Origin of the sequence: Frisingicoccus sp. (genome assembly GCF_048388605.1) — a bacterium.
Classification (GTDB): domain Bacteria; phylum Bacillota; class Clostridia; order Lachnospirales; family Lachnospiraceae; genus Frisingicoccus.
Genome location: NZ_DBGCTU010000002.1, coordinates 1 through 46,362, shown reverse-complemented (window position 1 = coordinate 46,362; position 46,362 = coordinate 1). Strand labels below are relative to the sequence as shown.

The following is a 46,362-nucleotide window of genomic DNA, read 5'->3' as shown; positions in this document are numbered from 1 at the left end:
TTGTATGCCAGTTCACGGAAGCATACACGGCAGATTCCATATTTTCTTAAATATGCATGCGGACGTCCGCAGATTCTGCAACGATTGTATTCTCTGGTAGAGAATTTCTGTGGGCGCTGCTGTTTAACTTTCATCGCTGTTTTAGCCATGGATTTCCCTCCTAACTACTTTTTAAATGGCATGCCAAATAATCTTAATAATTCACGAGCTTCTTCATCTGTATGGGCTGTTGTAACGAAAATAACATCCATACCTCTAACCTTATCAACTTTGTCATACTCGATTTCAGGGAAGATTAATTGTTCTTTAATACCTAAAGCGTAGTTACCTCTTCCGTCAAACGCATCCGGATTTACACCTCTAAAGTCACGTACACGTGGCAGTGCAAGGTTAATCAGACGATCTGCGAACTCATACATCTTTTCGCCTCTCAGAGTTGTCTTACATCCAATAGCCATACCCTCTCTGATCTTGAAGTTGGCAACGGAATTTTTTGCTTTGGTCGTAATAGCTTTCTGACCTGCAATAATTTCCATATCTTTTACAGCAGATTCCAGAACTTTAGCGTTGTCTTTAGCTTCGCCAACGCCCATGTTCAAAACGATTTTATCGATTTTCGGTACCTGCATAACATTTTTATATCCAAACTTTGAAATCATTGCCGGAACGATTTCATTGTAGTACATATCTTTTAATCTACTCACCGCGAATAACCTCCCTTCTCAATTAGTCAATAACTTCGCCTTTGAAGTCTTTATGCTTAGCAATACGAACTTTTTTGCCGTCTTTCTCAGCAAAACCGACACGTGTTGCTTTTCCTTTGTAAACATACATAACATTGGACGCATCGATCGGGGCTTCCTGAGTAACGATGCCGCCGGCCTGATTCTGAGGAGATGGTTTTGTATGTTTTGTAACCATATTCACACCTTCTACAAGAACAGTACCTTTTTTATGATTTACAGCAATAACTTTGCCTTCTTTACCTTTATCTTTACCTGCGATTACCTTTACAAGGTCATCTCTCTTAATTTTCATCATGGTTGGCGCCTCCTTAAAGTACTTCCGGTGCCAGGGAAACAATCTTCATAAACTGTTTCTCTCTCAGTTCTCTGGCTACAGGTCCAAAAATACGAGTTCCTCTTGGATTATTATCATCCTTGATGATAACTGCAGCATTTTCATCGAATCTGATATATGAACCGTCTTTACGGCGGGCACCCTTTACAGTACGAACTACAACGGCTTTAACAACATCGCCCTTCTTTACAACACCGCCTGGTGTTGCATCTTTGACCGAAGCAACGATAATGTCACCGATATTCGCATATCTTCTTGTTGAACCACCTAATACGCGGATGCAGAGTAATTCTTTTGCACCTGTATTGTCAGCAACACGAAGTCTAGTCTCCTGTTGAATCATGACGTTACCTCCTTAATCCAAAACCAATTATTTAGCTTTTTCAACGATTTCCACAAGTCTCCATCTCTTATCTTTGGATAACGGTCTTGTTTCCATCACTTTTACTCTGTCACCAATGTTACATTCATTTGCTTCATCGTGAGCTTTCAATTTGTAAGTTCTATTAACAATCTTCTTATAAAGAGGATGTTTTACACGGTCTTCAATAGCAACAACGATCGTTTTATCCATCTTATTGCTGACTACTCTTCCAACTCTTACTTTTCTAAGGTTTCTTTCCACAACAAATTCCTCCTTTCCAGATTACTGTGCAGCGTTCGCTTTTTCAGAGATAACTGTCTGAATTCTTGCGATGTTTCTGCGAACTTCTTTGATTCTGCTTGTGTTATCTAACTGATTTGTTGCGTTCTGGAATCTCAGGTTGAAAAGTTCCTTTTTAGCAGCTACTAATTCGTCATTTAATTCTGCAGCTGATTTCTTTTTTAAATCTTCTACATATACATTAATTTTCACTGTTATCACCGCCTTCTAAGTCTTCGCGAGAAACAACTTTACATTTTACAGGAAGCTTATGTGTTGCAAGACGAAGAGCCTCTCTGGCCACTTCTTCAGACACACCGGCAATTTCAAACATTACACGGCCCGGCTTAACAACTGCTACCCAGTATTCAAGGGACCCTTTACCGGAACCCATACGTGTTTCAGCAGGTTTTGTAGTTACTGGTTTATCTGGGAAAATTTTGATCCAAACTTTACCACCACGTTTAATGTAACGTGTCATAGCGATACGGGCTGCCTCAATCTGGTTTGACTTAATCCAACCTGGCTCCAAGGCTACGATACCATATTCACCATAAGAAATTTTATTGCCACGTGTTGCCTTTCCTTTCATAGTACCACGGAACTGCTTACGACGTTTAACTCTTTTAGGCATTAACATTATTTATCGCTCCCTTCCTTTGTTCCCTTTACTGGAAGTACTTCTCCATGGTAAATCCATGTTTTAACACCAACTTTACCATAAGTTGTATCAGCTTCTGCAAATCCGTAATCAATGTCAGCACGAAGTGTCTGAAGCGGAATAGTACCTTCGCTGTAGAATTCTGTACGAGCCATATCAGCTCCGCCAAGACGACCGGATACGGAAGTCTTAATACCCTGGCATCCAGCTCTCATTGTTCTCTGCATTGCAGATTTCATTGCTCTACGGAAAGAAATACGATTTTCCAACTGAGCGGCGATGTTTTCAGCGACAAGCTGAGCATCTCTTTCTGGTCTCTTTACTTCTTTGATGTCAAGAAGTAATTTTTTATCTGTGAACTTCTGAAGTTCTTTCTTAACTTTTTCGATCTCAGAACCACCTTTACCGATAACTACACCAGGTTTTGCTGTGTAGATGATAATTTTCAGACGGTCAGATGCTCTTTCGATTTCGATTTTAGCTACACCTGAATTGTATAATCTCTTTTTAAGGTATTTTCTGATCTCATAATCTTCTACCAGATTATCTGCAAAATCAGCTTCTGCATACCATCTGGAATCCCAATCCTTAATAATTCCGACTCTGAGGCCGTGAGGATTAACTTTCTGTCCCATGATTTTCCTCCTATCTCTCATTCAGCACAATGGTAATATGGCTTGTTCTCTTTTCGATTCGATAAGCTCTGCCCTGTGCTCTCGGCTGAATTCTCTTCATTGTAGGTCCTTTATCTGCATAGCACTCTTCAATGAATAAGTTATCTGGGTTCATTCCATTGTTGTTCTCTGCATTTGCAATTGCAGATTTCAATAATTTCTCTATAACTGTAGAAGCATATCTTGGGTTGTATGCCAAAATTGCTAATGCTGTTTTTACATCCTTGCCTCTGATCGCATCGAGAACGAAGCACGCTTTCTGAACGGATACTCTGGCATAGGATAACTTTGCGCTTGGCCGCGTATCTTTATTCGCATTTCTTTCTCTCTTAATCTGACTTCTATGTCCTTTAGCCATGGATAAAACCTCCTTTCAAACTAACGTCTTGCTTTCTTTTCATCCTTGCCATGTCCTCTGTAAGTACGAGTGGCAACGAATTCTCCTAATTTATGACCAACCATATCTTCAGTAACATATACCGGAACATGTTTTCTGCCATCATGTACAGCAATTGTATGTCCAACCATCTGCGGGAAGATTGTAGAACGGCGGGACCAGGTCTTAATAACAGACTTGTCGCCTGCAGCGTTCATAGCGGCTACTTTTTTAAGTAAGCTTGCATCTGCAAATGGTCCTTTTTTTAATGATCTAGACATGCGTCTTACCTCCTTAGATTATTCTTATTTAATCATGCTTCCATCGCGTCTGCGAACAATCATCTTATTGGATTTCTTGTTCTTCTTACGAGTCTTAAGGCCCAGTGCCGGTTTGCCCCATGGAGTCATTGGGCCAGAACGTCCGATTGGCGCACGTCCTTCACCACCACCGTGTGGATGGTCATTCGGGTTCATAACAGAACCGCGGACTGTCGGGCGGATACCCATGTGACGTTTACGACCGGCTTTACCGATGTTGATCAGCTCGTGATCTGTATTGCCAACCTGTCCGATCGTAGCACGGCCGTTAATCGGTACCATTCTCATTTCACCGGATGGTAATCTAAGGGTTGCATATTTTCCTTCTTTAGCCATTAACTGAGCAGCGTTACCAGCGGAACGAACCAGCTGGCCACCCTTGCCAGGATATAACTCAATGTTGTGTACCTGAGTACCAACAGGAATTTCAGAAAGCGGCAGGCAGTTGCCCACTCTGACTTCAGCGCCGGCACCGCTCATAACTTTCATTCCAACCTGAAGTCCGTTTGGAGCCAGGATATAGGAATATTCACCGTCTGCATAGCAGATCAAAGCGATATTTGCTGTTCTGTTCGGATCGTATTCGATCGCTTTAACTGTAGCAGGAATACCATCTTTTTTGTTTCTCTTAAAGTCGATAATTCTATATTTCTGTTTTGCGCCGCCGCCATGATGTCTAACTGTAATTTTCCCCTGATTATTACGGCCGGCTGTTTTTTTCTTTTTGGCAACTAAGGATTTCATCGGTGTGGATTTTGTGATCTCCGCGAAATCAGAGCCGGTCATATGTCTTCTGGAAGGTGTATATGGGTTAAATGTCTTAATACCCATTATGTTCACTCCTTTCAAGTGTCTGATTTATTGTCACGCTTGTTTGCGTATATTTTATAGTTTCAGCAGATCTTATTAACATTAACAAGTCTTACAGTCCGGCGAAGATTTCAATATCTTTGCTGTCTTCTGTTAATTTAACGATTGCTTTTTTTGTTTTTGCTGTTTTTCCGTAAACCATGCCGCGGCGTTTGTTTTTGCCTTCGCAGTTCATTGTGTTCACGCTTGCGACTTTTGTTCCTTCGAACATTTTTTCAACAGCTTCTTTTACCTGGCTTTTTGTTGCCTGCGGATGCACCAAGAAAGTGTATTTTTTCTCAGCCATCTGGTTCATACTCTTTTCTGTAATCACTGGTTTAAGGATTACGTCATAATATTTAATATCAGCCATTATGCGTACACCTCCTGGATTGTAGCAACTGCATCCTGAGTAACCACTAATGTGTCATATTTCAGAATATCGTATACGTTGATTGTGCTTGTGGAAGCTGTCTTCACATCCGGAATATTTCTTGCGGATAATACAACATTGTTATTATTATCAACAACCACCAATGCTTTGGAAACTTTTAAAGCATCCATAACAGCTTTGAATTTCTTTGTCTTGATCTCTTCCATATTGAACGCATCCAAAACGATCATTTTGTTTTCAGCAACTCTGGAAGATAATGCGGATTTAAGAGCCGCTCTCTTTTCTTTTTTATTTAATTTGAAAGAATAATCTCTTGGCTTCGGAGCAAATACAACGCCACCGCCTGTCCACTGCGGAGCTCTTGTTGAACCCTGTCTTGCATGACCGGTTCCTTTCTGTCTCCATGGTTTCTTTCCTCCGCCGCTGACCTCAGAACGGGTTTTTGCGCTCTGCGTTCCCTGGCGTTTTGCAGCAAGATGATTTACAACAGCCATGTGTAAAAGATGTTCGTTGATCTCAACGCCAAACACAGCATCGCTTAATTCCATCTCGCCAATCTGATTGCCTTCGATATTATAAACAGATACATTTGCCATCTGTATGTCCTCCTTCCTCAAAGCTCATTAGGCTTTGGTTGATTCCTTAATCATTACTAAAGATTTCTTAGGTCCCGGCACCGCACCTTTAACTAAGATTAAGTTCTGTTCAGCATCAACTCTGACAACCTCAAGGTTCTGAACAGTGATTCTTACTGCACCCATATGTCCCGGCATTTTCTTTCCTTTGAAAACGCGGCCCGGTGTTGTTGCGGAACCGTTGGAACCTGCATGTCTGTGGTATTTGGAACCATGAGCCATAGGTCCTCTGGACTGTCCGTGTCTCTTAATTGCGCCCTGGAAGCCTTTACCTTTGGACTTGGCAGTAGCATCAATCTTATCGCCGGCAGCAAAAACATCTGCCTTGATCTCCTGACCTACAGCATAGCTTTCAGCATCTTCTAATCTGAATTCCCGAACAAATCTCTTCGGAGCAACGCCTGCTTTTGCAAAATGGCCCTTCATCGGTTTGTTCACTAATTTTTCTCTGATATCGCCGAATCCAACCTGAACTGCAGCGTATCCATCATTTTCTACAGTCTTAACCTGTGTTACCACACATGGGCCAGCCTGAAGAACTGTCACCGGAGTCAAAACTCCATCTTCGTTGAAAATCTGAGTCATTCCAACTTTGGTTGTTAAAATCGCTTTCTTCATATTTACCTCCTGTTTCATCTACAGCGGATTACACTGTATGTGCAATCATCCTAGATGTATTGATTCGGTAACCTTGCCGAGCGGCAATCTATATACTTCCTCAACACTAAGGATAATTTCCATCATTAATTATTTTGTTTTCATCTTGATGTCGATGTACACACCAGCAGGCATCTCCAATCTGGATAATGCGTCTACAGTCTTCTGAGTCGGTGTGATGATATCAATCAATCTCTTATGCGTTCTCTGCTCAAACTGTTCCCGGGAATCTTTATATTTGTGAACAGCTCTAAGAATCGTAACTACTTCCTTCTTTGTCGGCAGCGGCACCGGTCCGCTCACCTTAGACCCCGTTTTCTTTACAGTTTCGATAATTTTTCCGGCACTCTGATCGATTAATTTGTGGTCATACGCTTTTAACGTAATTCTCATAACTTGACTTGCCATAAAAAAAGTCGCCTCCTTTTCGCACTTTTACATTCAGTACGACAAGCGGTGACTGTACATCTTCCCGTGTGTGTCCTTTTCTTTCTACGCACACGTCATCTCTGTTCCTCACAGATGGTTCTACATTGTACAGTGACTTGTCGCCAGTTTCATAACTTGACATTCGCTCCACGGAACACCTGCATGGCCTGCAGCAACCTCACGCTTCAAAGCTATCAATGTCACAACATTCGTTATTATACATGATTTGCCAACAATATGCAAGTTTTTTTTTGCATTTTTACGAAAACACCAGAGACTGAACTTTTTAATACCCAAAGTTCTGCCTCTGGTGAAATTTTACTGCAATTTTTTCATAATTTCAATCCATTAATCTTCAATATGTACAATATCTTTTGCCAACTGTTTTTTACCCGGCATATTGCTCTGTCTGGAAATCATAATTCTCTGTGCCTGAGGGCTTCCCGCACCGTGGAGGGACTCTGTCAGGTAGCCGACGGCTGCCGTACCCAGAGTAAGGTTTTCAATCAGACGCATGATTTTGAAACGGTTTTCAACAGAGGTTGTCGATGTGCCTGCAAAATATTTTTTGATATACGGTCCGGCTACCGGATGGTTGATATCTTTTTCAGACGGCAGAGTTACCATCAGACCTCCGGCGATATCCTGTGCCAGACGGGCGATCTCATACGGGAAGCGGGTAACATTCTGCTTACATACATTTGCCAGCATCAAATCGATGAGATAGTTTCCGGAAGCAGTTTCCGTACCTTCCGCGGAACAGGCAATGCCACAGCAGTATAAAGTCTCATTCAAATGAGTCATTTCAATCAGTTTATCCTTAACATGAGAAGCTTTCTCGGCGCCGTTATATTCGGCAGCCAATGCGGAAGCTCCGATCAGAACATCACCCACGCCGACTTTACATCCGCCGTAACTCTGTCTGTGATATCCGGCAAACCGCTCAACAAGCATACCGGCAAATTCTGTTTCACCATTTAAGAAAATACGGTCATTCGGAACAAATACATTGTCAAATACAGTCAGGGCTTCCATTCCGCCGTAAACATCATTGCCCACATCCAATGGGCTGTTTTCTGTTTTTCTTGTATCGCAGCTCTGACGTCCGACAACCATAATAAGGCCTTCGGAATCCAGCGGCACTGCAAAAGAAACGGCATAGTCTTTATCATCCGGCCCCATAGCGATCGTCGGCATAACAAGAACTTCATGGGAATTAACAATACCTGTCTGATGGGCTTTTGCACCGCGGACAACGATGCCGTCCGGGCGGCGTTCAACCACATGAAGGAACAGATCCGGGTCAGCCTGTTTGGAAGGTGCAAGGCTGCGGTCACCCTTTGTATCTGTCATCGCGCCATCGACAACAAGGTCATTTTCCTGAACATACGCAGCAAACTTTCTGAAATTCTCATGATAATGGGTGCCGCATTTCTGGTCCACTTCATAAGTTGTGCTGTACACTGCATTGAAAGCATCCATGCCAACACAGCGCTGGAAGCAGGCCGCAGTCTTCTGTCCGAGCAGACGCTGCATTTTTACTTTTTTCACCAAATCCGAAGCACTCTGATGGATATGGGTAAAACGATTAATCTTTTCACCGGTGAGATTGGATGTTGCCGTCATTAAATCTTCATATTCCGGCATCTGAGCCAGATCATAGGTTGCTTTAACCGAATTGATCGCTGGCTGCAGAATCGGATTGCCTACAGCAGTCTGAATTTCCTCACCGAAAAGGAAAATCCGCATCTTCATTTTCTTTAAACTTTCTTCATACTCTTTACCTGTCATTAAAGCCATAGTTACCTCTCCTTTTTTATTTTAGCTTTTCTCTGCCATTTTTGTTATCAATTTAACTAATAGCATATTTCGTGCCAACTTAGAAACAGAATGAAAAAGCCTGTAAAATAAGGAACTGACGGATAACTTCTCCGTTTTTCCATCAGTTCTTTTAGTGTTTTTTCTCAATTATGAGAATTCTTTTTCTTTTCTCTTTCTCATTTATGAGATATTTCTTATATTTGAGAATTATTCTTATTAAAATCCGTCTCATCCGACATATATTTTTCTTCGAGATACCTTTTTCTTCTTGAAAGTGTCTTTATATTCACCCCAAGTTTTGCCGCCGTCTTCTCCAACGTTTGATACTGTTCATAGTATTCTTTAATATATTTCAGTTCGATTCTTTCCAGGGTCTCTTTCAGATTCACGTTTCCAATTTCCTGCTGTTCAACGTGGAAACGGGATTCCTCTTTTTTTATATCTGCCACAGATATAATATCCTCATCACTCAATATGACCATTTTCTCTATCGTATTTTTGAGTTCCCGAACATTTCCCGGCCAATCATAATCTTCAAGCATTTTATAGGAATAGGCGCTAAGTCTTTTATTCGTCTTAAACTTATCATTAAAACGTTTCAAAAACAGATTGGCCAACGGAACAATATCCCTCTTTCGCTCTCTCAGCGGCGGTATTTCAATATTCACCACATTTAAACGGTAATAAAGGTCCGCCCGGAATTCATTCTGCTCAACCATCTGCATTAAATCTCTGTTCGTCGCGGCAATCACCCGCACATCTACCGTTTTTGGTTTTCCTGCGCCAACCCGTATAATTTCTTTTTCCTGGAGGGTCCGCAAAAGCTTCATTTGAACATTAAAGGGAAGCTCGCCAATTTCATCCAAAAACAACGTTCCTCCATCAGCGATCTCAAAATATCCCGGCTTCCCCTTCGGCAGACCGCCGGTAAACGCGCCGCCCACATAGCCGAACAACTCTGTTTCAATCAAATCCTTTGAAATTGCCCCGCAATTCAAACAGAGCATGATCTTATCCTTTCTCAGGCTGTTCTGATGAATAAAATTTGCCAGCATTTCTTTCCCTGTGCCGGTCTCTCCCTGAATCAATACTGTTGCGTCCTTATCAGCCACCTTCGACGCCTTATAAATAGTTTCATACATTCGGGGATCATTCACAAGAAGCTGAGACTGATTGATATTCTGTTGCGCGATGGTTTTAATCCGTTCTTCATATTCCAAAACCTGCTCATTTTTCCGTGTTAATTCCCGGCGCAGGTCTTCAATCATCTGGAAATCTCTCGTGTTGCTCACAATCATGGAGATATTGCCGTCCTCATCAAAAATCGGCGTACTGCTGATATAGGCCTTTCTCCCGGTTCTATAAAATGTCTGCTCTATGGTCATCGGTTTGCCGGACTGAATGGTAATTAAGGAAGCTGAATAAGAAATTAATTTTCCCTCCAGTTCCCTCACATTCTTCCCCAAAATTTCTTCGCCTTTAATCCCCGACATTTCCTCATAGGCCTTATTCACCTTCAGAATCCGGCCTTCACCGTCAGTGATAAAAAAGCCGTCCTGGGAATCCTCAAAAATGGCGCTTAACTTCTCATAAACTTCCCGGGTATAGGCCAATTCATCCGCAACCGCATCAATCCCTTCAGATTTAAGCTGTTCCAAATTCAACGCTTTATTGTACCTGCTAAAATCTAATAAATTATTCATCCGATCCTTCCCCCGCTTCAATATCCCTCTTTTATAATTATAGTTCATTTTTCACGAATTCCATAGATATATTTTTAAAAAACCTGTCAATTCCTGTCGGCCATTCTAAAAACTTTAACATTATCCGCAATGGCCGGGATGGACAAAACAAAGTCCCTCATGTATTATATATAAGTAGAAAAAGCACGAAGAGGTGTCATTATGTTTATTGCCAATCATTGGAAAGATTATGAGGTTATCGATACATCCGGCGGTGAAAAGCTGGAACGCTGGGGCAAATATCTTCTTGTTCGTCCAGACCCGCAGGTTATATGGAACACGCCAAAAACTCACAGGGGATGGAAGAAAATGAACGGTCACTATCACCGCAGCAATAAAGGCGGCGGTCAGTGGGAATTTTTTGATCTGCCGGAACAGTGGGCAATCCATTATGGCAGTCTTACCTTTAATTTAAAACCATTTAGTTTTAAGCACACCGGTCTTTTTCCTGAACAGGCTGCAAACTGGGACTGGTTCAGCAAATTGATCCGGGATGCTCACCGTCCCATTAAAATATTAAATCTTTTTGCATATACCGGCGGAGCCACCTGCGCTGCCGCGGCTGCCGGAGCCAGCGTCACCCATGTGGATGCTTCAAAGGGAATGGTCACCTGGGCTAGGGAAAATGCCCGTTCCAGCGGTCTGGCCGAGGCGCCGATCCGCTGGATTGTGGATGACTGCGTAAAATTTGTCGAAAGAGAAATACGACGCGGAAACAGTTACGACGCTATCATTATGGATCCGCCATCCTACGGCCGCGGTCCAAAAGGAGAAATATGGAAAATTGAAACCAATATCCATCCGTTTATCCAATTATGCGCAAAGCTTCTCAGCGATAAACCGCTGTTTTATCTTATGAATTCCTATACGACCGGTTTACAGCCGGCAGTGCTGACCTATATGCTGTCCACTGAATTAGTTCCAAAATTCGGCGGTCACGTTATTTCCGATGAAGTCGGACTGCCCGTATCAAGCAACGGACTGATTCTTCCATGCGGTGCTTCCGGCCGCTGGAGCCGGGAATAGGCCCATATTTCAAGGAGGAAGCCTCCGGATTACAAAAACCCACTATTCACCTTTCATCTTGAAAGTGTCATAGTGGGTTACATACTTTAAAAATAAATTATATTTTGCCATCTAAACTTTATTTTGAATTTAAACGTGTTCCTCTAAAATATTCCAGATTTGCCACAAATCCTCAATCTCATAATCCACAGAAATATTTTCTGTGTTGGCCTCACCGGCAGGCCGATACCAACAGCAGTCTATTCCGGCGTTCACACCGCCCTTCATATCGCTGGTTAAAGAATCGCCGATAATCAACATCCTGCTCAACTGTGACGGCGACGGCTCCTTAGTTCCAAATATCTGCTCAAAACAAGCTTCAAAAAATTCCTTTTTAGGTTTTGGCACGCCCAATTCATCCGATATAAAACTGCCATCCATAATTTTGTCAAAACCGGATTCTTTCAGTTTTGTCTTTTGAACATCTACCCATCCATTTGTAACCACGTACTGCCGCAGCCCCTTCTCTTTCAACTCCTTGCATAATTCAAGGGAATTGTCCTGGATAAACCAGGCATGACCGAGGTGTCCCTCATAGCTCATCAAAAAGGCTTCCGGATCGGCCTTGATCTTCCTCTTTCCCAGGAATTCCACAAAACGGCCGAGAAGCACCTCAGCCTTTGTCAATTCCCCCGTCTCCAAACGCTTCCAATAAGAAATATTAATTTGAGAATATTCGGAAATCAGTTCTTCTGTCGGAATCACATCAACCTCTCTGAGGCTCTGGCTCAACGCCTTAGCTTCGGCTCGCTTAAAATCCATCAGTGTTCCATCTATATCCCAAAATAAAATATCGTATTTCATAAATTTATCTCCACAAAATTATTCCATATTATAAAATCGTATCTGCCGTGTACATCGGTTCAAAATCTTCCGTATCACTGCACAAAAATCCGCCTTTGGCTTCCATGATTTCTTTAATGACTGTCCGGGCTTTCATCGAATCTCCCTCTTCATAGCTGACTACATAGATGGACTGAATCTTCTTTTCCGCAATAAATTCCAAATCCAGAGGATCGATAAAACATTCCCGGCCATCCTGAAAAATAAGTGAATCACTGTCCAAAACCACTTCCATTAAATTTAATTCCGGCCATATATCCACTTTCTCCTCATCCACGGATTTTACCAGTGACATTAATTCCCTGGCATCCGTCTTTTCCGGCGTCATATAATAAAATTCAAGGATTTTCTTTTTCCGTTTCTGAGCTTCCACAATCGCATTTTTCTTTATCTTTTTCATCTTCAATCTTTTATCTCCCATCCGGCATCCCGCATAATCTGCACCGTGCTTCGCATGATCCGCGCTGTAATTCCCCAGATCACCCTGTTTTCATATTCATAAAATACAACCGGATATTTCCCGGTATTCCAGCGATATTTGTATCCATTTTGAACCTTGTCCCACGGAAAGTCTTCCGGCGGTTCTGTATACACATTATTATAGTAGATTCTCGGTTCATTTTCCATAAAAAAACTTAAAGGCACTGTAAACACTTCATGTACTTCATCCCGGCTGAAAGTCCCCTGATATCCTCTCAGGATCCCCAGATAAGGATAAATCATCATATTGAAAGGGGATATAAAAATATCCATCGGCGCTTCAATCTGAATCTGTTCCGGCGAAAGCAATAATTCCTCACAAATTTCCCGATATGCGGCCGCTTCCGCCGCTTCGCCCCTATTACATCCGCCTCCCGGAAAACAGATTTCCCCGGGCTGGTGTTTCAGACCGATCGCCCGCACCTCAAAAAGCACTTCATACCCCTTCTCTGTTTCAATCAGCGGTATCACCACCGCCGAGCGTCGATAACTCCCCATTTCAATCAACGACGGCTTGCGTCCCCGAAGTTTCTCAAGCATTCTATCGCTCCATTCTGTTTCATCATTTTATATTTATTTTACACTAACCCCTTTCATTTGAAAAGGGGGGTAAAAAAAGGACGGCCCCCCAACGTAAATATTCGTTGAAAAACCGCCCCTGCATAGGCAAAGCTATGATTCTAACAATTTATGCAATTTTTTTGGAAAGGTCCATCAATTCCTCACGGAAGAGGAAATCAGCCATAGGTTTCAAATCCTTGGAAATCAAAGGTTTGAAGTCCATATGTGCAAGAATGTCTTTTTCAAGGTCAACACCCGGCGCAATTTCGATGAGCATCAGGCCGCCTTCTGTCAATTTAAACACAGCGCGTTCAGTGATATAAAGAACATCTTTGCCCAGGCGCTGTGCATAGTGTCCGCTGAAGGTAATCTGCTCTACATGATTCATAAACTTGCGGCTCTTTCCTTCCTGAAGAATACGAAGTTCTCCGTCTTCAACAGCGACTTCCAAACCGCCGGCCGTGAATGTTCCGCAGAAAACAACCCGCTTTGCATTCTGAGTAATATTGATAAAACCTCCGCAGCCCGCAATCTTCGGCCCAAATTTGCTGACATTGATATTTCCGGCTTCATCACACTGGGCCAGGCCAAGGAATGCCATATCCAAACCGCCGCCATCATAGAAATCAAACTGATATGGCTGATCCAGAATACAATCCGGATTGGATACCGCGCCAAAGCTCTTGCCGCCCGCCGGAACACCGCCGATCGGACCGGATTCTACGGTCAGCTTGAGGCCTTTAACGCCTTCTTCATTCGCCACACTGGCAATACCCTCCGGAATACCGATTCCAAGATTAATAATCGCATTGCTCTGCAATTCAAGTGCCGCGCGGCGGCTGATGATCTTGCGAACCCCCAATTCCATCGGTTTCAGACTGTCCACCGGAACACGGATGTCTCCGCAATAGGCCGGATTGAAACTCTCGCCAAAGGTCTGCATATGATTTTCCGGCTCCGAGATAACAATGGCATCCACATAGATTCCAGGAATCTTTACAAGTCTCGGGTCAATACTTCCGCCCTCAACAACGCTTTCTACCTGAAGGATGACTTTTCCGCCGGAGGCTTTAACCGCCTGAGCAATGGAAAGACTTTCCAGCGTTACCGCTTCTTTTCTCATGCAGGCATTCCCTTCCGGGTCACAATAAGTGGCCCGGATGAATGCCACGTCAATAGGGAAAGATTTATAATAGAGGAACTCATCTCCATCTAATTCGATAAGTTTCACTATATCCTCTGTTGTTTTTGAATTGATCTTTCCGCCGTCCAACCGAGGATCGACAAATGTTTCCAATCCAACATGTGTAATGGTTCCCGGCTTCCCTGCCGCAATATCTCTGAAAAGATGCGTAATAACGCCCTGCGGCAGGTTATAAGCCTCCACCTTGTTTTCCACCGCAAGCTTCTGAAGCTTCGGTGTAAGCCCCCAATGGCCCCCAATAATCTTTTTAAGCATACCTTCATGTCCAAGGTGATTTAATCCTTTGTCCTTGCCATCACCCTGTCCGGCTGCGTAAACAAGCGTCAAATCTCTCGGGCAGCCTGTAGCCAGAAAACGTTTTTCCAAAGCTACTGTCAATTCCTCCGGATGATTACATCCGACAAAACCGCCAACTGCAATCGTGTCTCCGCCCTTAACCAACATCGATGCTTCTTTTGCGCTCATAATTTTTCCCATAATAATACCTCCCATGCTATTGTTCTTACCCTTGTATCCTTAACTTGCTCATATTGTACTAAAATAAATACAATCTGTCCAATTCAGTTTACTCATAGAACAATAACCGGAAGGTATCATACTTTTCGGCCATTCGAGGCTATTTTCTTTATTTAACACGGGCGGCAGCAACAGCCGCACATCATATTTAACGCTAAAATCTGACAGCATATATTGTCCATAGACATCTCCGGGCGGCCATAATTTCCGGCCATGTTCCCATACCACTGCTGGCCGGACTGGAGCTGCTGCCACAGCATTTGATATTGAGCATTATTTGGCTCCATTTCCATGGCCTGACGGGCCATTTCCTGGGCTTTCAGGTTGTTCCCGAGCCCCGCATTGGCAATGGCAGAAAAATAATACCACTGGCCATTCCGGTTCTGAATACCCTCCAAAACGTTTAGGGCCTCCCTGAAGCGCCGGCTGTTAATAAAGTTCGCCGCCGCCTGCATCTCCACCGTATCCGTATCTCCACCGGCTGTTTGGTTATTGTTTTGATAACCGTAGGTTTTATATCCCTGCTCCCGTTCCTTCATAATCTGAGTATAGGCCTGCTGAACTTGTTTGAATTTCTCTTCGGCCGCCTTCTCTCCCGGTTTACCCACATTGGCATCCGGGTGGTATTTCCTGCTCAGAGTCCGATAAGCTTTTTTAATCTCTTCATCCGTCGCCGATGGTGAAACGCCTAATATATCATAAGGATTCATCCTTAACTTCCTCCGTTTTGTTTCTATCACTTCTGATCTTCATATACTTACTCCATACTCCAGCATACAGTATATTCCGTAAAATTTCAACATCTAAGCTTAATGGAAGCTTCTCAAAACTCCGTGCGCAGTCCGCCATCATTAAATCCAGCATAGAAAATATCTTTTTTTCAAAATCCGGCTGGACTTTATATGCCGTCAATGGATTAAACCGGTGTTTTTTGACATCCCTGTCCAAATCCTCATAGGCATCCATCAGATAAATGAACTTTCCAAGATAAAAACCAATATCCGTCAGCATTTCCGCCCAGATATCTTCTTTCCAGTTCATAATTTCTCCGAGCATTGTCCCCGTCAGCCCGGCCAGCACATCCAGATCCCTCTCGCCGGACCGTTCCGCCGCCTCCAACCGGAAAACATAATTTTTCACCGCGCGAAACTGTCTCGGATAGCGATGGGTCAGCTTGCGCACCTTTCCCTGAATCAGATGCATCTGCACCAGGGCCCGGAGCTTTCTGTCATCCTTCCAATGATCCCTGAGCAGATAATAGCTCAAAACCAACGTCATATCCGCCGCATAATCCAGACAGGCATTCTCATATATTTTTAACTTGCGTGTCGGATGGAGCAGACAGCGATACATTTGTTCTTTTCCTGTTTCCTCATCTTCATAAAGGGACATATGCAGCATCGCCATAAAAGTCATATCATTATTCAGGCATAATTGACCAAAGGGGCCATACCTGCGCTTCAATGTCTGACACAACCCGCAATATACCCCTCTGTATTCCCGATAATCTTTAATTTTCAATTCCGGTTCATTAATAACCACATATCCAAACATAGAATCCGCCTAACTTCGCTTGATAAAATCCGTCCCGCATTTCGGGCAATGGATGCTGATCTTCCCTTTGCCCTTCGGAACCCGGACTTTCTGCTTACACTGAGGACATTTATAAATATGGTATCCCTTATTCCGCTCCATAGACTGCTTCTTACCGGTAAACCATCCGGTCAGACGATAGTAATGCCGCAAAAAGGCCTGATTTTCCGCATATCTTTTAGGTATATCCCTGGACAGCATACGAAAATAAATATAGCCGATCAATATCAAGCCAATCCAGTAAAATACCGAAATTCTCAGGAAAATCCCCAGAGCCACCAAAATCAGAGAACACACCGAAAATACCTGGCTCATTTTATCAATTCCATAACGTCCCATCATAAAACGCTGTAACCTGTTACGCATACGCATCGTCCTTCCATTCATACAATGATATTACTATACCCTACCCCCGCCGGGAATTCAATTAAACTTTACTGGATTTTTCCTAAAATATTTCTAAAATTTCTGAATCGGGTCCGAATCATCATCCTGAATTTTCTCTATATTCTTAATCACAATATAATATCCCTGCTTATCGTTGATCTCCACATACACCCGGTCGCCGACTTTATGCCCGAAAATCGCCTTGCCGATCGGAGATTCGGTGCTGATACGCCCTTCCAGCGAATTGCCGCGAATCGTCGTCACCAGCTTAAACCGCTCCGTTTCATCATCATCCTCAAAATAAACGTCCACAAAATTATTCAGACCCACTTCGTCCTCTTTGGATTCATCGGTGACGATCTTTACTGTCCGTATCATTCTCTCAAGATAACGGATCCGGCTTTCATTCTGATTTTTTTCTTTTTTCGCCGCATGATATTCAAAATTCTCGCTCAAATCTCCGTGGGAACGGGCCTCCTTGACCGCCTCAAGAGCATTTTTGCGAACGACCAGTTTTCGATATTCGATCTCCTCTTCCATCTTTTTTATATCATTTTCCGTCAATTCATTATACATTCTTATTCACCTGTCCTAAAATTTCCAATAATTCATCCACATCTTCTTCCAGCGTCGCCCAGCTGGATGCGAAGCGGACAACTGTCCGTCCATCCTCCAGTCTTTCCCAGAAGCTGTAAGAAACCCTGCCGTCCAAAGCCGCCAGCTGACGGTCATCCAAAATAACAAACTGCTGATTTGTCGGCGTGTCCAGATAAAATGTATATCCCCGTTCCATAAGCCCTTTCTTAAGCTTCATCGCCATATCGATGGCATGACGGCTGATCTCAAAATATAAATTATCCGTAAACAGGGTGTCAAACTGAATACCGAGAATACGCCCCTTTGCCAGAAGAGCTCCATGCTGCTTGATACTTGTAAAAAAATGAGGTATCATTCCCGACTTCGGCAAAACCACCGCCTCTCCGAAAAGAGCGCCGACTTTCGTACCTCCGATATAAAAAGCATCACACGCGGCCGCAATATCCTTCAGGGTGACGTCCGTTCCCTCCGCCATAAGGCCGTAGCCCAAGCGGGCGCCGTCCAAATACAAAGGCATGCGATACGCACGGCAGACTTCATGCAGGCCTTCCAGTTCCTCTTTTGTATACAAAGTCCCATATTCTGTCGGATGGGAAATATAGACCATCCCCGGCCAAACCATATGTTCATGATTTTCATCACTATAATAATTTTCCATATATGTTTTCAGTGTTTCCGGCAAAAGTTTCCCCTGCACGCCCGGAATTGTCAATACCTTATGGCCCGTGGCCTCCACGGCGCCGGCTTCATGAACACTGATATGCCCTGTCTCAGCGGCAACAACACCTTCATAGGATTTCAGCACAGAACCGATGACCGTCGAATTCACCTGGGTTCCGCCAACCATAAAATAAACTTCTCCTTCGGGACAGCCGCAGGCATCAAGAATTTTTTTCTTTGCCCTCTCACAATATATATCCGTCCCATAGCCCGGCGTTTTTTCCATGTTTGTCTCCATCAGCCGCTGCAATATGGCCGGATGGGCGCCCTCCATATAATCACTATCAAAATGCTGCATTCTCGTTACTTCCCTTCATCAGTTTTTATCCTGACCCTAATTATAACGAAAATGCAGCATTATGACAATAGATGGATTTTAATTAAGCTCCGACAGCTTTGTCCTCCGTCGGCTTTTTATAATTCTCATACTGTTTCTTTTTATGCTCCGTATGATTCCAGATATCATCGGCGCTCGGCTGCCAGCTGGCGGCATATTCCGTACACTTGCCGCAAAGATGCTCTACCGGCTCCGGAGATTCCAAATCTGTGCTGTGGGCCCCGGTCCGATGCACCATTTCCTGGAGCATTTCCGGATTCTCCAGCATTGGACACGGGCGCAGATGATTCTTATTGAACGGCTGTCCCTCATGATAAGCCATAAATAATGGACTCTTCAAAATCTCAAGAATCGACATATCGTGGATATTCGCATTGGAATAATGGATAAATACACACGGTTCCGCATCTCCGGCCGAATTGATATGGAAATAATTTCGTCCTCCGGCAATACATCCGCCCACATATTCACCGTCATTCTGGAAATCCATAGGGAAGAATTCGATATCCGATTCAGCGGAACGGATATGCCGGATCCTCTGAATCATATATTTACGCTGTTCCACCGTCGGCATCAAATCCGGCACCGCATTATTACCTACCGGCATATAATGGAAATAGAAACCAAAACGCGCTCCCTTTTCCGAAATCATCTTCAAAAATTCATCGCTGGTGACTGCCTCGATATTATAACGGGTATAGCAGATGGATGTCCCGAAAATAATACCGTATTTCTTAAACAAATCCATGGCGTTCATTACCGCGTCATAATGTCCGTCACCGCGGCGGGCATCATTTGTCTCCGGCGTACCTTCGATGGAGAGCTGGAATGTGATATTTCCAAGCCGGACAACCTCCTGACAAAAGGCATCATCAATCAATGTGGAATTCGTATAAATAGAGAACTCAACATCATTGTGCTTTTCAGCCAGCCGCAGAACGTCTTTCTTGCGCACCAGCGGTTCACCGCCGGTCAGCATATAAAGATAAATTCCCAGCTTCTTGCCCTCCGTAATAATCTTATCCATATCTTCAAAACTCAGATTATGTTTATTGCCGTAAGTTCCGGCCCAGCACCCTTCGCAGTGCATGTTGCATGCGGAAGTAGGATCAAATAAAATAAGCCACGGAATATTACAATTATAAATTTCCCGGTTTTTACGAATCATTTTTGTTCCGCGGATAAACGCTTCAAAACCCAGATTCATGATCGCCGTTTTTGCCACGTTTGGATTTGTTTCGTCCAATACCCGGTTGATATAACGTATCCATTTATTATTCGGATCTTTAATGGCGGCTCTTACTTTATCGTAATCCGCTTTCGTAAATCCCTTTCCCCAAAACTGTTCGGCCAGATTTACCGCATCCAGGAACCCCTTCTCCCTGTCCTTATCTACCTGCTTCAATACGGTATCCACCAACACTCCAACGGCCTTTCTCTGCATAGCATGAGACAAATTACTAATTGCTGTATTCATAACATTTCCTCCTTCTTAAATACCTGCTTTCCGGCGTACGATCATATAAACGCCAGCGACTGCCAGCATAAATGCGCCGCCAAGGTTTAATGCGCGCTGGCCTTTAACGCCGCCCCAATATCCAACCCAAAGTCCGCTGATCGCGGATAAAATACTAACACATAAGACACAAATCATATCATACAATGTATCCGGATTCAAGTATGTAATACTCATTCCGACAACGGAAGCCTCAATTCCGGCCCGCGCAGCCTGTATAGCCCACTGTTTTAAGGATAAAGGCTCTGCCCGACATTCAAAAAATTCTTTAACATATATTCCCTCAAACAATCCTTTGGCTATAAATATAAACAAAAAAATCAAAGCGGCATTTCGATAAATATGGTTAACCATATCCATCTCGCAATTTTCTTCGATCATCCAGGTAAGAAAAAAACCTAAAAGCATCAACAGCATCTGGATGGCTCCAAAAACCGCACCGAGTATCACCATTTTTTTTCTGCTCAGACTTGCCTGGGTGGCTCCTACTTTCATTGTATTCTCAAAAATATGGGTCCCCACGCCAAGTGCGATGATGACCACAACGCCAATCGCCATTCGTCCACCGCCCCTCTATTATTCTATTAAATATTTCTGTCTTTATTTACCACTCATCATAAAAAAAAAGATTGAATCTGTTAAGATTCAATCTTTATCTTTTGTTTACTATTTTTGACACTTGGCACAAAATGTCATTTTTCGGCGATATTTGTCAGATTTTGTTCGCCGCTGCGACGATAAATTAAATCCAGCAACGACCTGGATAACAATACCTTAAATGCCTCAAGAACTTCTTCCACATCCATCCGCATCCCCTTCTGTATCCACTTACTTATGCCAAAGGTAATACAATAAGCATAATACTCCGCGATATTATCCATCGTCAGCATTGGATTTCCATTATCATCATCGACCATCCGCTCCCGCATGACATCCAGCAGCAAATCTTTTAAAAGCTGCCTGACGATCCGATGAAAAATACGGTCCTCTCCAATTTTCGCCACGCGGATATAAAACTCTTTCTCCTTTTTCATCGTGACAAGCATCAGGCGGGTAGCCTCCTCAAGCATATCACAGGATACCAGTGTCCGGGCCGGTTCGATCAACTCCTGTTTAAGAATATACTCGACAACATCATACTTATCCTTAAAATGATTGTAGAATGTCGGACGTTTTACATTCGCCGCATCAGCGATCTCTTTCACGGTTATCTTTTCAAAAGGCATCACAGTGATTAAATGCTTCATACCTGCAACCAATGCTTCTTCCGTGGTTTGCGATTTTTGATTCATAAGTTGTCTCCCCCCGATGTTGTGCCGCAAAAATAAAATCTGTCGTCCTTCTACCCCGAATTCTACCACTTTCTCAAAATTTTGGCAAATATTTCCTTGCTGAAAATTTATGCCGATATTTCATATTTCGACTTTATTCATCCTTTTGAAGCGCAATAACTCCGGTTCGCGCCATCTCGATAATGCCAAATGGCTGAACAATCTTGATAAAGCTCTCTATGATATCCGGACTTGCTTCCAGTTCAACGATCATACTTTTCATAGATACATGGGAAACCTTCGCGTTCATAAGCATGCAGACTTCCATAATATCCTTCCGGGTCGTATTATTATAAGAAATCTTTATCATCAGAAGTTCCCGGCACACACTCTGCATTTCTTTCAGACGCCGCACCTTAATGACATCGACCTTTTTATTTAACTGTTTTTCAATCTGATCAATGACTCTTGCATCTCCTGTAGAGACGATGGTCATATTGGATATCTCATGATTATCTGTTTCTCCAACGGCAAGGCTGTCGATATTATAACCACGCCTTGCAAACAGCCCGGCAGTTTTTGACAACACACCGGCCTGGTTTTCAACCAGTACGGAAAATATACCTTTCATCGGCCTCTACTCCTTTACTTTATCAAATTTATACACATGGCAGACAAGCAACGCTGAATTCTCACAGGCGAGGAACTTCTCAATCGTCTCATCCATTTTTGACATATCTCTCAGATGAAAATAATCCATATCGTAGGCTTCCGCAATCTTTTTCAGATTCGGAATATCTCCCAGTTCCACCGCAATATAATTCTCATTATAATTATTATACTGATATTCACGGACAAGGCCGAGATACATATTCTTCATGATAATAATCTTGATCTTAATATTATTCTGAAGCATGGTCGCCAGCTCATTCATGGACATCTGGAAGGAACCGTCTCCGCAGACCGCAACGACCTGCCGCTCCGGCGCCGCCATTTTTGCACCGATTGCCGCAGGAATGGCATAACCCATCGTTCCAAAACCGCCGGTCGTCAAAAAACGACCCTTTTTCATCACATAGTTGTCCGCCGACCAAAGCTGGTTCTGCCCCACATCCGCAACATAGACCGCATCCTCGTCCATTCTCTCCGTCAAATGCTCAACAAACAAACACGGATTAATAAAACCTTCATGGAATGTCCGATGATCCACACAGTTGACTTTTATACTGCGCAGCCGTTCAACCCAATCCTCAAAGGAAACCTGAATATCATATCCCAGCAGGCTCTCAAAAATAAGACGGGCATCGCCGACAAGAGGAATCGTCGGCCCGATATTCTTTCCAATCTCCGCCGTATCAATATCAATATGAATAATGAGACGGTCCTGCTCCAGCTTCGACAATGCGCCGATGGAACGGTCATTCACTCTGGCCCCGACGATGATGAGCAGATCGCTCTCCGCCACTGCCCGGTTTGCATAAGGCTTTCCGTTAGTTCCAAGCATCCCGAAAAACAACGGATGCCGTTTTGGCATGCTTCCGACACCCATCATGGTAGTAACCACCGGAATACTGTATTTCTCGCAAAATTCCTGGATGACCGGTTCCGCATGGCCGAGAACAACACCGCCGCCGGCGCAAATCAACGGTTTCTTTGCTTTCTGTATCGCCTCAACGACCTTCTTTATCTGAACAATATGCCCCTTTACCTTTGGTTTATAGCCCCGGATTGAAACCTCACCCGGTTCTTTATATTCAAATTCCTGTTCCTGGATATCAATCGGCACATCGATCAGCACCGGGCCCTGCCTTCCCGTGGAAGCAATATAAAAAGCTTCCTTAAAAATTCTCGGAATATCCTTTACATCTTTAACAAGGTAACTGTATTTTACAAATGGTTCGCATGCACCGGTAATATCTGCCTCCTGAAAAACGTCTTTTCCCAAAAGGCGGGTCGATACCTGCCCGGTGATCGCCACCATCGGTATACTGTCCGCATAGGCCGTAGCAATACCGGTAATCAGATTGGTTGCCCCCGGACCTGAAGTGGCGATACAAACCGCCGGTTTTCTTGTTACACGGGCGTAACCGCTGGCTGCATGTCCGCCATTCTGCTCCTGACGGACTAAAATGCTCTGAATCTTTGAATGATACAGGCTATTAAAAAGCGGAGCGATCGCTACTCCCGGATAGCCGAATACCACATCGATTCCCTGAGCTTCCAAACATTTTACCATAGCATCTGCACCTGTCATTCTTCTTCACCCCCGTAATAATAGATAGATACTATATATATTAATTCAAAACTCGTCTTCATTCAACACTAAATTTCTACATTCTTCATTAATATAACTTTCGCAGGAGCGCATCGCCAGAATTGTCTTCTCAAACAGATCATTTAATTCCCATCCAAGCCGTTCCGCTCCCTGGCGAATGACATCTCTGGAGCATCCGGCAGCAAACCGCTTATCCTTAAATTTCTTTTTAAGACTTGAAACTTCCATATCCATAACACTTTTTGAAGGACGCATCCGGGCCGCAGCTCCGATCAGCCCTGTCAATTCATCCGCAGCAAAGAGCACCTTTTCCATCTCATGCTTCGGCTCCAGATCACAGCAGATGCCATAACCGTGGCTGCAGATCGAATAGATCATATCCTCGCCAACGCCCGCTTCTCTCAAAAGCTCCGGCGCCTTTACGCAATGTTCCTCCGGATACAGTTCAAAATCAATATCATGAAGCAGACCGACAATGCCCCAGTAGTCCTCTTCCTCGCCATAGCCCAGCTCTTTTGCATACCAGCGCATCGTTCCCTCCACAGTCAGACCATGCTGAATATGAAACGGCTCTTTATTATATTTTCGAAGCAGAGCCAACGCTTCTTCCCTTGTAATAAGACTCTTCATTCCGTTTTACCTCTATTTCTCCCACGAATTTCCGTAAGTGTCTAAAAACACCCGATCCTCAAGATATCTGTCGATGGCCGGCCGCTCTTTTGTCGACTCGCCCAGCGCAATAATTCCCAGCGGTTCCACGTTCTCCGGCAGTTTGCAAACCTCCTTCATGCAGGCCACCCGGTCTGCCTTCGGGTATACGCCAAGCCATAAGGAACCAAGTCCCAGATCCGTTGCCTCAAGCAGCATGTTTTCCATAGCCGCGGAACAATCCTGAATCCACCAGCCCTGTCCCGGATCCTGCTCCTTCGATAAATCCGCACAGACAAGTATGGCCGCCTGAGCTGTTTTCATTGCGAAAGCATTCACATGGACTTCCGAAAATTTCTTATAAATTTCCGGGTCGCGCAAAACAACAAATACCCATTCCTGGCTGTTCTTCGCACTCGGCGCGGCCATTCCCGCCCGGATGATCTGTTTTACCTGCGCATCTGTTACCGGTGTCTCCGTATATTTACGCACACTGCGGCGTTTAAATATCGTTTCCATAGCTAAATATCCCTCCATTTACGTTATTACAATAAAGTATACATTTTTCATCAGGTTTTGTCTACTCCTGTCAGCCTATGGGATCACATGAAATTCTGCCCATTTACCGCTGAAGAAGCGCCATGTGAACACTAGGGCACGCACTGTCCAGTCCGTAAACATTCCGATCCAGACCGCCATCGGTCCAAAACCAAAAAACCGACATAAAATGACGCACAGCGTCACACGGAACAGCCACATAGTTATTGTTGATGTCACCATGGAAAAGCGGACATCCCCCGCCGCCCGCATGCCGTAGGCCGGAACAAAAGATAAGGTCCACACCAGGGGCTTGACAACAGTGATCCATCCGGTCATATAAATACACAGGCCGGCGCTCTCCGCTTCCATCCCTCCGAAATAGGTGACAGGCCTCACCATGGCGAAAACAAGAAGGCAGCTCAGAAGGACTACGATTTCTCCGAATCCGGTTAATTTTTTAATATAGTAGGCCGCCTCCTCTTTCTGTCCCGCACCCATGCACTGTCCAACCACCGTCATCAGCCCGATGCCGATACCGATCGCTCCAATGCCGCTGAGATTCTCCAATATATTTGTCATCGCCTGAGCTGCGATCGCCACCGTTCCCAGGGTTGAGACCGTCGACTGAATGGCAAGTTTTCCAAACTGGAACATGCCGCTCTCAACCCCCGTCGGCAGCCCGATCGACATTATCCGATAAATCAGCTTTCCGTCCGGGCGCTCAAAATGATACATTCCTATCACATGCCCCGGCTTATGTAAAAAATAAAGAATGACGACCGCACAGAAAATCCTGGACAAAAGGGTTGCTATCGCCGCTCCGGCAATCCCCATGTGGAAACCCCAGATCAGCACCCCATTTCCGATAATATTTAAGCCATTGGAAATCACCGAAATGATCATCGGACATTTGGTATTCCCCTGCGCCCTGAAAATAGAAGAGGCCCCGCCGAAAAGGGCAATAAACGGAAATGAAAGCGCTGTATAAAAGAAATAAGTTTTCGACGCCTCCATCACACTTTCTTCCACCGCCCCAAAGATCAGCCGGAGCAGCGGCCCGTTCAAAATCAGGCAAAGGGCCATGATCGATGTTGAAATCACTCCCACAACAAAGAGAAGCTGCCCCGCCGCCCGGTTTGCCTCTTTTTCATTCCGGCTGCCCAGATACTGAGAACAGATAATCGTTCCCCCGGCGGCCAGTGCCGAAAAGACCTGAATCACCAGAATATTTAAAGAATCCACCAGTGATGCCGCTGAAATAGCCGCCGACCCCACATTGCTGACCATAATCGTGTCCGCTGTTCCCATCATTGAATTTAAAAACTGTTCTATGACAAGGGGCAGCAAGAGCGCAGCTAATGCCCGATTTGAGAAAATATGCGCCTGCGTCCCGGCTCCTTTCTGCCCTTTTAACCCTGATACTTTCATCCTTTGATTTTCACCTCAGCTACTTATTATACTCCTTGCGGGCTATGATGCAAGTTTCGAGTTTTTTTCGCAATGGTAAATATATACAATATTGTGCCATAGAGTTTAGATTGGTTGGACCAATTTTTGTCTAATTCTTACAAACTTTTTTTTGCGCAATCGTTTCCATATTGACAGTTAATCTAAAGGATGTTAAAACAAAGTAGAACTTTGGGAAATACATATTTTTCTGCGCGCAACCTTTTAAAAGTATTTATTTTCTTCCAAGTCTTCCGCCGTACGACGATTGGTAACCGTTGATTTTGTACACAACTATTAAGGAGAATCAAATATGGCACAATTAGAAGGAATCCGAGTAGTGGACTTATCCACTTTTATTGCAGGACCTTCCTGCGGAAGAGTTCTGGCAAATTATGGTGCAGAAGTCATTAAAGTCGAATCACCAAAAGGTGATGATTTCCGTGTAATTGCACGCAGCTACAAATATCCGGCTCCAAAAGAGGACGGACATGATTATGGACTTGATGGGCTGAACGCAAACAAGCGTGACCTTTGCATTAACCTGAAGGACCCTAAAGGTCAAGAGGCCTTTGGCAAGCTTCTCGCATCTGCCAACGTATTTTTAACCAACAACCGTGTTCAGGCGCTGAAAAAACTTGGACTTGATTATGAGACGCTCCACGAAAAATATCCGCACTTAATTCATGCGTCTATTCTCGGATACGGCGAAGTGGGCCCGTTAAAGGATAAACCGGGCTTTGACTATACCGCATATTTTTCAAGAGGCGGCGTTGCCTTATCCATCATGGAAAAAGACACTGCGCCCGGCGTACCGATTTCCGGTTTCGGTGATTTTTATGCCGGTATAGCCCTTGCATCCGGTATTCTGGCCGCTTTATACCGCCAGGCAAGGACCGGAGAAGGAGAACGTGTGACTGTATCTCTGTTAGACACCGCAGTCTATGGCATTTCATGGATGATGGGCGCTATGGAATACGGAAGCATACTTCCTACAAGCCGGAAGCAGACAAACAGCGCCACGGCGACAACCTATAAGACAAAGGACGGCCGCTGGCTGCAGTTGGCTATGCTCCAGTATGATACACAGCTCCCGCGATTTGTAAAAGTATCCGGGGCCGATTTTCTTCTGGATGACCCGCGTTTTAACACTTATGAAGCAATGCTTCAGAATATCCCTGTGATGGTGGAGGCTCTCGAACCTGTATTTGCCCAATTCACTTTAAGCGAATGGGTTGACAAACTGACAGAAGCCGATATTCCGTTTGAAATCGTTCAGACAATGGAAGAAGTCGCCACAGATGAGCAGAACTGGGCCAATGATTATATTTATAAGAAAACAACACCGGATGGCAAAAACGTTTATTATGCAAGAACCCCGGTATTTTTCACGGAGCGCCCTGCCATCAAAGATGAGGAAGGACGTATCGGACGATGCCCGTATCTCGGCGAAGATTCCGTTAAAATCCTGGAAGAGATCGGTTATTCTTCCAATGAAATCGCTGATATGGAGCGAGAGGGCGTCATCATTCAGGATCATAAACACGATTAACGGAATTATCGTGTTTACGATCCCTGTTTACGCAAATCAAAGACTTTTTTAAACCGAAGTGAAGCGTTCTCCAACGCGTAATCCTGCAAGAGGGAATTCCAAGGCACAGGGAATTCCCTCTAAACTTCTTTTCGGTATCTTTACATGTCTTTTGGTTTAACGCACGTTTTATACCATATCATATTTTTTATAAATTGTCCAATAAAATATCGAGTTCCCTATACGACCGCTTTAAACGCTTCCTCAAGATCTTCAATAATATCATCAATATTTTCGGTTCCTATGGAAAGACGAATCGTATTCGGTTTAATTCCCTGCTCCAGCAGTTCTTCTTCTGTGCACTGACTGTGAGTTGTTGTTGCCGGATGAATAACAAGGGATTTAACGTCAGCCACATTGGCAAGCAGGGAAAACAGTTCCAGATTATCAATAAAGTCCTTGGCCTTCTGGGCATCTCCTTTAATTTCAAATGTAAAAATGGAACCGCCGCCCTCCGGAAAATATTTCTTATACAATGCCTGCTGCTCAGGATCATCCGAAACGGACGGATGATGCACCTTTTCAACCTGCGGATGCTTATTCAAATACTCCACAACTTTCAGCGCATTTTCCACATGCCGCTCTACCCGCAGAGATAAGGTTTCCAATCCCTGAAGGAAAATAAAGGCATGGAACGGCGACAGGGTCGCACCCGTATCCCGGAGCAAAATTGCCCGAATCTTTGTGACAAAGGCCGCCGCACCGGCAGCTTTTGTAAAGCTGACGCCGTGATAACTCGGATTCGGCTCAGTCAGCGACGGAAATTTGCCGCTGGCCTCCCAATCAAATTTGCCGCCGTCAACAATAACTCCGCCAATGGTTGTTCCATGTCCGCCGATAAACTTTGTTGCCGAATGGACAACGATGTCCGCGCCGTACTCAATCGGCCGGACTAAATACGGTGTGGCAAAGGTATTGTCCACAACCAGCGGAATCTTATGGGCATGGGCGATCGCTGCAATTTTCTCAATATCCGCCACATCTGAATTTGGATTTCCCAATGTTTCAATAAAAACAGCCTTCGTATTCTGTTGAATCGCCGCCTCAATTTCCTCATAATCAGATGGGGCCACAAAAGTTGCCGTAATTCCATATTCCGGCAATGTATGAGCCAACAGGTTATAGGTTCCGCCATAGATGTTTTTCGACGCTACAATATGGTCTCCCGCATGGGCCAGATTCTGAATCGTATAGGAAACTGCCGCCGCGCCGGAAGCTACCGCAAGCGCCGCCACACCGCCTTCAAGGGCCGCGATCCGCTGTTCGAATACATCTTCTGTCGGATTGGTTAAACGTCCATAAATATTTCCCGCATCCGTAAGTCCGAACCTGGCCGCCGCATGATCGCTGTTTCGGAACACATAAGAAGATGTCTGATAAATCGGCACTGCCCGCGCATCGGTCACCGGATCCGGCTGTTCCTGACCGACATGTAACTGTAAAGTCTCAAATTTTAAATTTCTCTCTGCATATGTTTTCTTTCCCATAACTTACCTCTTTCCGCATACTGTTTTCTGCTATTATAATAAATTTTTATAATTCCTATCTGTTTACAAGGTAATAATAGCACAATTGCGATTTTGCGTCTAATACAGAAATTCACTAGCCAGCTATAGGTTTTTCTTCTAACTTATTCACTTTTTTTGCATACTCCAATAACCGGACATTTGCCTGCTCCCAAAATCCGAAGGAATCCCGACAGCAGATAACTCTCTGACATTGGTCAATGGCCGTCTTCGCCGCGGCTATCTGCTCTTCGGAAATCGGCTCAAAGGGTTCAACCCCGATCACCTCCGCCGCAAGTGCCTTCGCAGTCGGATAATCCAAATCATTTTCATATAAAATGCCTGTGATAAAGGGAATACCCTTCCGCTGAAGCCGACGGAAAATCTTTCGTCCGGCCCCTGCGCCGCCGATGACAAACACCTCCGGGGCTCCTTTCGGCGCTTCCAACTCCAGCAGGCCGCTGCCCTCCTCAAAGCTTCCGGCGGTCATTCCAAAAAGGCGTGCAATATAACCCGGTTCAAATATCTCCTCCGGCGGTCCGAATTTTTCCACACAATCTCCCTTTACACAGAGAATTTTATCCGAAACCCGTTCGGCCAGATCCAGCTCATGGAGGGACATAATAACAGAAAGCTTCTTTTTCCGCGTCATCTCCTGGAGAATTGTCATAAATTCCAGTTTATATTTGACATCCAGATAGGATGTCGGCTCATCCAGCAGAATAACCTCCGGTTCCTGGCAGATAGCCCGCGCGAGCATGACCCGCTGCCGCTGACCGTCACTGATCTTCATAAAATCCCGGTCTCTCAGCCCGCTCATATGAACAAGCTCCATGGCCTCTTCCACCGCCTTCCTGTCCGTCCCGGACAGTATCCCGAACTTTCCCGTGTAGGGATAGCGCCCTGTCGCCACGATATCCTCACAGGTCATCATTTCCGAATGAATCCTCTCCGTGAATACCACAGCCATTCTCCGTGCCAGCTCATTTCCGGACATTTGCATCAATTCCCGGCCATCCAGCCAAACCGCACCGCCCAAAAGTTTTAACTGCCCGGCAATACTCTTTAATATAGTAGATTTTCCTGCGCCGTTTGGACCGATCAGGCTCAATATCTCTCCCTGCTCAATATGAATTTTAATATTCTGAATGAGAGGAATTCCCTGATATCCTACCGTCATGGCCTCTGTATAAAAATATTTTTCCCCCATAGGTCACATCTTCTCCTTTTGACGGTATATCATCACCAAAATAACTACCGGCGCTCCAAACACGGCAGTCACCGTACTGATACTCAATTCTGTCGGCGCAAACAATGTCCGGGCGATCAAGTCACAGAACAGACAAAACACACCGCCGCCCAAAAAGCAAGCCGGAATCATAAGAATCGGCTTCGACGTCCGAAAAAGGTTCTTAACCAGGTGGGGGACCGCAATTCCCACAAAGGATACCGGCCCGGCAAAGGCGGTAATACAGGCCGCCAGTACGCTGGACAAAACAACCAGCGCCGCCCGGAACATTCGAATATTTATACCCATATTCTGAGCATAGGCCTCTCCCATCTGATAAGCAGTGATCGGCTTGGACATAAAAAAGACGATCATAAAAACAATAAGGACAACCAGCGCCATCACCGCCACATTGTCCCATGTGATGCCGGAAAAGCTGCCCTTCGACCAGTTGTGCAGATTCACAATATCCGCATCATCCGCAAAGGTGACGACTAAATCCGTAATTGCCGAACAGATATAACCGATCATCACGCCGCTGATGATCAGCATAGACATCCGATTCACTTTCCTGGACATGAGGAGTACAAAGCCCATGGAAATCATGGCCCCGACAAAGGCGGCAATGATCATCACCGCCGAGCCGGCCCTCAATGAGTTTCCCAGAGAAAACACCATCACCAGCGCCACCGTCAGCTTCGCCCCCGATGAAATTCCCAGAACAAAAGGTCCGGCAATGGGATTGTGAAAAAATGTCTGCAGCAGATACCCGGCAAGCCCCAGAGCACCGCCAAGAATCGCCGCCGCCAATGCCCGAGGCAGCCGGATCCTCCATAAAATATTGGCTGCAGTATCTCCAATATCCTGCCCCAGAAGGCTTTTTATAATTTCCTCTACGGAAATCGGGACGCTTCCGGCACAGATATTCCACACTAAAAATACTGATAACAGCCCGGCCAGTACGGCAAAGGACAAAATATAACGGATGCGCCGGTTTCCGGCGGAAATATTTTTTTCTCTATGGGCTTTTGTTTCCATGCTCCTATCCTCTCTCCTACTATTTCAACAGATACATATAGGCCGTATCCGCGGTCTCGCCCTCAGTCAGCATTTTATAAACATCCATAATAAAAGTTCCCAGAGACATGGACTCCTGATAAAAATTACTTGTCGTACACCACACATGGCCCTCTTTGACCGCCTTAAAATCTTTCAGCAGATCACTTTTTGACAAAAGTTCATCCATTGAGCCGATCTCTCCGTCCACTGTACTATTGTAAATAAGATAGTCCGCATCCTTCGCCCCAGCGTAAAATTCCTCAATCTGCATATTCGTTGAGGATGATTTACTCTCCACATCCCCAAGATTCTCAAAGATATATTTGCCTCCGGCCAGCTCGATCATTTTCGGCACATAATCCGAGGATTTCCGAACATTCACCGCACCGTTGGCCGTCAGATAAAAAAAGGCCACCGTTTTCCCTGTATTCTCCTGATGACTGATTTCATCCAAAGTTTCTGTCTGCGCCTTAAATGCCGCCTCGGCTTCGGCCTCCCGTCCCATCAGAACGCCGTAAAGCTTTACCCACTCCATTCGTCCAAGGGGATGGGATTCATAACTGGAACGGTCGATCAGCACCGGAATTCCGAAACCCTCAAGCTGCTCCTGCACTTCCGGCGTGTGGGTAATCATCATATTTTCAATAGCCAAACGACAGCCCTCGGACAAAATGCGCTCATAATCGGGCATACTGTATTTTCCCGCATAAAGGATATCTCCGGCCTCCATCGCCGCCCTTGCCTCCTCGATATGCCACCCGTCCGCATCTGTTCCCGAAAGCCGTATGGCATCCATGGCATCAATGGCCCGAAACATATCCATCACCGCCGAAGCCACCATATAAATATGATCCACAGGCTGTTTCAGGACAACAATATCTTCATCCAGATTTTCCGGCGCTTCCTTTCCCTCCGGCACAACTAAAAAACGGCTGCCGTCGGATATGGAAATAAGTGCATAGCCATCACTGTAATTGTCAACGGCAAATTCTTCGGCATAATCCAGACTCATCCGACTTTCATATTCGAGCTCCGGGCTGATATCCCTGTCCTCAGACAGTCTGCCTCCCGCCTCCTCCGGCGAACCGCAGGAGACAAGCGCTGTCACTGTAAATATAAGAATTAAAAAAATATTAAATATTTTTTTTAGCTTCATTGGAAGTTCCCTTCTTTTTTCGAAATATAAGTGAAAGGGCAACCGCAGCGCCGGCAGCCAGGGCAGCCCCGACGGCAATCATCGTAGCGTTTGTACCGCTCTGAATCGACGCCTTATCAAAGGTAAGCATATATTCAATCTCATGCGGCGTACTCATCGCTGTCGTATCCGCTGTCACTGTCATTGCTTTATCAAATGCAAGCACCGGAATCTCAAAAACACTGTTCCCCTCCGAATTGACCGGAAAATATTTTTTCCCATTGACAACCATATAGTCATAATTTGAACTGCTCCACTCGATGACAGCCGTTGCACTCTGATCTTCGATCCGAAGAACTGCCGGTGATGTGATCTCCGCTCTCCCCGTGCCTCCGGCCAAGTCCACCTGAACAGTGTATTCACCGTCTTTTAAATCGATTGTTTCCGCTTCCACGGCAAAGGCCTCCTCCGGAAGGGTTTCCGCTTTAAAAAAGATTTGATGGTCATACCATTTTTCCTTCCGTTTGCTGAAGCCGGTACATTCCAGTTCCTTATTCAGCGCTTCCACCGGCACTTCATAGGTATAGGCGCCCTCGCTGTCTTCCACAAAAGCCGCATAGGCCGATTCATCCGCCGCCACGGCTTCCTCCCCGGTTCCCATAAACAGCTTTAAATAGCCTGTACCGCCCAGAGTCAGCACTGCGGTCATCCTTCCATCCTTTACAGTCAGATCCGCATGGACGATCCGAAACATGGATGAGCTGGAATCCACCTCAATCTCATAGGTTCCTTCAATTAAATTTTCTGCGTAAACCGGCTCCGCGCCTTCCTCGCCGACGGTCTGCTGAGCGGCCCGCTCATCATCCCCGGCAATTAAATCTGAATTTTCCTCCCCATGGCAGATTACCGGTGTGCCAAGCACACCGGTAATCATCATGAGAAGCGCTGCAAAATATACTATTCGTTTTTTCAACATCGTTTCTCCCTGTCATTCAATTATTTAATTATTATTTTGCAAGGCTGTCGATCGCCGCCTGTGTATGTGCTACATAAATATCCTGAATCGAAGGAAGCTCGCCAAGACCTTTCAAAATGCACTCAACCTCATAATCTGCCGCTTCAAACTGGCTCTTCCAGGAATCCTCCTCATCGCCGGCCATATCATTGTTTGCATGATCACCGGCAACAACCATCAGAGGCTCCAACACAACTTTTGTGTATGTACCCTTAGCCGCCAGGGCTTCCTTCAGATCTTCCAGCGAAGGTTCTGCTTCAACGGTTCCGATATAATAATTTTCATAGCCGCCGGCTGTCATCTTTTCCTGAAGTTTTGCATAGATACCATTGGAATCCGCCTCTGTGCCATGTCCCATAAAGCAGATGGCTGTCTGTCCGTCATCATAGGAAGCTGTCTCTTCCGCAATCGCCTTTGCCACTGCGTCAAAATCCTCATCGCTGGTCAATAACGGCTCCGCAAGAACGACCTGCTCAAATTTGTCTTCATACTCTTTCAGGGCATCCGCCAGATCCGTATATTCATAACCATCCATCAAATGAGTCGGCTGAACAACCAGTGTCTTCACGCCATCAGCGACAGCTCTGTCCAACGCTTCTTCCACATTGTCGATTTCAAGGCCGTCACGTTCTTTCAGTTTATCAATAATAATCTGGCTTGTGAACGCACGACGTACTTCATATTCCGGATTGGCATCTGCGATCGCGGTTTCAATAGCGCCGATCGTAGCCTCCCTGCTGTCATTATAGCTTGTTCCGAAGCTGACGACCAAAATCACTTTATCGACCGCTTCCCCGGCTGTTGTTTCTGCCGCTTTCGTCTCATCCACCTTCGTTTCTGCCGCTGTTTCAGCCGATGTCTCAGCTGCCTTTGTCTCTTCTTTCTCATTGCCGCATCCGGACAAAATCATTGTGCCCATCAGGGCTGCCGCTAAAAATGCTGCGAATCTCTTCTTCATGATTCTCCTCCTCTTTCTGACTTTTTCAGTCTGACTGTATCATTGAATAATATACAGGAAACATCACCCGGAAAACCCGCGCCTCATCCGTCGGCATAGAAAAAAGAAACCCTCTGCTAAAACTTGCAAAGGGCCGCATAATACAAAATCAAATTTCATATGTACAACCAATTACTCGTGGCCTGGAACTATCTGTTCCTGTACAACAGTCAGGCAGGTCTCCTGGCTTATAGTTCAACGCCTTCGGCCATCTTCCCGGTTTCCCAGTGACATCTCGGCCTCAGCTCCCTAAATACAGTGACGAGTTCGTACAGGATTCTCACCTGTTTCCCTTTTCACCAGACACAAAATATGTAAAATAAAACAATTTCTGTCTGACACCTGCTGTTATCTTATTCAGTTATTGATAATATAGCACACTTGCTATAGCTTTGCAATACCTACAATCTCAAGCATCGCCACATCGTTATAATTATCTCCGATGGCCATCACATTTTCCAGGGATATCTGAAGAATCCGTGAAAGCTGACGAAGGGCAGTTCCTTTATCCGCTAAAGTAAAATCAAGCCACGGCTCCCCGGCCACTGCCACGTTAAAGAAATCCCGCCATCGGTCCCCAAGAGGTTTATCAATGCCTGCCGCCCCGTCCCGGCAAAAGGCCGAAATTTTTACGATCGGTTCCGGCACTTCCTCCGGGAACCGGACAATCGTTATCTGATTCCCAGTGAAATCCCGGATTACCCTGACAATCTCCATCTCTTTCGGGCAGAGGTAACTCATATTGGCCCGGGATTACCCGGCCCATAAATGACCGCCCCGTTCTCACATATATAGTAAATATCATCCGCCACCTCCCGAAAAAATCTCCGATGGGCATGGATGCTCAATCGGAGATTTTTCACAAAATAATTATTCTATTCAGCGTTTAGTTCGTGCATATATTCCTCGCCATTGCGTTTCTTTCCGAGGGAGGCATTTTTGATTTTCTGCAAGCCGGTTTCCGGCACATCTTTAAATTCCAGGATCCCTTTCTCACGGGCCAGATTCAAAAGCTGCTCGCCTTTTTCCGTGCGGACGATCACCTGATTCCATCCCTTGTCAACGTCCCACCCGTCAGCGCTTCGGGCTCCGCCCACAGACAGATCGCTGAATTCCGCAGTCATATCGGTACAGGCATGGCAGGCCTGACGCACGATTGGGGTGACTTCATCCAAATCTACGGAAATGTCTTTCCCGTCCTCGCGCAGTACCAAAGAATGATATTTGCTCGGCGGAATATCCATATGGCTTACTTTCTCCGGATCGGCATATTTTGCCGTCAGATCGTGAATGTCGTTCCATTCCAATCCCCATCCGCAGAACAGTCCAAAGACCATACCGATGTTATCCGCATTGTTATCATTTTCCGGCAGAGGTTTTGATTTCATTTTATAAACTGCCAGCGTCTTACACGGTGTTCCGACAACGCCGATCTTATGATATTTGTTTTCTTTCAATGCCTGATTCAAAACAGCCAGTGTCGGCGGAATCTGAAATGTGCTTCCCGAACAGGCACGGATCTCTTCGGCTGTCGTGGCAAGAACACCTTTCGCATCCAAACCGCCTTTAGACCGGGTCAAAACTGCTGAATCAATAAAGCCTTCCTTTAATGCCAGCTCCACAAGGGCTGTCATCGTGCCGCCGTGCTGTGCATTGCCGCGAATGGTCTCATCCGCAACCCGGGTCAGATAAAGCCCCCGGAACGGCCCGATCTCCGGTGTCAGTGTCTCTGCCGGGAAGAATTTATTTTTCAAAGCATCTAAATCTGCCGGCATACGCGGACAGAAAGCCTGACAACGGCCCTCCGTGCGCTCGCAATCAAAAAAACATATCGTACGGCCTTCATGAGAATCCCAATAAGGACACATGCCCTGGCAAGCACCGCAGCCCGTACAAAGCCCAGGCTTAATCACTTGTGTATCAAGTGCAAATGTACTTAACATTTCATATCCCCCCTAAGTCATAATTGTCGGTATATTAAATACCTTTACAGTCATCTCATCTGCGCTGTCCGGCAGATAGTTGCCAAGAATATGTTTGGAACCGCAGAGATGATCCTGAACAAGATATCTATACCCCGGCTTCTGGGGGTCTATAAATCCCGCCTCGTATAAATGTGGTGTCAACGTGTCAATCACCGTATTCCGCGGGAGTTTTAAGGTAAGCACCGCATCCGTGGTGTGATGCTGAAAATGTACAGTAATGATATCACTCATTGGTGCCGCCTCCTTTCCCGTCGATGGCTTCACAGCCTCTGGCAAAGGCTTTCTGGTTGATCTCCAAAGCCCGGCCCCGGAAACGCTGTGCCAAAACTGCCGCCAGCTCTTCTGTATTTAACGGCGAGCCCTCCAACCGGCTGAAAGCGCCAAGCAGCGCCACGTTCGCTGCTCTTGTATCGCCGATTTCCATGGCAATATCCGCAGCCTGCACCGCATGAGCCTCCGCGGTCAGCGCTTCAAGTTCTTTTTTAATATCCTCAATGGCCGGATAGCTCTGATTTCCCTGCAATACGCCCAACGGATAAACCGGGCGCGGATCATAAATGACCATGGTATTTGCTCCGGCATACTGGCGCGCCATCCGCAACGTTTCAAGCGGCTCAAAACCGATAATAATATGAGCTTCACCGGAAGGAATCAAAACGCCCAAATCTTCGGTCTCAGATACACGCACATGGCTCATAACCGAACCGCCTCTCTGGGATGCGCCGTAGGTTTCTCCGACAGCCACCCGATACCCGAGGTCATTCATCGTGCTGGCAACGATTTCGGAAGCCAGAACATTTCCCTGTCCGCCGATGCCGCAGATGACAATGTTCAGCGGGTCAAATTTCAATTTTTTCATTCTTCCTCACCGCCTTCCACTTTAATCGCGCCAGAAGGACAAAGCTGGGCACATACACCGCAGCCCACGCAGGACATCGGATCGATCTTGGCTTTATTTTTCGTGAAATCCCATGAATTGCCCGGGCATCCCCAGACACGGCTGCAGAATTTATCACAGCCGCAGCCGTCGCCATAGCAGATATCCTGATCCACATAAACTCTGCGGCGTTTTGTTGTCTGCTTAGACATAAGAGTCGCGCATGGCTGCTTCATAATAAGGACCTTCAGGCCATCCTGATTCAACAAATCCCGAAGAACTTTCGATGTTCCCTGAACATCAAACGGGTCCGCAACGGTTACCCGGCAGCCGATCGCTTCGCAGATCTTTTCAATCGACATCGGCTGTGTCTGATCGCCCATCGCTGTAATCCCGGTGCCCGGATGCGGCTGAAAGCCGGTCATGGCCGTGGCCGAATTATCCAAAACCATCAGCAGCATATTCGCATGATGATAGCTGGCATTGACAAGTCCCGGAATAATGGTATGGAAAAATGTGGAATCACCACACATGGTCACAACCTTCTGATTCAAACCATAAGAAGTCAACTGGCCGAGACCTTCCGCCAGATTAACGCCGGAACCCATGGCATTACATGCCTGATAAGCCCAGAAACCGGCCGCCTGACTGGACATTATGTAACATCCGATATCGCCGACAACGATTCCCGGATTCTTTTCATATTTTAAAGCTTTCTTTAATAAATAAAACGTTGCCCGATGCGGACAGCCTGCGCAGAATGTCAGATCACGTACCGGCAGCGTATCGGCCACACCTGTCTTTTCTTCATAATCCGGCGTATCCGCCAGCGCAGCAACCGCATTCATCACGATATCCGGATTTAATTCTCCGATTCTCGGCAGCGCACCGTCAGACCTGCCTGTAAATGCAATATTTAAACGATACTTACCCGCAAGTGCCTGCAGATTATGTTCCAGAACAGGGTCCACTTCTTCTAAAACAAGCACCCGCTCTGCCGAGCGCATATACTGAAGAATATATTTCTCCGGCAATGGCCATACGGTTGCAAGACTCAAAAGGCCCACTTCATCGCCCGCCTCCAGACGGCGAATCGCTTCATGGCAGTAAAGCCGCCCGGTTCCTCCGGCCACGATCAGTTTCTTAGGCTGCTCCGGTCCTTCATAATGGTTATATGGACAAGTCTCAAAAACTTCCTGAATATTATCCAGCTTTTTCAGCATCGGCTCATGGAGATAATTGACGCAGGTCAATCTGTCCCACTCGCCAACCTGCTGCATCGGATGCGGTTTCGCCGGCAGTTCGCCTAAAACCACATTCCCACGCCCATGACAGACACGGGTCGTCAAACGCACAAGCACCATCTGCTGCGTTCTCTCAGAAAGTTCAAAGGCATACGGAATCATATCCTTTGCTTCCTGCATATTGGTCGGCTCGAGCATCGGCACATCGGCAGACATCGCCTGATAGCGAGAATCAAACTCATTGGTGCTTGAATGCGCACTCGGGTCATCCGATGTGATGATAACAAGTCCTCCCTTAATTCCATGCTGTGCGCCACAATGAAGTGCATCGGCCACACATAAAAGGCCATTCTGCTTAACAACACATAACGACCTCGCATTTGCAAGTGATGCGCCGATACAGGCCTCTAACGCACATACCTCATTCGTTGACCACTCTGCATAAAAATTTCGTTCCCGGGCAATCTTTCCCAGCATGCCCAGTACCTGTGAAGACGGAGAACCCGGATAAGACGCCGCAAAATTTATCCCGGCTTCAACCGCTCCACGCACAACGGCTTCATTCCCCTGCATTAAACAAACCTTGCCAGGGGCATCAGCTGTTATTGTCCATTCCATGGATTTAAGTCACCTCCCTTTCCCAAACTCCAACTGCTTTGCCTACTTATGTCAGATTGGGAATATTGACGATTTTGTCAATATTATTCTATCACGTATGAGGCAAATTGCAATATAGGAGGCAGAACTTTGGCCTTTTACCCAAAAACAGATTCCTTTCTATTACCTTTTGCAGATATTTCCTCGCAGCTACATTTTCCTGCAGAGGTGTTTATAAATAACCGCAGCCACCAGATAATGCACAACAGCCATTGCAAAGCAAAAACATATAATCAGATAATTTACTTTGAGTAATGACAGCACAAAAGCCCCAATAAAATAGAAAACCATAAATGCATTCCATGCAATATATCCCGACTTATATCGAATATAGATTTTCCTCTCGTCTTTTAAATCGATATCCTGAAGTTTTTTCTTTTTCTCATAAGCTTCCCTGTTTTTCGGTTTATTATGATAATAATTTCGAATCCAGTTCCCGACACAGTTCAAACTCATCCCCACGCCGCACCCAACCATTATTGATGAATAATAATCAATATCCATGATAATACCTGCCGCAGCAAGAACACAGCCGACAATAAACAATATAACCATATTCCGATTTTCCCGTTTATTCATCCGATTTCGCCTCCTCATAAATAAATATCTCTTCAATACTCATATTAAAATAACGCGCGATTTTAAAGGCAAGTATAATCGACGGATTATACCTCCCATTCTCCAGAGATCCAATCGTCTGCCTGGACACTTCCAATGCCTCCGCCAGCTCTTCCTGCTTAATATTCCGTTGTTTTCTTAACTCTTCCAGCCGATTCTTCATAACAGCTCTCCCGATATGTAAAGTTTACTTTCCATAGTTTTATTATAGTTCATTCTCTGCAAATGTCAAGTAAACTTTACATTTCTTTTTTATACATTAAAAAGAAGCTGTTCTCACGAACAGCCCCTTATATCGCTGACAACCATTGAACATTCTCTTTCAGAAAAGGGGAGCAATGCCTTCGAACTGCTTGAAAGAAAAATCGAAGCCCGGGCAGACTCCCTTGAGGTGCCCCCGATCTGCCGCATCGAATATCGGCCCAAACTTATTGTCCGAAATTCAACCGGCCCCGCCAGGCCGACTCATTAATTATACGAAAACAGGCCATCGCTCCATAGATGACCACTCACCTATAGAGCAACGGCCCTTTTTTACTTGATTATTTTCACGTAATCGCTCCCATATTTTTTACAATATATGCTTCTCAATAACCGAAATCAACTTTTCCAGCCCGAGACGGTCATCTTCTTTAAAACGTCCCTCCACCGGGCTGTCGATATCCAGAACACCGATGATCGCTCCAATTCTATGGATAGGAATCACAATCTCGGACATGGAAGCCCCGTCGCAGGCAATATGTCCCGGAAATTCATGGACATTTTTCACAACCTGCGTTTCATTTCTGAATACCGCCGTTCCGCACACGCCTTTGCCGATCTCAATCTCAATGCAGGCCGGTTTGCCCTGAAAAGGCCCTAATACAAGCTTACCATCCTGAATAAAATAAAAACCCGCCCAGTTAATCTCCGGCAAAGACTGGTACAGCAAAGCCGACAGGTTCGCATAATTCGCTGTCGGATAGGGCACGCCCCCGATCAGCGCCTCCGCCTGCTGTATCAGTAAATCATAAAAATCTGACATATCTTTCATCCCCACTCCTATTATTCCTCCAATTTTCGATTCTTACATAGAAATCAAGCCAAACACATTGGCCACTGAGCTAATCAATATAATGACTACAAAAATCGGACAAAGATATCTTATCATAAAGTTAAATACTTTTTTCCGTTTAAAAGGCGCACCGTCTTTTTCCACTTCTTCCGCAATCCGTTCCGTTCCAACGATACGGACAACAAGCAGGCAGGTGGTCAGCGCCGCGATTGGCATCATCACAGAATTTGTCAGAAAATCAAAGAAATCGAGAAACGGCATCCCGATAATCTGTATAAAGGCCAACGGCCCGTACCCAAGGGATGACAACGTTCCCAGGGCAATAATAATTACTCCGGCAACCATCGTCGCCCTGCTCCGGCTCCATTTCATTTCATCCTCAAAGGTTGCCACCGCACTTTCGGTCAATGCAATTGCGCTGGTCAGCGCCGCGAAAAACACCAAAACAAAAAATAAAATTCCCATCGCCGTTCCAAAACCCATGCTGTCCAATACTTTCGGAATCGTGATAAACATCAGCGACGGTCCGGCTTTCAAAGTCTCCGGATCTCCGCCGGAAAAAGCAAAAACGGCCGGGATGATCATAAGACCCGCCATAATGGCAATGGCCGTATCAAAAATCTCAACATTTCGGGTTGCTTCCTCAATGGCCACATCCTTTTTCATATAGGAACCGAAGGTGATCAAAATGCCCATCGCAATAGATAGTGAATAAAACATTTGTCCCATGGCCGACACCACCGTCATCCATGAAAAATTTTCAAATTCAGGCACAAGAAAATATTTTACGCCTGCCATGGCGCCTTCCCGCGTCATCGAATAAACCGCAATAACGACTGCCAGCACAACCAGCACCGGCATCATAAACTTTGACACCCGTTCAATGCCATTTTCCACTCCGGCATAAATGACGGCAAGTGTCACTAATGCAAAAATCAAAAACCATATTTCCGCTGAAAAACCGCCGGAAATAAAGCTGTCAAAATAACCGTCTGCCGCTAATGTACTGCAATTTCCCCGTATATATTCAAACATATACTTAATGACCCATCCGCCGATAGTTGAATAATATGGTACGATCAGCATCGGAATAATGGCATTCATCCATCCCCCGAAACGCAGATGCCATGTACGTCCAAAAGCACCAAATGCTCCCACCGGGCTTTTTTTCGTCATACGCCCTATAGCAGTTTCCGCCATGATCATCGTATATCCAAAGGTCAATGCCAATAGGATATACACAAGCAAAAAAATTCCGCCGCCGTATTTTGCTGCAAGATATGGAAAACGCCATATGTTTCCCAAACCTACAGAGGCACCGGCCGCCGCCAGTACGAAGCCGATCTTCCCCGAAAAACTGCTTCTCTTCTCCTCATGTTTACTCATTCAATTGAATCCCCCTGAAATTTATTTCAAATGAAAAAATTGCCCTCCGTCAAGTCTTTTGAACCTAACGGGGGGTATTTTCCATAATCTGTAAAATTCATTATACACGAAACAGCCCGGAAATCAAAGCTTTTTAGAGATTTATTTTATTGAAAATCCTCCAGATAAACAGCAACCGACCGCGTCATCTCCCGCGAAAAGTCCGAGTTGTATTTTCTCTTACAAAAAGCTTCCATCCACTCCTCATAAGACTGTTTTCCCGTCTTTATTGCAAACATTTCCCGATACTCTTCCTCCGACATCTTCCGATAACCATTCTCATGAATCAGGTGCTTAAGTGCCACTCTATTCGGCTTAAGCCGATCTGCCTGCTGCTGCGTCGGATATCCAAAAACCAGCATCCCAACCGGAAAAACATAGGACGGAAGCGCCAGAATATCCCGATGTATTTCCACATTTTCCATAATATCCCCAATATAGCAGGAACCAATTCCAAGACTCCACGCTGCCGTCACCGTATTCTGGGCAGCAATCATCGCATCTGAAACAGCCAGAAGCAAATCTCCTGCCCCCGGAAGTCTCGGCTCACAGCCTGCTGCCTGAAAAGCCTCATACCACTTCCTGCAGTCCGCGCAAAAAATCAGCACCATTTTCCCCTTTGCGATAAAAGGCTGATGATCGCAGCTTTCTGCCAGCTTCTCTTTCAGGGCAGCATCGGTAATATCCAAAATCGTATACAACTGCTGATTTCCCGCCGTAGGCGCCATAGCGGCCGCCTCCAAAATCAACTGCTTGTCCTCATCGGATATCTCCTGTTCCGTAAATGCTCTGACGGATTTTCTTTCAAAAAGCTGACGAATCACTTCATTCATATTGTTTCCTCCTCAAATCTATCTTTATCAAAATTCCCACTGCCGGATCATATTTCATTATACACTTGCTGCCCCGGAAATTTAAGTTCTTTTAACGAATTATTTTAATTCCCCACTTCATGCAGTCCACTTAAAAAACGCAAGGCCCTCCGAGAATTATACCCATTCGGGTACTCCGTATATCAGATGCCCGAATGGGTATAATTTTAAATTCACAAATACCTTTTCTTATTATATAATCATATTAACAATATAATATGCTTAACCGGGGAGCCGATGGGGCGATTATGCCAACCGCTGGATATTAAATGAAAGGGGTTGGTGCTAATGATTACATTTTCGGATTTAATCCAATTTGTGATAATGCTTTGCGCTGTGATAACTCTTGTTGTTTACATATCACGCAAAAAGTAGCGCCCTCTGTCTGGTAAACTAAGGCGCTACTTTTTGTAGTCTATTACTTACCGGCGGCTAGGTGTATTCTAGTCATCGGCTCTCTTGTTAAGTATATTATATGCCATTGATACGGATTTTTCAACCATAATTTAATCAGCCTCTTAACCCTCAAAAGGGGCTTCATTTAATCTCTCAGTATTGGAGGAGTGCAAAATGAAATTCGATGTTTCAAAATTACAATGGACAAGAGAACCGGAAAACTATCGGATTTCCCCGGAGAAAATCGAGATTACCACAAAGCCAAATACGGATTTGTGGCAAAGAACCTATTACCATTTCCGCAATGACAATGCCCCTGTACTTCAGATGAAAACCAGTGAACCCTTTTTTTCTTTTGTTGTTAAAACGGAATTTGCCAGTCATCACCGGTTTGATCAATGCGGTGTTGTCGTTTATCTGGACAGTGAAAACTGGATCAAAGGATCTATCGAATATGAAAATGACCAATTCCAGCACCTTGGAAGTGTAGTAACCAACCACGGCTATTCGGATTGGGCCACAACGGAAATCGATGCCAATATAAAATCTATGTGGTATCGGTTGAGTCGGCGGGAAGACGATTTCCGCATCGAATGTTCGGAAGACGGTGTTACTTACCGGCAGATTCGGATTTGCCATCTGTTAGAGGGTATGGGAGAAATTGCATTTGGCATCTATGCCTGCAGCCCGGAAGATTCCTCTTTTCTGACCACTTTCACCAACATGGAACTCACTGAATGCAAATGGCCGGCCCATGACGGGCAAGCTCCGGATAATACATACTGAAATGCCCCACATTGCCGTTAGGCGCACCTTGATAATGCTGCGCATTTCCTCCTTCGAGGGCATTCGCAGAACACCTGTTAAATTTCAAAAAGAGCCAGACGCACAAACGCAGAGCCGATAACACGCAGATTTGAAATGCGATTATCGGCTTTTGCTTTTATATAGTGAACGACCAACCTGTTCAACTCTTAGCTTGACTTCAAGCGGAAATAGAAATAGTCCTGCCCTGAAAGCTGGCTGTGTGCCAGTCATAGATGGTCTGGCGTTCCATACCCAATCGCCGACAGGATTCGGTCTATGATACGCGCATTTGCAAGCGAGAAAGTCCCGGAAACCGCAGGTTTCTCACCATCTATGATACATCGGCCAAGCTGTTCAACTTCCAGTCTGTAGTTGTGCGGAACATCAATTGTTCGAACCTCATCAATGCCGTCAAAAGTCTGCAGACGGTAGCTCAATTTCCCATGCGCATTAAAATTAAATCTGTCAGAGCTGATCTCTCCTTTAGTTCCATGAATCTGGAAACTGGCAAAGCCGCGGTGCTTATCTGTCGCCAAAACCATCCCACATTCAATATTTGCAACAGCACCATCGGCATACTCAAAAATACTCGTTGTATAGAGATCAATGCCGTCAGGCGCTTTATGGGCAATCGCCTGAACCGTCTCCGGCTCCCTGCCGAGAATACGGAGGACCAGACTGTTTGCATACACGCCCAGGTCATAGGTGCAGCCGCCGCAAGTTTCCTTACGCATGCGGATGTTGGAGTGATTATAGTCAGAAGTACAGAATCCTGCCTCCATGTAGCGGATATCTCCAATTACACCACTCTGCACATCCTCCGCCAAAGCAGAAATAATCGGAGAATGCAGATACGCAAATGCCTCCATCATATACACGCCGTTCTCCTTTGCCGCATTGAACATTTCCTGCGCTTCAGCAGCAGTCGTGGCAATCGGCTTTTCGCAAAGCACATGCTTCTTTGCCCGCAGAGCACGGATTGTCCAGTCGTGATGCATCGTATTTGGAAGCGGAATGTAAACTGCTTCGACCTCCGGATCCGCAAGGAGTTCCTCATAGCTATTATAAGCCTTCTGAAAGCCATATTTCTCCTTGAATTTCTCGGTTTTATCCGGACTACGTCCTGCAATAGCGTACATTTCGCAGTTCTCCGCCTGACGCATTCCTTCTGCGGTATTCCGCTCGAAGATCATTGCCGTGCCCATAACACCCCATTTTACTTTTCTCATTTTACGCCTCCTAAATCTTTTTATGCTCTGATTATATCGACTGATAAAAAAGGGCTTCCCGATTTCTCGGAAAGACGATAAGCACACTTCGAAAATGCTTCGCATTTCCTCAGTCGCAGACATTCGCTAAATGCCCGCTGACACGTAAAAACAGCCACTTGCAAGCAAGCTTGCAGTGGCTGTTTATTACGCGTCTTCACGCGCTTATCTCATTGCTTTCGCGCAGATTACTCAATGATCGTAGCAACACGGCCTGATCCAACAGTACGTCCACCTTCACGATACTTTAATCCCGTTTTATCTCATATTTTTTATGGTTTTCTCTCCAAAATACAGTGAAAAACAGCTGAATTGCACCACCTATTTTGATTTGCCTGATTTCTTGGCA

54 protein-coding genes and 1 riboswitch are annotated in these 46,362 nt (G+C 45.3%); of the genes, 3 read left to right on the top strand and 51 right to left on the bottom strand.

The features are described from left to right. The 17 genes from ACMN7X_RS00395 to ACMN7X_RS00315 all read right to left on the bottom strand — a co-directional run. The coding region (locus tag ACMN7X_RS00395; RefSeq protein ID WP_418745536.1) for a type Z 30S ribosomal protein S14 at nucleotides 1-149 on the bottom strand (149 nt) is incomplete at its 3' end. A 15-nt stretch (nucleotides 150-164) separates the two neighbouring features. Next, nucleotides 165-704 carry a 50S ribosomal protein L5 gene (gene rplE / locus ACMN7X_RS00390; protein WP_418745534.1) on the bottom strand — a complete coding sequence of 180 codons (540 nt, stop codon included), beginning with the start codon at nucleotides 702-704 and terminating at the stop codon, nucleotides 165-167. Between the two features lie 22 nt (nucleotides 705-726). After that, nucleotides 727-1,041: a 50S ribosomal protein L24 gene (gene rplX, locus ACMN7X_RS00385; protein WP_418463169.1), complete on the bottom strand. Its 315-nt coding sequence runs from the start codon at nucleotides 1,039-1,041 to the stop codon at nucleotides 727-729. A 13-nt stretch (nucleotides 1,042-1,054) separates the two neighbouring features. Beyond that, the gene (gene rplN, locus ACMN7X_RS00380) at nucleotides 1,055-1,423 is read right to left on the bottom strand and encodes a 50S ribosomal protein L14 (protein ID WP_418745533.1); all 369 of its coding nucleotides are present in this window, start codon (nucleotides 1,421-1,423) and stop codon (nucleotides 1,055-1,057) included. Nucleotides 1,424-1,450: 27 nt separating this feature from the next. Then, entirely contained in the window at nucleotides 1,451-1,705 is a 255-nt protein-coding gene (gene rpsQ, locus ACMN7X_RS00375; RefSeq protein WP_418745532.1) for a 30S ribosomal protein S17, read from the bottom strand. A gap of 21 nt (nucleotides 1,706-1,726) precedes the next feature. Next, the gene (rpmC, locus tag ACMN7X_RS00370) at nucleotides 1,727-1,936 is read right to left on the bottom strand and encodes a 50S ribosomal protein L29 (protein ID WP_132091758.1); all 210 of its coding nucleotides are present in this window, start codon (nucleotides 1,934-1,936) and stop codon (nucleotides 1,727-1,729) included. Next, nucleotides 1,926-2,363 (bottom strand): 50S ribosomal protein L16, encoded by a 438-nt coding sequence (gene rplP, locus ACMN7X_RS00365; RefSeq protein ID WP_178040980.1) that lies wholly within the window; start codon nucleotides 2,361-2,363, stop codon nucleotides 1,926-1,928. The genes rpmC and rplP overlap by 11 nt, the downstream gene beginning before the upstream one ends. Beyond that, nucleotides 2,363-3,019, bottom strand: coding sequence for a 30S ribosomal protein S3 (gene rpsC / locus ACMN7X_RS00360; RefSeq protein ID WP_178625967.1), 657 nt, complete (start codon nucleotides 3,017-3,019; stop codon nucleotides 2,363-2,365). Before rpsC ends, rplP begins: the two co-directional genes overlap by 1 nt. Before the next feature lie 10 nt (nucleotides 3,020-3,029). Then, the gene (gene rplV, locus ACMN7X_RS00355; protein ID WP_178040982.1) at nucleotides 3,030-3,416 is read right to left on the bottom strand and encodes a 50S ribosomal protein L22; all 387 of its coding nucleotides are present in this window, start codon (nucleotides 3,414-3,416) and stop codon (nucleotides 3,030-3,032) included. Between the two features lie 20 nt (nucleotides 3,417-3,436). Next, complete coding sequence (gene rpsS / locus ACMN7X_RS00350) at nucleotides 3,437-3,715, bottom strand: 30S ribosomal protein S19 (protein WP_178040983.1); 279 nt, start codon at nucleotides 3,713-3,715, stop codon at nucleotides 3,437-3,439. A gap of 24 nt (nucleotides 3,716-3,739) precedes the next feature. After that, entirely contained in the window at nucleotides 3,740-4,585 is an 846-nt protein-coding gene (gene rplB, locus ACMN7X_RS00345) for a 50S ribosomal protein L2 (RefSeq protein WP_418745535.1), read from the bottom strand. 91 nt (nucleotides 4,586-4,676) lie between these two features. Next, on the bottom strand, nucleotides 4,677-4,976 hold the full coding sequence (gene rplW, locus ACMN7X_RS00340) for a 50S ribosomal protein L23 (RefSeq protein WP_132091739.1): 300 nt from the start codon (nucleotides 4,974-4,976) through the stop codon (nucleotides 4,677-4,679). Beyond that, on the bottom strand, nucleotides 4,976-5,593 hold the full coding sequence (gene rplD, locus ACMN7X_RS00335; RefSeq protein ID WP_418745531.1) for a 50S ribosomal protein L4: 618 nt from the start codon (nucleotides 5,591-5,593) through the stop codon (nucleotides 4,976-4,978). Before rplD ends, rplW begins: the two co-directional genes overlap by 1 nt. A 27-nt stretch (nucleotides 5,594-5,620) precedes the next feature. Next, complete coding sequence (rplC, locus tag ACMN7X_RS00330) at nucleotides 5,621-6,250, bottom strand: 50S ribosomal protein L3 (protein WP_418745530.1); 630 nt, start codon at nucleotides 6,248-6,250, stop codon at nucleotides 5,621-5,623. A 129-nt stretch (nucleotides 6,251-6,379) separates the two neighbouring features. After that, on the bottom strand, nucleotides 6,380-6,697 hold the full coding sequence (rpsJ, locus tag ACMN7X_RS00325) for a 30S ribosomal protein S10 (RefSeq protein ID WP_132091730.1): 318 nt from the start codon (nucleotides 6,695-6,697) through the stop codon (nucleotides 6,380-6,382). Nucleotides 6,698-7,066: 369 nt separating this feature from the next. Next, nucleotides 7,067-8,518 (bottom strand): 4-hydroxyphenylacetate 3-hydroxylase family protein, encoded by a 1,452-nt coding sequence (locus ACMN7X_RS00320; RefSeq protein ID WP_418745529.1) that lies wholly within the window; start codon nucleotides 8,516-8,518, stop codon nucleotides 7,067-7,069. A 215-nt stretch (nucleotides 8,519-8,733) separates the two neighbouring features. Beyond that, nucleotides 8,734-10,242: a sigma-54 interaction domain-containing protein gene (locus tag ACMN7X_RS00315; protein ID WP_418745528.1), complete on the bottom strand. Its 1,509-nt coding sequence runs from the start codon at nucleotides 10,240-10,242 to the stop codon at nucleotides 8,734-8,736. 201 nt (nucleotides 10,243-10,443) lie between these two features. On the opposite strand from ACMN7X_RS00315, the gene ACMN7X_RS00310 reads away from it, so the two are divergent. Next, a complete protein-coding gene (locus ACMN7X_RS00310) occupies nucleotides 10,444-11,307 on the top strand; it encodes a class I SAM-dependent methyltransferase (protein ID WP_418745527.1) in 864 nt (287 codons plus the stop codon). A gap of 129 nt (nucleotides 11,308-11,436) precedes the next feature. Here the strand turns inward: ACMN7X_RS00310 and ACMN7X_RS00305 are convergent, their stop codons facing one another. The 17 genes from ACMN7X_RS00305 to ACMN7X_RS00225 all read right to left on the bottom strand — a co-directional run bounded on the left by ACMN7X_RS00305 (nucleotide 11,437) and on the right by ACMN7X_RS00225 (nucleotide 26,262). Continuing rightward, the gene (locus tag ACMN7X_RS00305; protein ID WP_418745526.1) at nucleotides 11,437-12,150 is read right to left on the bottom strand and encodes a YjjG family noncanonical pyrimidine nucleotidase; all 714 of its coding nucleotides are present in this window, start codon (nucleotides 12,148-12,150) and stop codon (nucleotides 11,437-11,439) included. Nucleotides 12,151-12,178: 28 nt separating this feature from the next. Continuing rightward, nucleotides 12,179-12,589, bottom strand: a complete 411-nt coding sequence (locus ACMN7X_RS00300; RefSeq protein WP_418745525.1) for a hypothetical protein — start codon at nucleotides 12,587-12,589, stop codon at nucleotides 12,179-12,181. Nucleotides 12,590-12,591: 2 nt separating this feature from the next. Continuing rightward, nucleotides 12,592-13,209: an NUDIX hydrolase gene (locus tag ACMN7X_RS00295; protein WP_418745524.1), complete on the bottom strand. Its 618-nt coding sequence runs from the start codon at nucleotides 13,207-13,209 to the stop codon at nucleotides 12,592-12,594. A gap of 148 nt (nucleotides 13,210-13,357) precedes the next feature. Continuing rightward, a complete protein-coding gene (locus tag ACMN7X_RS00290) occupies nucleotides 13,358-14,911 on the bottom strand; it encodes an acyl CoA:acetate/3-ketoacid CoA transferase (RefSeq protein WP_418745523.1) in 1,554 nt (517 codons plus the stop codon). Nucleotides 14,912-15,063: 152 nt separating this feature from the next. Beyond that, the gene (locus tag ACMN7X_RS00285) at nucleotides 15,064-15,660 is read right to left on the bottom strand and encodes a J domain-containing protein (RefSeq protein WP_418745522.1); all 597 of its coding nucleotides are present in this window, start codon (nucleotides 15,658-15,660) and stop codon (nucleotides 15,064-15,066) included. After that, nucleotides 15,647-16,504 (bottom strand): DUF5685 family protein, encoded by an 858-nt coding sequence (locus ACMN7X_RS00280; RefSeq protein ID WP_418745521.1) that lies wholly within the window; start codon nucleotides 16,502-16,504, stop codon nucleotides 15,647-15,649. Before ACMN7X_RS00280 ends, ACMN7X_RS00285 begins: the two co-directional genes overlap by 14 nt. Nucleotides 16,505-16,513: 9 nt before the next feature. Beyond that, nucleotides 16,514-16,909 carry a hypothetical protein gene (locus ACMN7X_RS00275; RefSeq protein ID WP_418745520.1) on the bottom strand — a complete coding sequence of 132 codons (396 nt, stop codon included), beginning with the start codon at nucleotides 16,907-16,909 and terminating at the stop codon, nucleotides 16,514-16,516. Between the two features lie 93 nt (nucleotides 16,910-17,002). Then, on the bottom strand, nucleotides 17,003-17,506 hold the full coding sequence (gene greA, locus ACMN7X_RS00270) for a transcription elongation factor GreA (protein ID WP_418745519.1): 504 nt from the start codon (nucleotides 17,504-17,506) through the stop codon (nucleotides 17,003-17,005). Then, complete coding sequence (locus ACMN7X_RS00265) at nucleotides 17,499-18,545, bottom strand: threonine aldolase family protein (protein WP_418745518.1); 1,047 nt, start codon at nucleotides 18,543-18,545, stop codon at nucleotides 17,499-17,501. Before ACMN7X_RS00265 ends, greA begins: the two co-directional genes overlap by 8 nt. Nucleotides 18,546-18,627: 82 nt before the next feature. Further along, complete coding sequence (locus ACMN7X_RS00260) at nucleotides 18,628-20,061, bottom strand: radical SAM protein (protein ID WP_418745517.1); 1,434 nt, start codon at nucleotides 20,059-20,061, stop codon at nucleotides 18,628-18,630. A gap of 15 nt (nucleotides 20,062-20,076) precedes the next feature. Next, on the bottom strand, nucleotides 20,077-20,658 hold the full coding sequence (locus ACMN7X_RS00255; protein WP_418745516.1) for a manganese efflux pump: 582 nt from the start codon (nucleotides 20,656-20,658) through the stop codon (nucleotides 20,077-20,079). Nucleotides 20,659-20,792: 134 nt separating this feature from the next. Then, nucleotides 20,793-21,392, bottom strand: coding sequence for a TetR/AcrR family transcriptional regulator C-terminal domain-containing protein (locus tag ACMN7X_RS00250; protein ID WP_418745515.1), 600 nt, complete (start codon nucleotides 21,390-21,392; stop codon nucleotides 20,793-20,795). A gap of 133 nt (nucleotides 21,393-21,525) precedes the next feature. Further along, nucleotides 21,526-22,002: an acetolactate synthase small subunit gene (gene ilvN, locus ACMN7X_RS00245; protein WP_418745514.1), complete on the bottom strand. Its 477-nt coding sequence runs from the start codon at nucleotides 22,000-22,002 to the stop codon at nucleotides 21,526-21,528. Between the two features lie 6 nt (nucleotides 22,003-22,008). Then, nucleotides 22,009-23,625, bottom strand: coding sequence for a biosynthetic-type acetolactate synthase large subunit (ilvB, locus tag ACMN7X_RS00240; protein ID WP_418745513.1), 1,617 nt, complete (start codon nucleotides 23,623-23,625; stop codon nucleotides 22,009-22,011). A 45-nt stretch (nucleotides 23,626-23,670) separates the two neighbouring features. Then, nucleotides 23,671-24,276: a hydrolase gene (locus ACMN7X_RS00235; RefSeq protein ID WP_418745512.1), complete on the bottom strand. Its 606-nt coding sequence runs from the start codon at nucleotides 24,274-24,276 to the stop codon at nucleotides 23,671-23,673. A 12-nt stretch (nucleotides 24,277-24,288) separates the two neighbouring features. After that, on the bottom strand, nucleotides 24,289-24,813 hold the full coding sequence (locus tag ACMN7X_RS00230) for a nitroreductase family protein (RefSeq protein ID WP_418745511.1): 525 nt from the start codon (nucleotides 24,811-24,813) through the stop codon (nucleotides 24,289-24,291). A gap of 75 nt (nucleotides 24,814-24,888) precedes the next feature. After that, nucleotides 24,889-26,262: an MATE family efflux transporter gene (locus ACMN7X_RS00225; protein ID WP_418745510.1), complete on the bottom strand. Its 1,374-nt coding sequence runs from the start codon at nucleotides 26,260-26,262 to the stop codon at nucleotides 24,889-24,891. A 331-nt stretch (nucleotides 26,263-26,593) separates the two neighbouring features. Between ACMN7X_RS00225 and ACMN7X_RS00220 the strand changes: the two genes are divergently transcribed. Then, the gene (locus tag ACMN7X_RS00220) at nucleotides 26,594-27,832 is read left to right on the top strand and encodes a CaiB/BaiF CoA transferase family protein (protein WP_418745509.1); all 1,239 of its coding nucleotides are present in this window, start codon (nucleotides 26,594-26,596) and stop codon (nucleotides 27,830-27,832) included. A 218-nt stretch (nucleotides 27,833-28,050) separates the two neighbouring features. Here ACMN7X_RS00220 and ACMN7X_RS00215 read toward each other — a convergent pair whose 3' ends face one another. The 16 genes from ACMN7X_RS00215 to ACMN7X_RS00140 form a co-directional block, all read right to left on the bottom strand. After that, nucleotides 28,051-29,358: an O-acetylhomoserine aminocarboxypropyltransferase/cysteine synthase family protein gene (locus ACMN7X_RS00215; RefSeq protein WP_418745508.1), complete on the bottom strand. Its 1,308-nt coding sequence runs from the start codon at nucleotides 29,356-29,358 to the stop codon at nucleotides 28,051-28,053. 115 nt (nucleotides 29,359-29,473) lie between these two features. Continuing rightward, complete coding sequence (locus tag ACMN7X_RS00210) at nucleotides 29,474-30,586, bottom strand: ABC transporter ATP-binding protein (protein ID WP_418745507.1); 1,113 nt, start codon at nucleotides 30,584-30,586, stop codon at nucleotides 29,474-29,476. A gap of 3 nt (nucleotides 30,587-30,589) precedes the next feature. Then, entirely contained in the window at nucleotides 30,590-31,642 is a 1,053-nt protein-coding gene (locus ACMN7X_RS00205; protein ID WP_418745506.1) for a FecCD family ABC transporter permease, read from the bottom strand. A 19-nt stretch (nucleotides 31,643-31,661) separates the two neighbouring features. Beyond that, nucleotides 31,662-32,819, bottom strand: coding sequence for an ABC transporter substrate-binding protein (locus tag ACMN7X_RS00200; RefSeq protein ID WP_418745505.1), 1,158 nt, complete (start codon nucleotides 32,817-32,819; stop codon nucleotides 31,662-31,664). Then, a complete protein-coding gene (locus ACMN7X_RS00195; protein WP_418745504.1) occupies nucleotides 32,797-33,774 on the bottom strand; it encodes a hypothetical protein in 978 nt (325 codons plus the stop codon). Before ACMN7X_RS00195 ends, ACMN7X_RS00200 begins: the two co-directional genes overlap by 23 nt. Nucleotides 33,775-33,805: 31 nt before the next feature. Then, nucleotides 33,806-34,771: a sirohydrochlorin cobaltochelatase gene (locus ACMN7X_RS00190; protein ID WP_418745503.1), complete on the bottom strand. Its 966-nt coding sequence runs from the start codon at nucleotides 34,769-34,771 to the stop codon at nucleotides 33,806-33,808. Between the two features lie 194 nt (nucleotides 34,772-34,965). Continuing rightward, a riboswitch (cobalamin riboswitch) is annotated at nucleotides 34,966-35,134 on the bottom strand. Between the two features lie 60 nt (nucleotides 35,135-35,194). Continuing rightward, nucleotides 35,195-35,551 carry an HAD family hydrolase gene (locus tag ACMN7X_RS00185; protein WP_418745502.1) on the bottom strand — a complete coding sequence of 119 codons (357 nt, stop codon included), beginning with the start codon at nucleotides 35,549-35,551 and terminating at the stop codon, nucleotides 35,195-35,197. Nucleotides 35,552-35,685: 134 nt separating this feature from the next. Then, on the bottom strand, nucleotides 35,686-36,753 hold the full coding sequence (locus ACMN7X_RS00180; RefSeq protein WP_418745501.1) for a Coenzyme F420 hydrogenase/dehydrogenase, beta subunit C-terminal domain: 1,068 nt from the start codon (nucleotides 36,751-36,753) through the stop codon (nucleotides 35,686-35,688). Between the two features lie 12 nt (nucleotides 36,754-36,765). Beyond that, nucleotides 36,766-37,026, bottom strand: a complete 261-nt coding sequence (locus ACMN7X_RS00175) for a hypothetical protein (protein WP_418745500.1) — start codon at nucleotides 37,024-37,026, stop codon at nucleotides 36,766-36,768. Further along, nucleotides 37,019-37,654, bottom strand: coding sequence for an indolepyruvate oxidoreductase subunit beta (locus ACMN7X_RS00170; protein ID WP_418745499.1), 636 nt, complete (start codon nucleotides 37,652-37,654; stop codon nucleotides 37,019-37,021). The genes ACMN7X_RS00175 and ACMN7X_RS00170 overlap by 8 nt, the downstream gene beginning before the upstream one ends. Then, nucleotides 37,651-39,534, bottom strand: coding sequence for a thiamine pyrophosphate-dependent enzyme (locus ACMN7X_RS00165; protein WP_418745498.1), 1,884 nt, complete (start codon nucleotides 39,532-39,534; stop codon nucleotides 37,651-37,653). Before ACMN7X_RS00165 ends, ACMN7X_RS00170 begins: the two co-directional genes overlap by 4 nt. A gap of 189 nt (nucleotides 39,535-39,723) precedes the next feature. Further along, entirely contained in the window at nucleotides 39,724-40,152 is a 429-nt protein-coding gene (locus ACMN7X_RS00160) for a hypothetical protein (RefSeq protein ID WP_418745497.1), read from the bottom strand. Beyond that, entirely contained in the window at nucleotides 40,145-40,354 is a 210-nt protein-coding gene (locus ACMN7X_RS00155; protein ID WP_178042663.1) for a helix-turn-helix domain-containing protein, read from the bottom strand. The genes ACMN7X_RS00160 and ACMN7X_RS00155 overlap by 8 nt, the downstream gene beginning before the upstream one ends. A gap of 408 nt (nucleotides 40,355-40,762) precedes the next feature. Further along, the gene (locus ACMN7X_RS00150) at nucleotides 40,763-41,224 is read right to left on the bottom strand and encodes a GAF domain-containing protein (protein ID WP_418745496.1); all 462 of its coding nucleotides are present in this window, start codon (nucleotides 41,222-41,224) and stop codon (nucleotides 40,763-40,765) included. Between the two features lie 33 nt (nucleotides 41,225-41,257). Further along, nucleotides 41,258-42,631 (bottom strand): sodium-dependent transporter, encoded by a 1,374-nt coding sequence (locus tag ACMN7X_RS00145; RefSeq protein WP_418745495.1) that lies wholly within the window; start codon nucleotides 42,629-42,631, stop codon nucleotides 41,258-41,260. 146 nt (nucleotides 42,632-42,777) lie between these two features. Then, nucleotides 42,778-43,503 carry a nitroreductase family protein gene (locus ACMN7X_RS00140; RefSeq protein WP_418745494.1) on the bottom strand — a complete coding sequence of 242 codons (726 nt, stop codon included), beginning with the start codon at nucleotides 43,501-43,503 and terminating at the stop codon, nucleotides 42,778-42,780. A 609-nt stretch (nucleotides 43,504-44,112) separates the two neighbouring features. Here ACMN7X_RS00140 and ACMN7X_RS00135 point away from each other — a divergent pair. Then, complete coding sequence (locus ACMN7X_RS00135; protein WP_418745493.1) at nucleotides 44,113-44,724, top strand: DUF1349 domain-containing protein; 612 nt, start codon at nucleotides 44,113-44,115, stop codon at nucleotides 44,722-44,724. Between the two features lie 248 nt (nucleotides 44,725-44,972). On the opposite strand, the gene ACMN7X_RS00130 is transcribed toward ACMN7X_RS00135, so the two are convergent. Further along, entirely contained in the window at nucleotides 44,973-45,974 is a 1,002-nt protein-coding gene (locus tag ACMN7X_RS00130; protein ID WP_418745492.1) for a Gfo/Idh/MocA family protein, read from the bottom strand. Nucleotides 45,975-46,362 lie beyond the last annotated feature (388 nt).

Bases quoted from the DNA above. Each gene is read 5' to 3' on its own strand.
- ACMN7X_RS00290 (WP_418745523.1), bottom strand. From the start codon at position 14,911: ATGGGAAAAATTATGAGCGCAAAAGAAGCATCGATGTTGGTTAAGGGC.
- ACMN7X_RS00145 (WP_418745495.1), bottom strand. From the start codon at position 42,631: ATGAGTAAACATGAGGAGAAGAGAAGCAGTTTTTCGGGGAAGATCGGC.
- greA (WP_418745519.1), bottom strand. From the start codon at position 17,506: ATGTATAATGAATTGACGGAAAATGATATAAAAAAGATGGAAGAGGAG.
- rpsC (WP_178625967.1), bottom strand. From the start codon at position 3,019: ATGGGACAGAAAGTTAATCCTCACGGCCTCAGAGTCGGAATTATTAAG.
- rplP (WP_178040980.1), bottom strand. From the start codon at position 2,363: ATGTTAATGCCTAAAAGAGTTAAACGTCGTAAGCAGTTCCGTGGTACT.
- rplV (WP_178040982.1), bottom strand. From the start codon at position 3,416: ATGGCTAAAGGACATAGAAGTCAGATTAAGAGAGAAAGAAATGCGAAT.
- ACMN7X_RS00175 (WP_418745500.1), bottom strand. From the start codon at position 37,026: ATGAGTGATATCATTACTGTACATTTTCAGCATCACACCACGGATGCG.
- ACMN7X_RS00210 (WP_418745507.1), bottom strand. From the start codon at position 30,586: ATGGGGGAAAAATATTTTTATACAGAGGCCATGACGGTAGGATATCAG.
- ACMN7X_RS00220 (WP_418745509.1), top strand. From the start codon at position 26,594: ATGGCACAATTAGAAGGAATCCGAGTAGTGGACTTATCCACTTTTATT.
- ACMN7X_RS00200 (WP_418745505.1), bottom strand. From the start codon at position 32,819: ATGAAGCTAAAAAAAATATTTAATATTTTTTTAATTCTTATATTTACA.
- ACMN7X_RS00195 (WP_418745504.1), bottom strand. From the start codon at position 33,774: ATGTTGAAAAAACGAATAGTATATTTTGCAGCGCTTCTCATGATGATT.
- ACMN7X_RS00300 (WP_418745525.1), bottom strand. From the start codon at position 12,589: ATGAAAAAGATAAAGAAAAATGCGATTGTGGAAGCTCAGAAACGGAAA.
- ACMN7X_RS00170 (WP_418745499.1), bottom strand. From the start codon at position 37,654: ATGAAAAAATTGAAATTTGACCCGCTGAACATTGTCATCTGCGGCATC.
- ACMN7X_RS00275 (WP_418745520.1), bottom strand. From the start codon at position 16,909: ATGCGTAACAGGTTACAGCGTTTTATGATGGGACGTTATGGAATTGAT.
- ACMN7X_RS00260 (WP_418745517.1), bottom strand. From the start codon at position 20,061: ATGAATACAGCAATTAGTAATTTGTCTCATGCTATGCAGAGAAAGGCC.
- ACMN7X_RS00130 (WP_418745492.1), bottom strand. From the start codon at position 45,974: ATGAGAAAAGTAAAATGGGGTGTTATGGGCACGGCAATGATCTTCGAG.
- ACMN7X_RS00265 (WP_418745518.1), bottom strand. From the start codon at position 18,545: ATGCAGCATTTTGATAGTGATTATATGGAGGGCGCCCATCCGGCCATA.
- ACMN7X_RS00225 (WP_418745510.1), bottom strand. From the start codon at position 26,262: ATGAAAGTATCAGGGTTAAAAGGGCAGAAAGGAGCCGGGACGCAGGCG.
- ACMN7X_RS00320 (WP_418745529.1), bottom strand. From the start codon at position 8,518: ATGGCTTTAATGACAGGTAAAGAGTATGAAGAAAGTTTAAAGAAAATG.
- rpsS (WP_178040983.1), bottom strand. From the start codon at position 3,715: ATGTCTAGATCATTAAAAAAAGGACCATTTGCAGATGCAAGCTTACTT.
- ACMN7X_RS00250 (WP_418745515.1), bottom strand. From the start codon at position 21,392: ATGAATCAAAAATCGCAAACCACGGAAGAAGCATTGGTTGCAGGTATG.
- ACMN7X_RS00305 (WP_418745526.1), bottom strand. From the start codon at position 12,150: ATGAAATACGATATTTTATTTTGGGATATAGATGGAACACTGATGGAT.
- ACMN7X_RS00215 (WP_418745508.1), bottom strand. From the start codon at position 29,358: ATGGGAAAGAAAACATATGCAGAGAGAAATTTAAAATTTGAGACTTTA.
- ACMN7X_RS00310 (WP_418745527.1), top strand. From the start codon at position 10,444: ATGTTTATTGCCAATCATTGGAAAGATTATGAGGTTATCGATACATCC.
- ACMN7X_RS00140 (WP_418745494.1), bottom strand. From the start codon at position 43,503: ATGAATGAAGTGATTCGTCAGCTTTTTGAAAGAAAATCCGTCAGAGCA.
- ACMN7X_RS00165 (WP_418745498.1), bottom strand. From the start codon at position 39,534: ATGGAATGGACAATAACAGCTGATGCCCCTGGCAAGGTTTGTTTAATG.
- rplB (WP_418745535.1), bottom strand. From the start codon at position 4,585: ATGGGTATTAAGACATTTAACCCATATACACCTTCCAGAAGACATATG.
- ACMN7X_RS00285 (WP_418745522.1), bottom strand. From the start codon at position 15,660: ATGAATCCTTATGATATATTAGGCGTTTCACCATCGGCGACGGATGAA.
- ACMN7X_RS00155 (WP_178042663.1), bottom strand. From the start codon at position 40,354: ATGAAGAATCGGCTGGAAGAGTTAAGAAAACAACGGAATATTAAGCAG.
- ACMN7X_RS00135 (WP_418745493.1), top strand. From the start codon at position 44,113: ATGAAATTCGATGTTTCAAAATTACAATGGACAAGAGAACCGGAAAAC.
- ACMN7X_RS00185 (WP_418745502.1), bottom strand. From the start codon at position 35,551: ATGAGTTACCTCTGCCCGAAAGAGATGGAGATTGTCAGGGTAATCCGG.
- ACMN7X_RS00230 (WP_418745511.1), bottom strand. From the start codon at position 24,813: ATGGAAACGATATTTAAACGCCGCAGTGTGCGTAAATATACGGAGACA.
- rplC (WP_418745530.1), bottom strand. From the start codon at position 6,250: ATGAAGAAAGCGATTTTAACAACCAAAGTTGGAATGACTCAGATTTTC.
- ACMN7X_RS00180 (WP_418745501.1), bottom strand. From the start codon at position 36,753: ATGTTAAGTACATTTGCACTTGATACACAAGTGATTAAGCCTGGGCTT.
- ACMN7X_RS00190 (WP_418745503.1), bottom strand. From the start codon at position 34,771: ATGAAGAAGAGATTCGCAGCATTTTTAGCGGCAGCCCTGATGGGCACA.
- ACMN7X_RS00235 (WP_418745512.1), bottom strand. From the start codon at position 24,276: ATGAAGAGTCTTATTACAAGGGAAGAAGCGTTGGCTCTGCTTCGAAAA.
- ACMN7X_RS00295 (WP_418745524.1), bottom strand. From the start codon at position 13,209: ATGCTTGAGAAACTTCGGGGACGCAAGCCGTCGTTGATTGAAATGGGG.
- ACMN7X_RS00315 (WP_418745528.1), bottom strand. From the start codon at position 10,242: ATGAATAATTTATTAGATTTTAGCAGGTACAATAAAGCGTTGAATTTG.
- rplD (WP_418745531.1), bottom strand. From the start codon at position 5,593: ATGGCAAATGTATCTGTTTATAATATCGAAGGCAATCAGATTGGCGAG.
- ACMN7X_RS00255 (WP_418745516.1), bottom strand. From the start codon at position 20,658: ATGGCGATTGGCGTTGTGGTCATCATCGCACTTGGCGTGGGGACCCAT.
- ACMN7X_RS00150 (WP_418745496.1), bottom strand. From the start codon at position 41,224: ATGAAAGATATGTCAGATTTTTATGATTTACTGATACAGCAGGCGGAG.
- rpsJ (WP_132091730.1), bottom strand. From the start codon at position 6,697: ATGGCAAGTCAAGTTATGAGAATTACGTTAAAAGCGTATGACCACAAA.
- rplN (WP_418745533.1), bottom strand. From the start codon at position 1,423: ATGATTCAACAGGAGACTAGACTTCGTGTTGCTGACAATACAGGTGCA.
- rplW (WP_132091739.1), bottom strand. From the start codon at position 4,976: ATGGCTGATATTAAATATTATGACGTAATCCTTAAACCAGTGATTACA.
- ACMN7X_RS00160 (WP_418745497.1), bottom strand. From the start codon at position 40,152: ATGAATAAACGGGAAAATCGGAATATGGTTATATTGTTTATTGTCGGC.
- ilvB (WP_418745513.1), bottom strand. From the start codon at position 23,625: ATGACAGGTGCAGATGCTATGGTAAAATGTTTGGAAGCTCAGGGAATC.
- ilvN (WP_418745514.1), bottom strand. From the start codon at position 22,002: ATGAAAGGTATATTTTCCGTACTGGTTGAAAACCAGGCCGGTGTGTTG.
- ACMN7X_RS00280 (WP_418745521.1), bottom strand. From the start codon at position 16,504: ATGTTTGGATATGTGGTTATTAATGAACCGGAATTGAAAATTAAAGAT.
- rplX (WP_418463169.1), bottom strand. From the start codon at position 1,041: ATGATGAAAATTAAGAGAGATGACCTTGTAAAGGTAATCGCAGGTAAA.
- ACMN7X_RS00205 (WP_418745506.1), bottom strand. From the start codon at position 31,642: ATGGAAACAAAAGCCCATAGAGAAAAAAATATTTCCGCCGGAAACCGG.